Source organism: Halopiger djelfimassiliensis, assembly GCF_000455365.1.
Lineage (GTDB): Archaea > Halobacteriota > Halobacteria > Halobacteriales > Natrialbaceae > Halopiger_B > Halopiger_B djelfimassiliensis.
On the sequence record NZ_HG315687.1, the window covers coordinates 281,786 to 337,585 of the forward strand.

The 55,800-nt window shown below is 65.7% G+C and carries 59 protein-coding genes (1 of these 59 running past the window's edge); 27 read left to right on the forward strand and 32 right to left on the reverse strand.

All coding sequences use genetic code 11. The features are described 5' to 3' along the window. Positions 1-463: 463 nt before the first annotated feature. The 3 genes from TX80_RS19555 to TX80_RS16805 all read left to right on the forward strand — a co-directional run bounded on the left by TX80_RS19555 (position 464) and on the right by TX80_RS16805 (position 2,405). A complete protein-coding gene (locus TX80_RS19555) occupies positions 464-634 on the forward strand; it encodes a hypothetical protein (protein WP_195893104.1) in 171 nt (56 codons plus the stop codon). Positions 635-865: 231 nt separating this feature from the next. Then, the gene (gene hisI / locus TX80_RS16800) at positions 866-1,246 is read left to right on the forward strand and encodes a phosphoribosyl-AMP cyclohydrolase (protein WP_049924409.1); all 381 of its coding nucleotides are present in this window, start codon (positions 866-868) and stop codon (positions 1,244-1,246) included. A gap of 7 nt (positions 1,247-1,253) precedes the next feature. Further along, a complete protein-coding gene (locus TX80_RS16805; RefSeq protein ID WP_049924410.1) occupies positions 1,254-2,405 on the forward strand; it encodes a DUF7118 family protein in 1,152 nt (383 codons plus the stop codon). Between the two features lie 25 nt (positions 2,406-2,430). On the opposite strand, the gene TX80_RS19155 is transcribed toward TX80_RS16805, so the two are convergent. The 3 genes from TX80_RS19155 to TX80_RS16815 are packed head-to-tail and all read right to left on the reverse strand — an operon-like array spanning position 2,431 to position 3,247. Further along, positions 2,431-2,583, reverse strand: a complete 153-nt coding sequence (locus TX80_RS19155; protein WP_154658691.1) for a hypothetical protein — start codon at positions 2,581-2,583, stop codon at positions 2,431-2,433. A gap of 38 nt (positions 2,584-2,621) precedes the next feature. Further along, on the reverse strand, positions 2,622-2,837 hold the full coding sequence (locus TX80_RS16810; protein WP_049924411.1) for a helix-turn-helix transcriptional regulator: 216 nt from the start codon (positions 2,835-2,837) through the stop codon (positions 2,622-2,624). Further along, entirely contained in the window at positions 2,834-3,247 is a 414-nt protein-coding gene (locus TX80_RS16815; RefSeq protein WP_049924412.1) for a hypothetical protein, read from the reverse strand. Before TX80_RS16815 ends, TX80_RS16810 begins: the two co-directional genes overlap by 4 nt. Positions 3,248-3,448: 201 nt before the next feature. Here TX80_RS16815 and TX80_RS16820 point away from each other — a divergent pair, with 201 nt between their 5' ends. From TX80_RS16820 to TX80_RS16835, 4 genes are all read left to right on the forward strand, one after another. After that, positions 3,449-5,236, forward strand: coding sequence for a site-2 protease family protein (locus tag TX80_RS16820; RefSeq protein WP_049924413.1), 1,788 nt, complete (start codon positions 3,449-3,451; stop codon positions 5,234-5,236). Between the two features lie 54 nt (positions 5,237-5,290). After that, on the forward strand, positions 5,291-5,692 hold the full coding sequence (locus TX80_RS16825; RefSeq protein ID WP_049924414.1) for a universal stress protein: 402 nt from the start codon (positions 5,291-5,293) through the stop codon (positions 5,690-5,692). Positions 5,693-5,815: 123 nt separating this feature from the next. Next, positions 5,816-6,592: a hypothetical protein gene (locus TX80_RS16830; protein ID WP_154658692.1), complete on the forward strand. Its 777-nt coding sequence runs from the start codon at positions 5,816-5,818 to the stop codon at positions 6,590-6,592. Between the two features lie 91 nt (positions 6,593-6,683). Further along, complete coding sequence (locus TX80_RS16835; RefSeq protein WP_049924416.1) at positions 6,684-7,193, forward strand: HPP family protein; 510 nt, start codon at positions 6,684-6,686, stop codon at positions 7,191-7,193. Between the two features lie 49 nt (positions 7,194-7,242). Here the strand turns inward: TX80_RS16835 and TX80_RS16840 are convergent, their stop codons facing one another. Both TX80_RS16840 and glmM read right to left on the reverse strand, forming a co-directional pair. After that, a complete protein-coding gene (locus TX80_RS16840) occupies positions 7,243-8,391 on the reverse strand; it encodes an SMP-30/gluconolactonase/LRE family protein (RefSeq protein WP_049924417.1) in 1,149 nt (382 codons plus the stop codon). Positions 8,392-8,591: 200 nt separating this feature from the next. Beyond that, the gene (gene glmM / locus TX80_RS16845; RefSeq protein ID WP_049924419.1) at positions 8,592-9,956 is read right to left on the reverse strand and encodes a phosphoglucosamine mutase; all 1,365 of its coding nucleotides are present in this window, start codon (positions 9,954-9,956) and stop codon (positions 8,592-8,594) included. Between the two features lie 111 nt (positions 9,957-10,067). Between glmM and TX80_RS16850 the strand changes: the two genes are divergently transcribed. The 4 genes from TX80_RS16850 (at position 10,068) to TX80_RS16865 (ending at position 13,288) form a co-directional block, all read left to right on the forward strand. Continuing rightward, positions 10,068-10,946 carry an HVO_0234 family beta-propeller protein gene (locus TX80_RS16850; RefSeq protein WP_049924421.1) on the forward strand — a complete coding sequence of 293 codons (879 nt, stop codon included), beginning with the start codon at positions 10,068-10,070 and terminating at the stop codon, positions 10,944-10,946. A gap of 89 nt (positions 10,947-11,035) precedes the next feature. Beyond that, the gene (locus tag TX80_RS16855) at positions 11,036-11,551 is read left to right on the forward strand and encodes a hypothetical protein (protein ID WP_049924422.1); all 516 of its coding nucleotides are present in this window, start codon (positions 11,036-11,038) and stop codon (positions 11,549-11,551) included. A gap of 88 nt (positions 11,552-11,639) precedes the next feature. Beyond that, positions 11,640-12,488, forward strand: coding sequence for a ribose-phosphate diphosphokinase (locus tag TX80_RS16860; RefSeq protein WP_049924424.1), 849 nt, complete (start codon positions 11,640-11,642; stop codon positions 12,486-12,488). A gap of 206 nt (positions 12,489-12,694) precedes the next feature. Next, positions 12,695-13,288 (forward strand): heme NO-binding domain-containing protein, encoded by a 594-nt coding sequence (locus TX80_RS16865; RefSeq protein ID WP_049924426.1) that lies wholly within the window; start codon positions 12,695-12,697, stop codon positions 13,286-13,288. Between the two features lie 18 nt (positions 13,289-13,306). Here the strand turns inward: TX80_RS16865 and TX80_RS16870 are convergent, their stop codons facing one another. The 8 genes from TX80_RS16870 to TX80_RS19160 all read right to left on the reverse strand — a co-directional run bounded on the left by TX80_RS16870 (position 13,307) and on the right by TX80_RS19160 (position 23,444). After that, complete coding sequence (locus TX80_RS16870; RefSeq protein WP_049924427.1) at positions 13,307-15,478, reverse strand: CARDB domain-containing protein; 2,172 nt, start codon at positions 15,476-15,478, stop codon at positions 13,307-13,309. A 105-nt stretch (positions 15,479-15,583) separates the two neighbouring features. Beyond that, positions 15,584-15,892 (reverse strand): AzlD family protein, encoded by a 309-nt coding sequence (locus tag TX80_RS16875; RefSeq protein WP_049924428.1) that lies wholly within the window; start codon positions 15,890-15,892, stop codon positions 15,584-15,586. Next, complete coding sequence (locus TX80_RS16880) at positions 15,885-16,589, reverse strand: AzlC family ABC transporter permease (RefSeq protein WP_081661655.1); 705 nt, start codon at positions 16,587-16,589, stop codon at positions 15,885-15,887. Before TX80_RS16880 ends, TX80_RS16875 begins: the two co-directional genes overlap by 8 nt. 4 nt (positions 16,590-16,593) lie before the next feature. Further along, positions 16,594-17,217, reverse strand: coding sequence for a class I SAM-dependent methyltransferase (locus TX80_RS16885; RefSeq protein WP_049924429.1), 624 nt, complete (start codon positions 17,215-17,217; stop codon positions 16,594-16,596). A gap of 260 nt (positions 17,218-17,477) precedes the next feature. After that, a complete protein-coding gene (locus TX80_RS16890; RefSeq protein WP_049924430.1) occupies positions 17,478-18,203 on the reverse strand; it encodes a helix-turn-helix domain-containing protein in 726 nt (241 codons plus the stop codon). Between the two features lie 523 nt (positions 18,204-18,726). Continuing rightward, on the reverse strand, positions 18,727-21,978 hold the full coding sequence (gene ileS, locus TX80_RS16895; RefSeq protein ID WP_049924431.1) for an isoleucine--tRNA ligase: 3,252 nt from the start codon (positions 21,976-21,978) through the stop codon (positions 18,727-18,729). Positions 21,979-22,053: 75 nt separating this feature from the next. Then, positions 22,054-22,284: a hypothetical protein gene (locus tag TX80_RS16900; RefSeq protein WP_049924432.1), complete on the reverse strand. Its 231-nt coding sequence runs from the start codon at positions 22,282-22,284 to the stop codon at positions 22,054-22,056. A gap of 122 nt (positions 22,285-22,406) precedes the next feature. After that, positions 22,407-23,444 carry a hypothetical protein gene (locus tag TX80_RS19160; protein WP_154658693.1) on the reverse strand — a complete coding sequence of 346 codons (1,038 nt, stop codon included), beginning with the start codon at positions 23,442-23,444 and terminating at the stop codon, positions 22,407-22,409. A 282-nt stretch (positions 23,445-23,726) separates the two neighbouring features. On the opposite strand from TX80_RS19160, the gene TX80_RS16915 reads away from it, so the two are divergent. From TX80_RS16915 to TX80_RS16935, 5 genes are all read left to right on the forward strand, one after another. Further along, positions 23,727-24,398: a hypothetical protein gene (locus TX80_RS16915; RefSeq protein ID WP_154658694.1), complete on the forward strand. Its 672-nt coding sequence runs from the start codon at positions 23,727-23,729 to the stop codon at positions 24,396-24,398. Between the two features lie 81 nt (positions 24,399-24,479). Next, entirely contained in the window at positions 24,480-25,187 is a 708-nt protein-coding gene (locus TX80_RS16920) for a uracil-DNA glycosylase (protein ID WP_230198763.1), read from the forward strand. 25 nt (positions 25,188-25,212) lie between these two features. Then, complete coding sequence (locus tag TX80_RS16925; protein ID WP_049924438.1) at positions 25,213-25,647, forward strand: Rieske (2Fe-2S) protein; 435 nt, start codon at positions 25,213-25,215, stop codon at positions 25,645-25,647. A gap of 92 nt (positions 25,648-25,739) precedes the next feature. Next, positions 25,740-26,159, forward strand: coding sequence for an HIT family protein (locus tag TX80_RS16930; protein WP_049924439.1), 420 nt, complete (start codon positions 25,740-25,742; stop codon positions 26,157-26,159). Positions 26,160-26,241: 82 nt separating this feature from the next. Beyond that, complete coding sequence (locus tag TX80_RS16935) at positions 26,242-26,475, forward strand: hypothetical protein (RefSeq protein WP_049924440.1); 234 nt, start codon at positions 26,242-26,244, stop codon at positions 26,473-26,475. Positions 26,476-26,496: 21 nt separating this feature from the next. On the opposite strand, the gene TX80_RS16940 is transcribed toward TX80_RS16935, so the two are convergent. After that, positions 26,497-26,700, reverse strand: coding sequence for a hypothetical protein (locus TX80_RS16940; protein WP_394324886.1), 204 nt, complete (start codon positions 26,698-26,700; stop codon positions 26,497-26,499). 353 nt (positions 26,701-27,053) lie between these two features. Between TX80_RS16940 and TX80_RS16945 the strand changes: the two genes are divergently transcribed. Then, complete coding sequence (locus tag TX80_RS16945) at positions 27,054-27,374, forward strand: hypothetical protein (protein ID WP_049924442.1); 321 nt, start codon at positions 27,054-27,056, stop codon at positions 27,372-27,374. Between the two features lie 74 nt (positions 27,375-27,448). Here TX80_RS16945 and TX80_RS16950 read toward each other — a convergent pair whose 3' ends face one another. The 4 genes from TX80_RS16950 to TX80_RS16965 form a co-directional block, all read right to left on the reverse strand. Continuing rightward, positions 27,449-28,465, reverse strand: a complete 1,017-nt coding sequence (locus tag TX80_RS16950; RefSeq protein ID WP_049924443.1) for an A24 family peptidase C-terminal domain-containing protein — start codon at positions 28,463-28,465, stop codon at positions 27,449-27,451. A gap of 165 nt (positions 28,466-28,630) precedes the next feature. Further along, positions 28,631-29,020 carry a ferredoxin Fer gene (gene fer / locus TX80_RS16955; protein WP_049924547.1) on the reverse strand — a complete coding sequence of 130 codons (390 nt, stop codon included), beginning with the start codon at positions 29,018-29,020 and terminating at the stop codon, positions 28,631-28,633. Between the two features lie 376 nt (positions 29,021-29,396). Further along, positions 29,397-30,638 (reverse strand): inorganic phosphate transporter, encoded by a 1,242-nt coding sequence (locus TX80_RS16960; protein WP_049924444.1) that lies wholly within the window; start codon positions 30,636-30,638, stop codon positions 29,397-29,399. 62 nt (positions 30,639-30,700) lie between these two features. After that, positions 30,701-32,557 (reverse strand): SLC13 family permease, encoded by a 1,857-nt coding sequence (locus TX80_RS16965; protein WP_049924445.1) that lies wholly within the window; start codon positions 32,555-32,557, stop codon positions 30,701-30,703. A 141-nt stretch (positions 32,558-32,698) separates the two neighbouring features. Here TX80_RS16965 and hisA point away from each other — a divergent pair, with 141 nt between their 5' ends. Beyond that, on the forward strand, positions 32,699-33,433 hold the full coding sequence (gene hisA, locus TX80_RS16970) for a 1-(5-phosphoribosyl)-5-[(5-phosphoribosylamino)methylideneamino]imidazole-4-carboxamide isomerase (protein WP_049924549.1): 735 nt from the start codon (positions 32,699-32,701) through the stop codon (positions 33,431-33,433). Positions 33,434-33,618: 185 nt separating this feature from the next. Here the strand turns inward: hisA and TX80_RS16975 are convergent, their stop codons facing one another. Further along, positions 33,619-33,891 carry a hypothetical protein gene (locus TX80_RS16975; protein ID WP_049924446.1) on the reverse strand — a complete coding sequence of 91 codons (273 nt, stop codon included), beginning with the start codon at positions 33,889-33,891 and terminating at the stop codon, positions 33,619-33,621. Positions 33,892-34,173: 282 nt separating this feature from the next. Here TX80_RS16975 and hisB point away from each other — a divergent pair, with 282 nt between their 5' ends. Then, on the forward strand, positions 34,174-34,761 hold the full coding sequence (gene hisB, locus TX80_RS16980) for an imidazoleglycerol-phosphate dehydratase HisB (RefSeq protein WP_049924447.1): 588 nt from the start codon (positions 34,174-34,176) through the stop codon (positions 34,759-34,761). Here hisB and TX80_RS16985 read toward each other — a convergent pair. Then, positions 34,758-36,008: a glycosyltransferase family 2 protein gene (locus TX80_RS16985; RefSeq protein ID WP_230198764.1), complete on the reverse strand. Its 1,251-nt coding sequence runs from the start codon at positions 36,006-36,008 to the stop codon at positions 34,758-34,760. The genes hisB and TX80_RS16985 overlap by 4 nt on opposite strands. Before the next feature lie 104 nt (positions 36,009-36,112). After that, complete coding sequence (locus tag TX80_RS16990) at positions 36,113-36,814, reverse strand: hypothetical protein (protein ID WP_049924448.1); 702 nt, start codon at positions 36,812-36,814, stop codon at positions 36,113-36,115. 140 nt (positions 36,815-36,954) lie between these two features. Here TX80_RS16990 and TX80_RS16995 point away from each other — a divergent pair, with 140 nt between their 5' ends. Beyond that, complete coding sequence (locus tag TX80_RS16995) at positions 36,955-37,458, forward strand: amino acid-binding protein (RefSeq protein WP_049924449.1); 504 nt, start codon at positions 36,955-36,957, stop codon at positions 37,456-37,458. 45 nt (positions 37,459-37,503) lie between these two features. On the opposite strand, the gene TX80_RS17000 is transcribed toward TX80_RS16995, so the two are convergent. Continuing rightward, positions 37,504-37,911, reverse strand: a complete 408-nt coding sequence (locus tag TX80_RS17000) for a DUF7522 family protein (protein WP_049924451.1) — start codon at positions 37,909-37,911, stop codon at positions 37,504-37,506. Positions 37,912-38,114: 203 nt separating this feature from the next. On the opposite strand from TX80_RS17000, the gene TX80_RS17005 reads away from it, so the two are divergent. Further along, entirely contained in the window at positions 38,115-38,723 is a 609-nt protein-coding gene (locus TX80_RS17005; RefSeq protein ID WP_049924452.1) for an IMPACT family protein, read from the forward strand. 4 nt (positions 38,724-38,727) lie between these two features. Here TX80_RS17005 and TX80_RS17010 read toward each other — a convergent pair whose 3' ends face one another. Beyond that, positions 38,728-39,582 (reverse strand): hypothetical protein, encoded by an 855-nt coding sequence (locus TX80_RS17010; RefSeq protein WP_049924453.1) that lies wholly within the window; start codon positions 39,580-39,582, stop codon positions 38,728-38,730. Between the two features lie 210 nt (positions 39,583-39,792). On the opposite strand from TX80_RS17010, the gene TX80_RS17015 reads away from it, so the two are divergent. Next, a complete protein-coding gene (locus TX80_RS17015; RefSeq protein WP_049924454.1) occupies positions 39,793-41,895 on the forward strand; it encodes a S9 family peptidase in 2,103 nt (700 codons plus the stop codon). A 15-nt stretch (positions 41,896-41,910) separates the two neighbouring features. Here TX80_RS17015 and TX80_RS17020 read toward each other — a convergent pair whose 3' ends face one another. The 3 genes from TX80_RS17020 to TX80_RS17030 are packed head-to-tail and all read right to left on the reverse strand — an operon-like array spanning position 41,911 to position 46,132. Beyond that, a complete protein-coding gene (locus tag TX80_RS17020; protein ID WP_049924455.1) occupies positions 41,911-44,616 on the reverse strand; it encodes a TRAP transporter permease in 2,706 nt (901 codons plus the stop codon). A gap of 1 nt (position 44,617) precedes the next feature. Then, on the reverse strand, positions 44,618-45,151 hold the full coding sequence (locus tag TX80_RS17025) for a DUF1850 domain-containing protein (protein ID WP_081661658.1): 534 nt from the start codon (positions 45,149-45,151) through the stop codon (positions 44,618-44,620). Positions 45,152-45,184: 33 nt separating this feature from the next. Next, positions 45,185-46,132: a TAXI family TRAP transporter solute-binding subunit gene (locus TX80_RS17030; protein WP_049924456.1), complete on the reverse strand. Its 948-nt coding sequence runs from the start codon at positions 46,130-46,132 to the stop codon at positions 45,185-45,187. 300 nt (positions 46,133-46,432) lie between these two features. Between TX80_RS17030 and TX80_RS17035 the strand changes: the two genes are divergently transcribed. Continuing rightward, positions 46,433-46,636, forward strand: coding sequence for a YgaP family membrane protein (locus tag TX80_RS17035; RefSeq protein ID WP_049924457.1), 204 nt, complete (start codon positions 46,433-46,435; stop codon positions 46,634-46,636). Positions 46,637-46,727: 91 nt separating this feature from the next. Here TX80_RS17035 and upp read toward each other — a convergent pair whose 3' ends face one another. Further along, positions 46,728-47,405: a uracil phosphoribosyltransferase gene (gene upp / locus TX80_RS17040; protein ID WP_049924458.1), complete on the reverse strand. Its 678-nt coding sequence runs from the start codon at positions 47,403-47,405 to the stop codon at positions 46,728-46,730. Between the two features lie 417 nt (positions 47,406-47,822). On the opposite strand from upp, the gene TX80_RS17050 reads away from it, so the two are divergent. Together TX80_RS17050 and TX80_RS17055 are read left to right on the forward strand one after the other, a co-directional pair. After that, entirely contained in the window at positions 47,823-48,584 is a 762-nt protein-coding gene (locus TX80_RS17050; protein WP_326544635.1) for a hypothetical protein, read from the forward strand. Positions 48,585-48,729: 145 nt separating this feature from the next. Next, complete coding sequence (locus tag TX80_RS17055; protein WP_049924460.1) at positions 48,730-49,452, forward strand: DUF5828 family protein; 723 nt, start codon at positions 48,730-48,732, stop codon at positions 49,450-49,452. 112 nt (positions 49,453-49,564) lie between these two features. Here TX80_RS17055 and TX80_RS17060 read toward each other — a convergent pair whose 3' ends face one another. The 4 genes from TX80_RS17060 to TX80_RS17075 all read right to left on the reverse strand — a co-directional run bounded on the left by TX80_RS17060 (position 49,565) and on the right by TX80_RS17075 (position 53,059). Further along, a complete protein-coding gene (locus TX80_RS17060; protein ID WP_049924461.1) occupies positions 49,565-50,563 on the reverse strand; it encodes an amino acid ABC transporter permease in 999 nt (332 codons plus the stop codon). A gap of 21 nt (positions 50,564-50,584) precedes the next feature. Next, a complete protein-coding gene (locus TX80_RS17065; protein ID WP_154658698.1) occupies positions 50,585-51,313 on the reverse strand; it encodes an ATP-binding cassette domain-containing protein in 729 nt (242 codons plus the stop codon). Between the two features lie 68 nt (positions 51,314-51,381). Continuing rightward, on the reverse strand, positions 51,382-52,221 hold the full coding sequence (locus TX80_RS17070) for an amino acid ABC transporter permease (RefSeq protein WP_049924462.1): 840 nt from the start codon (positions 52,219-52,221) through the stop codon (positions 51,382-51,384). Positions 52,222-52,231: 10 nt separating this feature from the next. Next, complete coding sequence (locus tag TX80_RS17075) at positions 52,232-53,059, reverse strand: basic amino acid ABC transporter substrate-binding protein (protein ID WP_049924463.1); 828 nt, start codon at positions 53,057-53,059, stop codon at positions 52,232-52,234. Positions 53,060-53,343: 284 nt separating this feature from the next. Here TX80_RS17075 and TX80_RS17080 point away from each other — a divergent pair, with 284 nt between their 5' ends. After that, the gene (locus TX80_RS17080; protein WP_049924464.1) at positions 53,344-54,540 is read left to right on the forward strand and encodes an inorganic phosphate transporter; all 1,197 of its coding nucleotides are present in this window, start codon (positions 53,344-53,346) and stop codon (positions 54,538-54,540) included. An 84-nt stretch (positions 54,541-54,624) separates the two neighbouring features. Further along, positions 54,625-55,335 (forward strand): hypothetical protein, encoded by a 711-nt coding sequence (locus TX80_RS17085; protein ID WP_049924465.1) that lies wholly within the window; start codon positions 54,625-54,627, stop codon positions 55,333-55,335. Positions 55,336-55,344: 9 nt separating this feature from the next. On the opposite strand, the gene TX80_RS17090 is transcribed toward TX80_RS17085, so the two are convergent. Then, positions 55,345-55,800, reverse strand: partial view of a hemolysin family protein gene (locus TX80_RS17090; protein WP_049924466.1) — the 3' portion only. 954 nt of this gene lie beyond the right edge of the window; 456 of the gene's 1,410 nt are visible here — the last part of the coding sequence; its start codon lies off the right edge, out of view; the stop codon is at positions 55,345-55,347.

Sequence of the window (55,800 nt, forward strand, 5' to 3'; positions counted from 1 at the left end):
CCCCCACAACGGGATTGAAACAGGATATCGTTTGCGACGAATGCTTGGCCGACCGTTATTACAGGGGACAAATCCCACGACAGGATCGACCGGTGTCCGTCGCCGCTACGTTCCGTTCGGGAGTCGGTGAGTCACGATCGCTTTCGCTCGAGCGGCCTACGGACTGGACGGCCATCGGTATATTCCCCACCACTAACAATAGATATAAGGCAATTCATGATAACAATCAAAACGGAGGCTACGCTCCACCTGCCGCAGGGGGCATGCGCCGAAATGCCCCGGGTGCTGGACCACCCGAGACGTAGCTTCCAATCCCGCGAGGGATTCGAAGCATGATTGCGTACATTCTACCGGGTAATAAACATCCCGACCGACCGACGAACCGCATCGATCGACGACTGAAAAGTAGCCGCGGGTGTGGCCTGCCGGGGACCGTCGGCGGCGACCGCTCGAGGGGGTGGCGATGAGCGACGACGACCCCGACGCCGGCGCTGACGACCCCGATTCGTCCTCGGCGACGCTCTGTCCGCGGTGTGGGCGGCCGATCGCGATGGTGTCGGTGACCGGACCGATCGACGCCGTCGCGTCGCCCTGTGGCTGTCGGGTTCCGCCGGGCGTGCTCGAGTCCGAGTAGGCCGCTGCGGGCTCGAGCCGCGGCGGGAAGTCGGGGTCGCGTGGGGGTGGCGGTTTTGCGGGACCGAACCTGCGGTGACTGTATCACGGTCCTCCCCGTCGCCGGTTCGGTCTGCAGTCGCGACCTCGGCCCGGAACCCGGTCTCGAGTCCGTCGCCGGCGCTGCGGGGGTATCGTTCACGGCGCGAACGGCAGCAAAAGACCTATCGCCCCGACGATCATCGGTTCGGATATGGACGACGGCATCGCGGTCGATTTTGGCGAGGACGGACTCGTCCCCGCCGTCGCACAGGACGCCGAGACGGGCGAGGTGCTCATGCTCGCCTACGTCTCCCCCGAGGCCCTCGAGCGAACCCGCGAGACGGGGCGGGCGCACTACTACTCCCGGAGCCGTGACGAACTCTGGGAGAAAGGGGCCACGAGCGGCCACGTCCAGTCGGTCGAGGAGGTTCGCGTCGACTGCGACGCCGACACCCTCCTCTATCTGGTCGAGCAGGAGGGCGGGGCGTGTCACACCGGCCATCGGTCCTGTTTTTACCGAACGATCGAGGGTGAGACCGTCGGCGAACGGGTGTTCGATCCCGACGCCGTTTACGGGGACGCCGAGGAGTAGTTGCGTCATGAGCGAACGCGTCCACCGAGCCGACGACGCGGAGCCGACGCCGCTCGAGGAACTCGAGGCGGCCCGCGAACGGTACGACAACGCCGAGCAACGCATCGAGAATCAGGGAGGCGAGGCGGTCTTCGAGGCCGCCGACGCCTACCGCGACGCGGTGGAGTTGCTCGAGGACTACGTCGACCGCGCGACGGGGACCGGGCGGGAGAACTTCAAGGCCTACGTCGAACTCGAGGGGCAGTTCGCCACGCTGGTCGAGGACCTGCCCGACGATCTGAAGGGCCGGGAGGCCTTCGAGGACGCTCTCGAGGCGATCGACAAGCGCCGGCTCAGCGAGTCCGATTTCGAGAACGCACGTGCGGCTCTCGAGCCGGCCGCCGAGTACGCCGAGTTGCTCGACGAGCGGGAGGCGGCCCGCGAGGGCCTCGCCGCAGCCCGGAAGGCCGCCGCCCGGCGGTTTCGGGAGATCGACGACGAGATCGACGACCACGAGCGGCTGCTCGAACTCGGAGACGCCGACCTCGACGCGCCCGTCGAGCGCCTTCGCGACCCGATCGCGGCGTACAACGACGCGATCCGCGAGGCGTTCGAGCAGTACCGCCTCGAGACCGCTGCCCGCGAGGTGTTCGCCCTCCTCGAGCGCAGCGCGTGGTATCCGTTCGTCGAGTACGAGCGCCCGCCGGACGACCTGCGCGAGTACGTGACCACGAGTCCCGACGGCACCTACACCGTTCCCGAGTTGCTCGAGTACGCCGACTACTCGCGGTCGAAACTCGAGCACTACGTGGAGGACGCGGACGTGCTCAAACGCCGGGTGGCGACACAGCAGACGTTTCTCGCCGGGATCGACGCCGAGCCGCTGATGATCGAGTGGCCGCCGGGTCCCGCGGGCGTCCTCCGGCGGCGAACACGGGAGTATCGCCCGTTCGTCGCCCGCGTGGCCGACGAGTCGGTCGTCGAACGCCTGCGGACGGTGCGTCGTCTCGCGACCGACTCCGAGTACGACCGGCTCCAGACCGCGGCGCGGGCGGTCGCCCGGCTGACCCCCGAGGAGCGCGAGCGGCTGGCCGACGGCCGGGTCGCGGACGAACTCGAGGCGCTCCGGGAGGAACGGGCGGCGCTGGAGGCGGCGCTCGAGGTCGACGATCCGGTCTGATTCGGGCCGGGTCGTCTCGAGCGGGTCACTCGCGGTCGTTCGGCTCGGGGAGGACGAGCCAGACGAGCGCCAGTCCCAAAATTGCGACGAGCGGGCCGAGAAACACGATCGCCGGAAGGAATCCGGCGTAGGCTGCCATCCGGACGTGGTCGGACCAGTGTGTGTCTGATTCGTTCATGGGTTCGTGTTACTGTGTTCGGCGATGCAGTCCTTGGATCACTCCTCGGTCGCCGGCGACTCCGTCGCCGGTTCGAAGATATCTTCGATCGCACACTCGAAGTACGCCGCGAGTTCGAACGCGAGCTCGAGTGAGGGATCGTACCGTTCGCGCTCGATGGCGTTGATCGTCTGGCGGGTCACGCCGACGGCCTCGGCCAGGTCAGCCTGACTCAGGTCGGCCCGCTCGCGGCGCTTGCGCAGGTCGTTGTTCATCGTCTCGCGCGCAGTCGGACGTAGGTGTCGGTACTCCCCCAGAACAGCCAGAACGCACACCAGGCCCAGAAGACCGCGAGCAGTTCCGGTCGCCAGGTAAACCGGCCGAGAAACGAGAGGATCCACAGCGAGACGAAGGCGGCGAACCCGCCGAACCCGAGCACCGACAGGACGAGTTCGTTCGCGCGAGCGGCCAGTTCGTCGTCGCGCTCGTCGTAGACCGGTCTCGAGGTCAGGGAGGGAATCGCCGCGCCGAGGGCGAACCCGCCGACGTAGGCTCCGAGACCGATCACCGGTCGGCCGAAGACGAGACCGACCACCAGTGCGACGATGCCGATACCGTAGCTTGCGTTCGAGGCGGTTCGGGAGGTTTTCGGACTGCATTCGGCGGTTGTATTGGGTGTTGTCATGGGTGTTCGGGCAGGGGACTGTGTGTCAAGTTTCCTTTACACTGGCCCATAAAACTAGCTCTCGATTCGCCACCCGGACGCCGACCGAAATAATTACTGTGCTACACTAACATCGCGAAAGCAGTAAATGAGGCCGCAACCAGTCGGACCGTGGCGGGTCGCTGTTCGGCCACGGTCGTGGGGTGGACGGGGGTGTGACGGATGAAGGAGTCGGTGCTGCTCGTCGCGGCCGTCGCGCTCGGCTATACGCTCGTCACGATGGTACTCGATTCGCGGGACCTGTTTCCCGCGTGGGTCGACGTGACCGGCCCGGTGACGACCTTCGAGACCCGCACGGTCCCCGATCCGCTCGAGCGACTCGCGGGTCGCCGCCGGTGCTGGCGGCGGGTGGCGAACGTCGGCGTCGTCGTCTCGTACGTGCTGCTCGCCGTGTCGCTAGTGCTCGTCGTTCTCGCCGCCTACGCGGCGGTCACCCGGGACGCGGCAAGCGAGGTCAACCGGCCGCGAAACGTCCTGGTGGTTCCAGGTGTCAACGACTTTCTGCCGCTTGCGGCCGCGCCGGAGATCGTCGTCGCCCTGTTCGTCGGCATCGTCGTCCACGAACTCGGGCACGGCCTCCTCGCTCGCGTCGAGTCCGTCGACATCCGTTCGATGGGTCTGATCGTGCTCGCGCTCCTTCCCTTCGGCGCGTACGTGGACATGGACGGCGAGGAACGGGGCGCATCGCCGGCCGCCCGGAGCCGGATCTACGCCGCCGGAGTGACGAGCAACCTCGTCGTGGCGCTTGGCTGTCTGTTCCTGTTGGGAACGATCGTCACCACGTCCATCGCCGTCGTTCCGGGGCTGGCCGTCGGCGGCGTCGTCCCGGGATCGCCCGCCGACGATGCCGGCCTCGAGCGCGGCGACGTCCTCACGGCCGTGAACGGAACGCCGATCGAGGACGACGACGACCTCGCGGCCGCGCTCGAGGCCGGCGGCCGAACCGTCGAGGTCGACAGAGCCGACGGCGAGTCGGTGACGGTCAACCGATCCGTCGTCGTGATGAGAGCGGCGGGAGCGGGACCCAACGAGTTCGATCCGGGAACCGAAATCGCGGCGGTCGACGGACGGGCGGTCCATTCGGTTTCGGGGCTCGAACGCGAACTCGAGTCCCGTTCCGATCCCGTCGTCCCGGTGACCGTCCGGACGCCTGACGGCGACGGCGACACGCGGGAACGCAACGCGACGCTCGTCGCGGGTGCGTTCGTCGACGCCGTCGTGGCGGACGGGCCGCTCGCGGACGCCGGCGCGCCGGCGGACCGGCCGGTCGTCGTCACCCGGATCGGCGACGAACCGGTCAGAAGCACCGAGGACCTGCTCGCGGCCGTTTCGGACGTCCAGCCGGGTGAAACGGTTTCAGTTGCCCTGTACGACGGCGGCGGTCTCGAGACGTATCAGGTGACGTTCGGCGAGTCCGAAACCGGCGGGGCGTATCTCGGCGTGTCGCTACAGCGCGGCGTCGGCGGGCTCTCCCTCACAGACTTCGGCGTCGGCGCGTATCCGGCGGCCGACCACCTCGCGGTGGTCGGCGGCGATGGGTCGGTCCCCGTCACGAACACGCCGCTCGACCGGGTTTTCGGCCCGCTGGTGCTCCCGTTCGCGGGAATGATCGGCCTCTTCACCGAGAACTTCGGCGGGTTCGTCGGCGAGGTCGTGAACTTCTATACGGTAACTGGACCGCTCTCGGCCGTCGGCGGCGGCGTGTTCGTCGCCGCGACCGTCCTCTTCTGGACGGGGTGGCTCAGCTTCCTGGTCGGCGTCTTCAACTGTTTGCCGGTCTATCCGCTCGACGGCGGCCGATTGCTCCGGACGGCCACCGACGCGGTCGTCTCGCGGTCGTCGCTGTCGGCCGACCCGGCCGCAACGGGTCGGCTCGTCGCGGCGGCGGTCGGCGGCATCGTCGCCTTCTCGGTAGGGCTGGTGGTGCTCGGGCCGCTCGTGTTCAGCTGACGCCGGCGACTCGAGCGCCGGGGAGCTTTCCCCCTCGCGCCCGAACCCACGGCTATGACGCGCCAGTTACTCGTTCCGATGGACGACTCCGAACCCGCACGTGCGGCCCTCGAGCACGCCCTGTCGGTGTTTCCCGACGCCGAGGTGACGGTGGTGCACGCTGTCGACGACCTCGAGGCGGGGTACGGCGGCGGCCCGGAACCGGGAGCCGACGGAACCACGCCGGCGTTCTTCGCGGACGTCCACGACATCGCCGCCGACCACGATCGGACCGTCGAGACGACCGTCATCGAGGGCACGTCCGCGGACGCGATCCTCGAGTACGCCCGGCGGGAGGGTATCGATCAGATCGTCATGGGCAGCGAGGGTCGATCGGGCGTTTCGCGGATGCTGCTTGGCAGCGTTGCGGAGGCGGTCGCACGTCGCTCGTCGGTACCGGTGACGATCGTCCCGTGAGGGCGTCTCCCGCGCCCGAGACCGAACGGTTCCGGTTCGTCCGCAAACGAGGTTCCGACTGGCCGATCGAATCGCCTCGTTCTTTTCCCCCAAACACTTATTAGTATACTAACTAGTTCTCGTATGAAACGGCGAGCGCTACTCGCTGGAAGTAGTCTCTCGGTTACGTCTCTCAGTTGCGGCTGTACGTCACTCGTCTCGGATCGAGAGGACGAGGACGGATCGACGTCCCCGGATGCGGAACCCGTACGCGTGAATTCGGACGAGCGGGACTATTACGATCAGTTCATCTGTACGCCGGCAGAAACGGACGCGTCGGTCGAGACGCGTGGCGACGAAACGGTTCCTGAACACGGGTTTTACTACGACGAGAACGGCGGGAGTTACGGCGTTCGAGGGACGCTCGAGACCGACGGGTATCGACAAATCGAGGTGACGTTTTTCTCGGGGTCGACGGAACTGGCGACCGCCACGGACACCGTGTATCAACCGCGGGAGAACACGACGTATCGGTTCGCGGCCACCGACTCCACGGCGGATCCGACGGCGATCGACCGCTACGAGATACAGTTATCCGCGGCCCAAAACGGGGGGATGACCGCGGTCTCCTCCGAGAGGGTCGCGCTGGTAACCAGTTCGTGGACAGTGATCGCACAGGAGGGCGGGACGGATGTCTACGGAACGGAGGTGACGATCGACAACAAAAAAGAAGCGTCCTCGATTTACGCACAACTGAATCTGTACAGCGGCCCAACCACAGTCCTCCAAAGCACGGAACGATCGGTCGGCGGTGCGGAACCCGGGAAACGATATACGTTCACGTATCAATACCCCGACTGTGACCCGGTAGCGGCCGAAATCACTGCAATCGACGTGACGATCTTCGGGTTGCGGGAGTAGGACCGAACCAACCGTTCGAAGCCAGAACTCCCGTCTCCCGGTCACGGCGGGAATCACCGCCGTTTTCCGCTCGAGTTGCGAAAAGCCGGTCATGGACGACCGGACGGGGACGACGATCCACACGGGGCTTTTGCTCTCGACCACGGCGGCGGTGGCGTGGCTGTCGGGGCTACCGATGCTGTTTCCCAGTCTAGGGCCGTCCGCGTTCGTGCTCGCGCTGTTTCAGGACAGCGACGCGACCGCGCCCCGGCGGGTGATCGGCGGCCACGCCATCGGCGTCGCCGCCGGCTTGCTGGCGTACCACCTGCTCGCGGCCGGCATTTCTATGACGAACTCGCCCGCGCCGGGATCGATCGCCGGGCTTCGCCTCGCCGTCAGTGCCGTGCTCGCGACCACGCTGACCGCCGGGGGAATGCTCGCGACCGGCACCCGCCATCCGCCCGCCTGCGCGACGACGCTGATCGTCTCGCTCGGCCTCCTCTCGACGCCTCTCGAGGGCGCGCTGATCGTCCTCGCGGTCGTCGTCCTCGTCGTCGCACACCGGCTGTTGCTCGCGACCGAACGGGCGGGCGCGAGATACGGCGAGAAGTTGCGGTCGTAAGCCGTCCGGTGGAGCGCCCGGGTGCCCGTGCGGTAGCGCGTCCGCGAGATTACCGATTCGACACGTCGTACTCCGTTTCGTTTGCGTCACCGTCGTCGCCGTCCGCTTCGGCGTCGGCTTCGGCCGCCCCGTCGTCGGCGAACTCGCCCGGCTCGACGACGAAGCCGCTCGCGTCGGTCTCGAGTCTCGCGAGACTCGGGTTCGGATCCTCGTCGGTCTGGAATCGCTCGAGCGCGAAGTTACAGATGTACAGCGACGTCTCGCCGGCCTCGCCGCGGCCGAACTCGACGTCGGCCGGGAAATCGAGGACGCCGCCCTCGACGAGCGTTTCCGGTTCCGCGTCCGCCTCGATGTCGATGCGAGCGATCGCGTCCCGCGCGTTCACGGCCACGTAGAGGGTGCCGTCCGCGTCGAACGTCATCCCGTCGGCACCGACCAGCGCGTCGTCCTCGACGATCAGTTCCGGCTCGCCGGCGGTGCCGTCGGTTTCGACCGGCACCCGGACGATGCGTCCGTAATCGAGGTTGTCGACGTACACGTCACCGTCGGGGTGGATCGCCAGCCCGTCGGCACCGACGCCGGGGTCGGCTTCGGGGTCCGGATCGAGGGACGGATCGTCGACCCACGGTTCGGCCTCGCCGTCGCTGACCCGCCAGATCGCCCCGCTGCGGTGATCCGAGACGAGGTACGCGCCCGACACGTACGGATCGGGGACGATCCCGTTGGGTTCGGTCTCCGTCGCCGGCAGTTCGGCGACGCGCTCGGCGGCTCCGTCGGTCACCTCGACCCGCCACACGCCGTGGGTCTCGGGGTCGCCGGCGTTCATCGCGGCGTGGATCGTGCCGTCGCGAACGACGAGTCCGAGCAAGAGTCCGTCCTCCCCGACGTCGAGTTGTGCGATCGTCTCCTCGGTCCCGCCGGGATCGATCGCACGGATTTCGCCCGTAATCGCCATACTCAGGTAAATACGGCCGTTCTCGTCGATCGCGATGTTTTCGGGGAGCGACGGCGGTTCGAAGTCCGCGACGACCTCGAGATCCGTCCCTTCCGTTCTGTCGTCGGACTCGTGCTCCTGAGTTGCACCCGAAACGGCGCTTGCGGTCACGGCTGTCCCCACACCGGCCACCGTCCCGAGGACGGCACGGCGCGATGGGGTAATCGATACGCTCGCTGTCTCGTCGGTTGACCGTTCGGACATCGTTCTCAGGGGAGACGAGACCGACAATAACTTGCGGCTACCGTTACCGCGGTGAATACGCGACTGCACCATCGTTTCGGGCTCCGTTATGAACCGTGCCGATCCGTCGGTACCGGCGACCGATCCCGATGGAGACCGGACGATCCCGGAGGAAATGAGGCGTTTCCGATGGTAATCGGACGCTGTGTATCGAGCGTGTCTCAGACGGCGGACTTCGCGCTCGAGAGCGTCTCGTACATCTCGTCGGCCAGCGCGGTCGCCCGGTCGCCGTCGCGCGATTCGGCGTAGATCCGCACGAGCGGTTCGGTCCCGGAAGGGCGGGCGAGCACCCACGCGTCGCCGTAGTCCAGCCGGTAGCCGTCGCGGGTGTTGAGGTCGGCGTCGGCGGTCTGGGCGTGGTTGGCGGCGGCGTCTAACATCGCGTCGCGTTCGGCCGTCGACTCGTACTCGATGTTGCGCCGGACGTTCGCGTAGCCGTCGTACGGCGCGACGATCTCGCTGACCGGCCGTTCGGCGACGAGTTCGAGGAACCGTGCGGCCGTGTAGGCCCCATCGCGCGAGAGCCGGTAGCTGGGGAAGAAGATCCCCCCGTTGCCCTCGCCGGCGATCGGCACCCGGTGGCCGTCGGCCTCGAGTTCGCGGATCCGCGTGATGATGTTCGTCGACCCGATCGGCGTGAGTTCGAGGTCGGCTCCGGCCTCGGTGACGACGTCGACGAGCCGCTGGGAGACGTTGACCGCGGAGACGGTGGTGTCGCCGGCCTCGAGTTCCGCCGCGGCGAGCGCGGCGAGGGTGGCGTCGCCTTCCACGTACTCGCCGTGTTCGTCGAAGAAGATGGCGCGGTCGGCGTCGCCGTCGTGGGCGATCCCGACGTCGGCGTCGGTGGCCCGGACGAGCCGGCCGAGGTCCCCGAGGTTGTCGGGGACGGGTTCGGGATCCCGTCCGGGGAAGTGACCGTCGGGGTGACCGTTGACGGTGACGACCCGGCAACCCAGCTCCCGGAAGAATTCGGGGCTCGTTACCGATCCAGCCCCGTGGCCGGGATCGAGCGCGACCGTCAGGTCGGCGTCGGCGATGGGCTCGCGATCGACCGCCGCGAGCAGTGCCGCGACGTAGTCGGCCGCCACGCCGTCGACCTCCCGGACGCGTCCCGTCTCGTCCCACGGGGCGACCGTGAACGCCTCGGCAAGCAGCGTCTCCTCGATCGTCTCGAGGTCCGAGACCCGGAGTTCGACGCCGTCGGCCCCGACGAGTTTGATGCCGTTGTACTGCGGTGGGTTGTGCGAGGCCGTGATGACCACGACGGGAACGCCCTCGCGTTCCGCGTAGAACTGTGCCCCCGGCGTGGGAACGATCCCGAGGCGATCGACGTCGGTCCCCGTACTCGCCAGCCCGCTTGCAGCCGCGTCGGCAAGCATTCGTCCGGTATACCGCGTGTCGCGTGCGATAGCAACCCGATCGACCCCCCAGGCCGTCCCCGCCGCTTTCGCGACGCGCAGGACGAACGCCGGCGTCAGCTCCTCGTTGGCGACGCCGCGTGTCCCGCTGGATCCGAACACTTCCATCGGCTACTAGTCCGGACGGCCGCCTCAAAGGGATTCCGAAGCGCCGCAGCGACGTGAGAACGGCCCGCTGCAGACGGAACCCTTTCGGAACGCGGCCCCCTCCGTGGACGTATGCATTCGATCGAGGAGAAACGCGTCTACGGCGATCGAACGGGCGCGCTCGAGGCGTACGTCGCGAGCGCGAACGGCGTCGTCCGCGTCCGGATCGCCGGCGACACCGTCGGCGAGTTCTCGCTGTGCGAGCGCTGTGACACCCGGGACGTTGCCGCCGTCTCCGCTCCCGGTGACGGCCGGGTTGCGATCGCGACCGCCGACGACGTCCGCGTGCTCGAGCGCGCTGGCGGCGCGGATTCGAAGGCGGATCGTGAAGACGTCGCATTCGTCGGGACCGGGTTCGGCCCCGCGGTCGCCGTCGGGTTCGACGGCACCGATCCCGTCGCGGCCGGCCCCGACGGGACGGTCGCCCGCCGGACGGACGAGACGTGGGACCCGCTCGAGGGCGACGTCGGTGGGACGGTACGAGCCATCGACGGCGACCTCGTCGGCACCGACAGCGGCGTCTACCGCGTTCACGACGGCAGTCTCGACCACGCGGGGTTGACGGACGTTCGTGACGTCTCCGCCCCGGGGGTCCCACTCGCGGCCACCGCAACCGGATGCTACAAACTCGGCAACGGCTGGGTGGAGGTCCTCGACGGCCCGTTCGAGACGGTCGCCGCCGATCCGCGGACGGAGCCGGGCTCGCTCGCTCGCGCACACGCGGTCTCCGACGGGACGCTCTACGCGGTGACGGCCGACGGCGACTGGCGGGTGGACGACCGGCCACCGGAACCGATCGTCGACGTCGGCTACGGCGATGCGGTCTATGCGGTCACCGAGCGGGGAACGGTTCTGACCGCAAGCGACGACGGGACCGAAACCGGAACGTGGCGCAGCCGATCGCTCGGAATCGGCGACGTCACCGGCATGGCCGTCACCCGGTCCGAATAGCCGACGCTGACGCGCCGTCCGACGACCCGTTCGCTACGGGGGTGTCGCTGCCAGAACGTTAACGAGCGGGGACTGTCTCCATACGCGGTATGAGCGACTTACCGCGTCGACGACTGCTGGCTGGGACCGGAACCGTCCTCACCGGCGCGATCGCCGGCTGTTCGAGCAGCGACGACGACGAGTCCGATGCCGAGGAGAACGACGACGAGCCCGACGAATCGGGTTCCGATCCCGCGACGACCGACGCCGGGTCCGACGTGACGGCCGCCCCCGGCAGCGGAACCCTTCTCGGCGATATCTCCGTCGAAAACCTGCACGACGATCAACACACTGTCGACGTCATGGTCGAGGTCGACGGGGAGATCGAACACTGGACGACACACGAACTCGAGGCCGACAGCGGCACGGCCCTCGAGCGGACGTGGTCGACCGAACCGGGGTCCCTCCGGGTGTTGGTTCGTCTCGACAACGGGGAGCCCACACAGATCACGCCGGCGAAGTGGAACGATCCGGCCTGTCTTAACGTCTACGCGATGGTCGACCGGGACGGCGAGTTGACGATCCTCGGCGACACCGACGACGGTCCGTGCAGCGACGGCGGGTAACCCCGTCGATCGCGACCCGGCGACCGCCGGGCGCGAGTCAACGCGAGAGAACGAAAGCGGGTTTACCACGCACGCTGTGTGCTCGAGTATGATCGTCAGCGGATCCGCGTCACAGTCTCTCGCCGCGGCGCTCGCACGCGAACTCGAGGAACCGCTCGCCGCCGTCGAGTACGACCGCTTTCCCGACGGCGAACTGCTCGCCGCGGTCCCCGACTTCGAGGGCGACCGAGCGGTCGTCGTCGCTTCGACCGTCTCGAGCGACGCCCACGTCGAACTGCTCCAGTTGCAAGATGCCGTTCGCGAGGCGGGTGCCGAGGAGGTCGTTACGGTCCTGCCGTACATGGGATACGCCCGGCAGGACGAGGCCTTCGAGTCGGGCCATCCCGTCTCCGCGCGGGCGACCGCCCGCGCGACTTCGACCGGGACGGATCGCGTTCTGACCGTCAACCCCCACGAGGAGGCCGTCTGTGAGTTCTTCGAACCGACGGCGACCGCCGTCGACGCCGCGGGGCGGCTTGCCGAGCCGCTTCCCGGCGACCTCGCGGAGCCGGTCTTTCTCTCGCCCGACGCGGGGGCGATCGATCTCGCGGAGACGGTCCGGGACGCCTACGGCGGGGGCGATACCGACTACTTCGAGAAGACCCGCCACTCCGGGACCGAGGTCGAGATCACCCCCAGCGACGTCGCGGTCGGCGACCGGGACGTCGTCGTCGTCGACGACATCATCGCGACGGGATCGACGATGAGTCAGGCCGTCGGCGTTCTCGAGGATCGCGGCGTCGGTCGGGTCTTCGTCACCTGCGTTCATCCGCTGCTCGCCCGCAACGCCGCGACGAAACTCTCCCGTGCCGGGGTCGAGTCGATCTACGGAACCGATACCATCGAACGACAGGTGAGTTCCGTCTCGGTGGCCCCCGCGATCGCCGACGCCCTTTGACGGGCTTCCATCCGGAGCGTGGTAGTGTGTCTTCGCTCCGTCGTCCGCCATCGATCGGAAGACAGGATCGCAGTCAGACAGGTCAATTTCCTCAATTGTTAAGTGACCGCCCCCCGCTGGTTGAAGTACGACGTTCCCACCGATCGCCGATCGTTCGGCGTTTCGCACCGTCCGACCACTGACCCCCGCGATTCGAACCCGAGCCAATGCACGGAATCGTTCACAAGACGCTCAAAGAGTACGTCGTCACACACACCGACGACGACACCTGGGACACGGTCGTCGAACAGGCCCGCGTCGAGCCGACGCTGTATCTACCCGTCTCACACTACGACGATACCGAGATCGACGCGGTTCTCGAGTCGCTTGCCGCGATGGCGACCCAGAGTCGACGCCAGATCGAGCGTGACTTCGGGCGGACGCTCGCGCCGGAACTGGTGTCGACGTTCAGCGCCCACGTTCGGTCCGACTGGGGCCTGGTCGACCTGCTCGTCCGGCTCGAGGAGATCACTGCCGCCGTCGAGGAAGCGACGGACGAAACGGCGCTGCCGAACCTCTCGTGCCGATTCGACGACGATGCCGAAACCGACGTCGAACCCGCCGAAGTCGATGCCGGTGAGTGTGACGAACTGTTCGTCACGTATCGGTCACACCGGGACTACTGCGGGCTCGCCCACGGGATTCTCGAGGGCCTCGTCGCCGCCACCGACGCCGATGCGACCGTCACGGAGGACACCTGCGTTCACGACGACGATGCGGACGCCGACGAAGCGTGTACGTTCCGTATCGCCCTCGAGTAGCGGCAACTTCCGTTTGTTTCAGGTATCGTTACGACGGCCGACCGCAGCGAGGACGCCGATCAGTGCGACGACCGCGAAAAACGCCGCGGCCGCGTCGAAACCGGGTACGTCGTCGACGTCGATCTCGGTATCGGTGAGCGACTCGCCGCCGACGGTGACCGACGCGGTCCGTTCTCCGACGGCGACCTCGTACCGGCCGTCGTCGCCGAACCGCAGTGTCGCCGCGACCGTTTCGGTCTCGCCGGACTCGAGTGCCACCGACCGGTTTGCGACGGTTCCCGCCGCGGTTCGAAACGCGAGGACGGCCGCGCCGGGCCGGTCGTCGGCGGATTCGACCGTCGCCGTCGCCGTCACCGACTCGCCGGCAGCGACGCGTTCGGGATCGACCGTGAGATCGGTCACCGTTACGCTCGCGCTCGAGCGGACGAAGGCCGTCAGCCGCTCCGAACCGACCCGCAGTTCGTACTCGCCCGGCTCCGGCGGGGTCCACGAAAGCGTCGCCGTCGTCCCTTCACCGGCCGCGAGACGCGGCTGGCTGTAGTCGACGACCTCCCCGTCGACCTGCAAGGCCGCGTCGGCGGTTCCGGCTCGACCGCCGGTGTTGTCGATCGAGACCGGGATCGTCACCGTCTCTCCCGCGGGGACGGCCGTCACGTCGGGATCGTTCGGCCCGGCACCGGCCCAGCGATCCCAGGGTTTGCCGTCGACCTCGATCGGGTCCGCGCCGAACCCGTACTCGAAGTCCGCGATCGACTGTGCGAACGCCTCCCCGTGGTCGGCCTGGGTCCACATCTCGGGGGCCGCTTCGGTACGGGTGTACCGCTCGGCGACCCGCCGGACGTCGGAGCCGCCCGCTGTTTCGATCGAGCCGAGGACGTCCGATTCGGTCAGTCGCTCGTCTTCGGCGTTCAACTGCCTGAAGACGTCCTCGAGCGTCCGATCACCGTCGGTCGCCAGCCGGAGCCGCCGATCGATCTCGCCGGCAACGAGCCGCCCTTTCACGTAATCGGTCCGGTCGTCGTCCCAGCTTTCGGGGTCGGTGAGGACGCCGGTCGCGTAGGGGGCTCGCTCGCCTCGTTCGAGAAACCGACTGAACTCATCGAAGTCGATCAACCCCGCCTCGAGAGCCAGGAGTCCGGCGTAGTACTCGGCCTGTGCTTCGACGAGCCAGTTCGTCTCGGTCGCGACGCCGACGGTCGGCTGTCTGTAGCCCTGCCGAACGTGGACGTACTCGTGAAGCCAGACGTTGCCCGCCGCCTCGAGCGGCGCGTCGTCGACGACCCAGGCATCGGCGTCGCCGTACTGGAGGCCCCTCGGTCCCCACTCGATACCGTCGGTCGGAGCCGCGACGACGAACACCTCCTCGTCGCGCTCGCCGACCGCGAGCCGTTCGCTCGCGTCCGCGAGCACATCGAGGATGTCGTCCGGCGACTCGCGAAGGTCGGCCGCCTCGGGGACGACCAGTCTGAACGTCTCGCCGTCGACGGTCCGTTCGTACTCGGTTACATCGCCGAAAACGGCGATATCACCGCCGGTCGAGCCGGGTCCGTCGACGGTGACAGTTTCGTCGATGCCGACGGGATCGGTCCGTCGCAGGGAGAGACTGATGCCCGGCACCTGAACGATTCCCCAATCGCCGGTGTCGACGAACGTGTAGCCGTCGCCGTGTGTCTGTCGGCGCTCCTGTGTCGGCGTCGGAGTCTCCCCTCTCCCGGCCGACGCGACGGTCCGTTCCCCTTGGTGTCCCCGATCGCTCCCGACCCGGTTGGCCGGCAGCCGAAATCGGATCAACGGCTCGTCCGTTTCCTCGGTCCACCGGTACGTCCCGTCGCCGGTCGCTTCGAACCCGTCTACCGACTCGACGCTCGCTTCCGATCCGAGGTCGATCTCGAGGTCGACGATGGGATCGGGTACGTGAAAGGTCATTTCGGTCTCGAACGTGCCCGCGTGTTCCGGGCGGTGTCGAAGTACGGTCGTTCGATGGAGGATGTCGTCGCTGCCGGCGGCCGAGACGGCCGCTACGGGGCGCTCGTCGACGGTCGTTCTCGCCGGCACGTCCGCGCTCGGACTCGAGCCGGTAGCCATCGTTGCTGTCTCAAAACCGGGACCAGTTCCGGCGGCGACAGCCCCCGCCGGAAGGCTCGTGCTCAGTAAGACGACGAACGCGACGACTGCGAACCGGTAATTCACTACTCCCGTGTGGCAAGTCAACGGCCAAGACTTTTGTGGCCTGCGTACTGTCAGGTGGGTTGACCGACTCACGGGCGACGCCACGCAACGGCTCCGTCCCGGGGGTTACACGAGCAGCGGGAGCCGTCGAAACGCGACGACCGCCCCGATCCCGGCCGCCATCGCATAGAGGATGTTCCCGGTTCGGATCGCGACGAGCAGCGTGACGAGCGCAGCCCCGAACTCGGGAACGCCGCCCCGGACGAGTTCCGGCAGGATCAACGAGACGAGGACGGCACCCGGAACGTAGCCCAGGAACGACCGCGAGCGGTCCGAGAGTTCAACCCGGTCGACGAGCCAGAACCCGCCGACACGGGTCAGGTACGTGACGATCGCCATTCCTGCGATCGCGAGCAGGACCGTCGTCTCAACCATAGCTATCCCTCGCGACGCCCGCGAAACTGCCGATACAGCCGCCGAGGACGATGTACCAGTTTCCCGGCAGTGTGAACGCGGCCGCGACCGACACGCCCGCCGCAACGAGGAGCGGCACCGCGTCCGGCCGCCCGTCCCACACGCCGACGAGCAACGCGATATAGACCGCGACGAAGGCGAAATCGAGACCGTATCGTGCCGGATCCGCGATGAGCGCTCCGGCCGTCATCCCGATCGCCGTCGCGCTCACCCAGCCGACGAACACGATCAGGCCGCTCCCGAGCAGGAACGCCGCATCGCGTTGCCCGCGGGCTCGTGCCTGTTCCGTCAGTCCCCACGATTCGTCGTTGAGGAAAAACAGCGTGCTCCACACTTTGGTCCGCGGGAGGTTCTGCAGCCACGGCTGGAGCGAGGCCCCCATGAGTACGTGTCGGAGGTTCACCATCCCCGTCGTCACGATGATCGCCGCGATCGGAAGCGTCGACTCCCACATATCGAGGACGACGAACTGCGCGGAGGCGGCGAATACGGTCGTACTCATCAGCAACGCTTCGGGGAACGACAGCGATGCCTGGCGTGCGAGGACGCCGAAGGTGATGCCGTAGGTAAAGACGCTGACCGCGATCGGGACGCTTTCGCCGACACCGGCGATGACGCCGCGAACCCCGAACTCGACGTCGTCTTGCCGGTCGCTCATCGTCTCAGTCGATCCGCTGTGTGTAAAACAGGAGGTTCTTGTGCTCGTGTCGCCGGAGCCGATACGGCGGATGCGGCGGATCGGTCCACGTGTAGCGTTGGATGTCCCGGACGGCAAGGCCGAACGACGACAGCAGACTCGAGAACGCGTCGAGATCCGTCAGGACGATGTAGACGACTTCGTGGCCGTCCACGTCGTACTCGTACTCCCGAAACAGCCCGTAATCGTTCGTGAGCGTCGCACTCTCGGTCGCTTCGTCGTCGTCGGTCGGCACGTTGAAAACGAGGTGGCCTTCGGGCCGTGTTACCCGCGTCAGTTCCCGAAGTACGAGTTCGACCGACCGCATATGGGTAAGCGCATCGAACAGCACCGTCGCGTCGAAGGCTCCCGTCTCGTACGACAGCGCTCGAACGTCGTCTTCGCGCGTTTCGATCCGGCCGTTACATCGCTTCCCACAGGTTTCGAGGGCGTCGGCACTGACGTCACACCCGTGCAGGTCGGCCACTTCCCGGACGAGTCGCTGGCTGTTTCGTCCTTCGCCGACCGCGGCTTCGAGGACCGTCTCGTGATCGTGTGTCTCCAGAAACGCCGCGACGTCTTCGACGAACGGAAGCGGCTCCGTCGGCATAACCGGCTCTCCGTCCTGATTTGCCGCTCTGTACAACCCTTTCCATGTCTCGGACTCGTTTCGTGTCATCGATTCGTAGACGACCGGTTCCCAGCCACACCGAACGACCGCATACGAGGGCGTTTCGACCGGTTCATTTCCCCTCTTGTGCTAGCATGCTAGAGTCCCCTGTGTCCCGAGGCCGGCCGTGTCGGGGACCGGTCGACGAACGCTTTCACTGTCGTTTCCTCCGTGGCGGGTCGAAACCCGCGGGACCGTGGTCACCCGTGATAGCCGTCGGGATCGAGCAGGATCGCCTCCGCAGACCGAAGGTGCTCGAGTAACGTCGGTTTCGAGACGTCGAGTTCGGCGGCCAGATCCGCCGCCGACGTCCGCCGGGGCCACTCGTAGTACCCTCGCGCTCGAGCGAGTTCGAACGCCTCCCGCTGTCGGTTCGTCAGCGACGCCACCCGGTCGTGAAACGATCCGGACGACTCCCGTCGATCGATCGGCTGGACCCGCTCGACCGAGAGGCTCACGTCCCGCGTCTCTCGAATCTCCGCCAGCTGCGACTCGATCTCGTGGCGGGTCGACGTGGTGAGCAACGGCCACGTTTCGACGCCGTTTTCCATTCGGGACGTTCCGTCGAGAACGAACCCGTGGGTGGAAAAGGCGGTCCCGATTCCGCTTTCGTACTCGTATTCGATGAGCACGTCCTGGGAGTAGCGACCGATCGAGGCCCGCGGGGCGGTACTTCGGCTGGCATCGGTATCGACCCGCCAGATCGATTCGATCCGCGTCGATTCGTCCGCGACGTCGACCCCGAGTTCGACCTGCTCGGCGGAGTCCCCGTAGATCGAACAGCGTTCCCGCGCGAGGTCGCCCGTCACCGTCCCGCCGTACCCGACGACGCCGGCCCCGGTCTCGTCCATCACCTCCGTCGTCCAACAGCCCGGATGTGTGAGGGTAAGCTCCACGTACGTTACCGCCGTATCGGTTCCCGCCATCGATAGTTACTCGACATCGACCTTGGTAATATTTTTCGACTATGTGTGGGGGCTGACACGACTGCCCCGTCTCCATCGTCGTCGCGGCTCGGGTTCTCTCGGTCGTGGATCGAGCGGTCCCGAGCCTCCGTCACGGCGGTTCCCGTCTCGCGGCTCTCGAGTCCACTCAGCGCGGTTTCCACCGGAATCATCCACGAGCACGACGAGAGACGCACGAACAGACCGCAGAGGTCGAACTCCCGCCTCGCTGCTCACGGGCGCGAAGCACCCGTTCGCTCCCGCGGGCTTCGCGGCCGCTCAGCCCTCGCTGCGCTCGGCGGCGCTTACTCGGACGCCTCGGCAGCCGCCAACGGCTCGATCGCGATCTCGGCATCCACCTTTTTCCGTTCGGGTTGCTCGCTGCGCTCGCAACCACTCACGCAAAAATCTGGACCAAAAACCGCCTCGCTGCTCACGGGCGCGAAGCACCCGTTCGCTCCCGCGGGCTTCGCGGCCGCTCAGCCCTCGCTGCGCTCGGCGGCGCTTACTCGGACGCCTCGGCAGCCGCCAACGGCTCGATCGCGATCTCCATCGACACGTCCTCGACATCCCACTCCTTGCGGTGCCCATCCTCAACGGTCCGGAGTTCGTCGGCGCGAACCTCCTCACGGATCAGCGCCTCGCGTTCGGACACGAGATCAGCGACGCGGTCGTCGTCGATCTCGAGATCGAGTGCGATTCGCTCTTCGACGTCGAGGTCGAGTTCCTTGCGCATCTCCTGGACGCGGCGGATGACCTCGCGGGCGTAGCCCTCGCTTTCGATGTCGTCGGTCAGCGACGCGTCGACGTACGCGACGCCGCGGTCGTCGCCGTTCAGACCGAACGCGGTGCCGGCGACGCCGTCGGGCGTCTGGGTGACGAACGAGACCATCTCGTCGGTGATGGACTCGTCGTCTTCGAGAACGTCCGAGACGGCCTCCTCGAGCGCCCCGAGGCTCGGGTCGTCGATGCGGGCCTCGTTGAGCGCGTTCATGACCTGTCCGGCCCGATCGCCGAAGGCCGGCCCGAGCTCGCTCATGTCTGCCTCGGCGCTGTATTGGAGCTCGCCCCACCGCTCGTCGGGCGAGACGAGTTCGATCTCGCGGGCGTTGAGCCGATCGGCGAGCAGGTCCGTGTGGCGTTCGACGGCCTCGACGACTCGTTCGTCGTCAGCCGCGACGACGACCCGCGGGACGGGCCAGCGCAGTTTGCGGCCGGCCTGCTGGCGGGCGTTCGCGCCGGCTTCCTCGATGGCGCGCAGGTGCGCGACGTCGGCCTCGAGTTGCTCGTCCTCCCAGTACGCGTCGATTTCGGGCCAGTCGCACATGTGGACCGTGGGGTGTTCCTCGTCGCCGGTCAGCGTTCCGTAGATCTCCTCGCTGATGAAGGGGGCGTAGGGCGCAAGCAGGGCGACGGTCTCCCGGAGTACCCGATAGATCGTCGCGTAAGCGGCCTCCTTGGAGGCGCTGTCGTCTTCCTCCCACATGCGCTCGCGGACGGCCTGCACGTAGAACCGGGAGACGTCGTCGACGACGAACTCGATCAACGCGTCCAGTGCCTTGTCCTGGCGGCGGTCCTCGAAGGCCGCGGTCATCTCGGCCTTCGTCGACTGCAGGCGGGCCAGCACCCACTCGTCGATCAGCTCGAGGTCACCGTCGACGTCCTCCAGAGTGACCTCCTGCGGGTCAAACCCGTCTAACCGCATGTACGGCAGCGGGAACCGGAAGACGTTCCACAGCGTCCGGAGGTGGTTCTCCATCGTCTGCATCCCGTCCCAGGAGAACCGCATGTCGTCGCCCTGCGGGTTGTTCGACAGCAGGAACATCCGCATGACGTCCCGGCCGTGGCGGTCGATGGCCTCGTGGGGATCGATCAGGATGTCCTTGGACTTGCTCATCGCGCGCCCGTCGGGCATGAGCGCGTGGCCGTGCATCAACACCTCCTCGTAGGGGATGTCGCCGAGCGCGGCGGTCCCCATCCCGAGTTGCGACCAGAACCAGCCCCGGGTCTGGTCGTGGGCTTCGAGGATGAAGTCGGCGGGCCAGAGCTCGTCGAACCGACTGTCGTCCTCGGGGTAGTTCAGCGTGCCCCACGAGGCGACGGACGCGTCGAGCCAGACGTCGAAGACGTCCGGGACGCGGGAGTAGGTGGTGCCGTCCTCGGTGATCGTGAGTTCGTCGACGGTCCCCTTATGGAGGTCGACGGTTTCGGGATCGATGTCCTGATCGACCCGTTCGGCGAGTTCCTCGCGCGTTCCGATGACGATCATCTCCTCGTCCGCGCGCCCGTCGGCGTGTTCCGGACTGGCGGCGGTAGCCGCCCCGTCGTCGCGGTCTTCGGGCGTCCAGACCGGCAGCGGCGTCCCCCAGTACCGCTGGCGCGAGACGTTCCAGTCGGGGGCCTCCTCGACGAAGTCCTGGAACCGGTTGTCGCGTGCCCACTCGGGGTGCCACTCGCTGTCCTCGATGTTTTCCAGCAGTTCGTCCTTGACGTCGGTGATCGTGATGAACCACTGGTCGGTGACGATCTGAATGATGCCCGTATCGCAGCGCCAGCAGTGGCCGTAGCTGTGGTCGACGGTGCCGGAAGCGAGCAAGGCACCGTTGTCGTCTAGGTCGGCGATGATCTCGTCGTCGGCGTCTTTGACGAACTGGCCCGCGTACTTGCCGGCGTCCTCGGTGTAGACGCCGTCGCCGCCGACGGGACAGAAGATCGGGAAGCCGAGTTCGCGGCCGCGCTCGAAGTCCTCTTCACCGTGGCCGGGTGCGGAGTGGACGAGACCGGTCCCGTCACCGTGGGTGTCGACGTACTCGGCGGCGTAGACCTCGAACGCTCCCTCGGCGTCGACGTGATCCGGAACCTCCTCGGCGAGCGGGTGCTCGTACGACCAGCCGAGCAGTTCCTCGCCGGTCAGTTCCTCGACGATTTCGTAGTCATCGTAGCGACCCTCGCGGAGGACCGATTCGTGTTTGGCTTCGGCGACGTACAGCAGTTCCTCCTCGCCGTCCTTTTCGGCTCGGACGCCGACGTAGTCGCCCTCCTCGTCGACGGCGACGAAGGTGTTCGCGGGGATCGTCCACGGCGTGGTCGTCCAGATGACGATCTTGCCCGCCCGGTCTGCGAGGTCGAACTTGACGTATATCGAGGGGTCCTCGACGTCCTCGTACTCGACTTCGTTGTTCGCGATGGCGGTTTCACAGCGAGGGCACTGGGAAATCGAGCGGTGTCCTTTCTCGACTAAGCCGCGTTCGGCGGCCTTCGAGAAACCCCACCAGGCGGCCTCCATGTACTCCGGAGAGACCGTCTTGTACGGGTCCTCCCAGTCCATCCAGACGCCGAAGTCCTGGAAGTCCTCCTGAAGCCCCTCGAGTTGCTCCTCGGCGTAGTCCTTGCAGGCCTCGATGAAGTTCTCCTCGCCGTACTCCTCGATGTCCTTCTTGTTCTCGAAGCCGAGCCGTTCCTCGACGCGGGTTTCGATGGGCAGCCCGTGCATGTCATACCCCGGGCGGTCCGTGACGTCGTACCCCTGCATCCGGAAAAACCGGAGGTAGACGTCCTTCAGCGACTTGTTCCAGGTGGTTCCCATGTGCGCCGCGCCGGACGTGTACGGCGGCCCGTCGACGAAGAAGAACGATTCGCCGTCCGATCGGTGCTCGACCGTCTGCTCGTAGGCGTCGACCTCGTCCCAGTACTCGAAGACCCGCCGTTCGAGTTCGTGGGGGTCGTACTGGTCGTCGACCTCGCCGAACCTGCTCATACGTGACGTGATTCGCTCCGGGACTATAGGAGAATCGGTCCCCTCGCCCCGCAGGCCACGCAGTTGCGATCCGCGCTAGTTCACCTGTGGGAGGACTTTCTGATAGCCGAGGCCGTAGACGCCCGCGTAGAGCATGACACAGCCGATCGCGGCGAGCCACAGACCGACCATGGACTCGCCGCCGCCGAGGTGCTGGGCGCTTGCGTACTCCGCCGCGACCCCGCCGGCGGTCAGGATTCCGGCGACGACCGTGTAGGCGACTAATTGGAGCGATTCCGCGAATAATTCCGGCGCGACCGATGACATTAGCAGTGGGAAGTCTCCCGACGAACGTAAACTTATCCCCTCGAACGAGTGGTTCGGGGTGGAGGAAGATCGTCAACTGGACGGCTGTTGAAGCCGCCGACGAACGGATCGAACAACCGGTATTAGGGCATGCCACACGGAGTTGGCGACGGGAAACTTATATCGTCATTCTCGGCGATTTTGTGTGCCGGACATCCGACGCTGTAGCCGTTTCCGTCTCCGTCCCTGCCGCCTTTGTGCGGTGCAAGGATCGCAGCCCACTTACATCCGACCCGATCCTTCCAAATACTGTAATGTGGCCCGCCCGAGTCATTTCCGTACGTGCAGGTGTCCAGTTCGACGTACATCCCTGATCCTTCGCAGGACGAATCGTACGGAAGGTCGATCCCAACACGGTCGACCGATCCCTCGGTCGTGCAGGTTTTCGCACCCCGATGGTACGTCGTTTCGTTACTCGAGCGCATCTCGTGAAGCGCTTGTTCGGAAACGTAACCGGAAACACTAACGTCGTGTCCTGCGATCTCTCCCGAGAACCTCGGGAACGAACCCTCGGAATCGTTTTCGATGATAGCCCAGTCTTGGGCCGAGTTATGCTCCACAACCTCTCCAATGGTATTCCCCTCGTGAGATACTTCGGTCGATGGTGTCGAGGAGCCACAGTCGGTGACCGCGTGGGCACTACACATGAGGTGATCTAGTCCATCTTGTCCAGCGTATTCGACAGCACAGGTAGCGGAATGGCCGTTATCGAGCCTGGATCCGCCCGGAGGCAGATCATACTGGGATGTATCGCACCAATCATCGTTGCACGACGATGTCGGAGAGTGGTATTCGAGTGGCGGTCGATGCCGCATTCCGACATCAACACCGTGATCCGTTTGGGGGACGGCAACGGTATCGGGATCGTGCTTGTGACCGATTTCGATTTCAACCCTGCTAGTAGGTCGGCCGTCGATACGTGTCTCCGCATTAACCACGCTGACACCGGCGATGGCGTCGTGGTCCTCGTACTGATCCGCAAGGTCCTGCATCGCGGTGACTGCCTCCTGTTCCGCTTCCCACCACTTTGTCGGAACCGATTTCCAGCTTACGACTTCATCCCCGTGCTTGACATACGGAATTTTCGTCGTATCGTCGACTGCAGATACGACGGTGGTCATACCCGTCAAACTCGTGATGCCGATCGTACCGAGTACGGTCCGTCTAGCGACGCAATTTCGTTTTCCGTCTTCCGAGTTGGTGTTAGAAACCATACATGACGTGCCTGCTGAATTCCATTAACAATTTCTTATAATTACAACCCGGGAATGTGATCAAAGGTATTATTGGTAATTAGTGATAATAACACAAAGTTAGGATGCAAACGAGACAGTTGATATCACTCCGTTCCAACCGATAAATGAGGCAAAACCCTTAATAAATAATGTATATCATTAATAGATATGTTCGTGAACCGGCGCACCGTACTCGGTAGTGCATCCGGAATCGCGTTCGTTGCTGGTTGTCTCGATCGGGGTTCTAACGAGACGGGCGTGGCGGCCGATGACGACGATGATCGGTCTGATCCTAGCGACAGCGAAGCCCCGACGGCCGAGAACACGTCGTCCGGTGGCCTGAGCGAGACTGAGTTCGAAGAACTGCTCGACGAAGCGGAGTCGATCGACTACGAGACCGTTCACTTTGCACGCACACACGACACGCCGTCCTGGGCGGACCCTGACGATCGGCCGTATGGGAACCTTGAGCTCTACCACTCCGAAGATCACGCCCTCGAAGCGCTTCCGTTCGAGACTACAGCGGCCGATCGGGAAGCAACCCTCGAAACGTTCGTCACAGAGACTGACTTCGAGCGGTCTCGATTGCTATACGTCGTCGCCATCGGCCTCGGGACGAGTGACCTCACGACGACGATCGAGCAGCTTGGACTCAGCGACGGTTGGTTCGTCGGGACGGCGACCTTTCAAAACGGGAAGGTAGGCGATTCGATGGACATGTACGCGTCGACGCTCGTTCGGGCAACGCCAGACCGAGATGCATCGCTTCCCGACCGTGCCGCCATGTTGATCACGTCAATCAACGAGCGGGAAGGTGTCGCCGAATCAAGAGCCGAGTGATACACCCGGATCGGACGTCGTCGGGTCCAAGGCAACGGTCGGATCGGGCAGGCTAAGACCAGCGACCCCGACTACGCGACCGTGACCGATCCCCCGTTCCCCGACTCCCGAAACGTCCTCGAGCCAGATTGTACGCGCTGTCCGGCGCTCGTCGAGTCCCGCGAGCGTATCTCGTGGGGGACCGGGCCGCTCGACGCCAGCGTCGTCGTGGTCGGCGAAGCGCCTGGTGCCGGGAACCCTGATGCCGATCGGTGGCAGGGCGGTAACTGGACCGGAAAGGCCTACACCTCCCGCCACTCCGGCCGCCGCATCCGCCGGCTGCTCGAGCGGATCGGCTACGGCGACGACGCTTACTACACGAACGCGGTGAAGTGTTTCCCGGCGAGCGAGGAGCCGCGCTCCTCGTCGGCGAGCGGTGAAACCGTGAACTCCGACGATCCGCCGAACAACCGCGAGCCGACGCCCGAGGAGCGGGCGAACTGCCGACCACACCTGCTGACCGAACTCGAGACGGTCGATCCGGCGGTCGTCGTTGCGACCGGCAAACACGCGACGAAGACGGTCCTCGCGGCCGAGGATCGCTCCCTCGATGGCTTTCTCGACAGCGTCCTCGAGCCGATCCGCTGTGAGCGACTCGGCGTTTGGCTCCTCCCGATTTTGCACCCCTCGTATCAGGACGTCTGGATCGGCCGCCTCGGACTCGAGCCCGGGGAGTACCGCGTGGAGATCCGGGAGACGCTCGCGGAACTGTGTGACGCGCCGGCGGTCGACGACGACCGGGGAAGCTAAACCGGGGACGTTCTAGTAAGGCAGTATGACCGGTCGCTATCGCCTGACGTCCGTCGAAACCGTCAGAGACGAGGGGTCGTGGCTGTTTACGGTCCGGGACGAACGCGGGTCCGACGAGGAGGTCGTCCTCGTCCCCTGTGTCGATCCGGACCAACCGGCGGTCGAAGCGTGGGTCAACCGCTGTACGCACGAAGCCCAGCGCTTGCACCGCGACGGGATCGGCGCGGTGATCCGGGACGGCGGGATCGTCTGCCCGAAACACGGTTCGATCTTCGATACCTGTTCGGGATACTGCGACAACGGGGAGGCCGCGGAGACGACGCTCGTCTCCGTCGACGTCACCGTCGACGACGGACAGGTCTATCTCACCGACGACGAGGTCGATTTCCTCTACGAGGGTGGGATCGACGACGACGATGACGACGACGGGCCGTCATCGACGTCACATCTCCGGCTCTGAGGGTCCCGCGACCGGCGTTGTACCCCGATCAAGGCGACCGTCACGAGAGCCCGCGAGTAAGCTTCTTACCGCGAGCCGACACATACTCGCGTATGAGTACGATCTTCAGCCAGATCGTCGACGGAGAGATCCCCGCTCGAGTCGTGTACGAAGACGAGACGACGCTCGCGTTTCTGGACGCCAATCCCCTCGCTCCGGGCCACACCCTCGTCATTCCCAAAGACGAGTACGAACGGCTGAACGACGTCCCGGAGGACGTCGCCGAAGACCTCTACGCGACGGTTCATCACCTCGTCCCCGCCGTCGAGGAGGCCGTCGACGCCGACGCCTCGACGGTCGCGTTCAACAACGGCGAGGCGGCGGGTCAGGAGGTCCCGCACGTCCACTGCCATATCGTCCCGCGGTTCGAAGGCGACGGCGGCGGCCCGATCCACGGCGTCGTCGGCGGCCCGGCGGACCTCGAGGACGACGAACTCGACGAGATCGCCGACGACATCGAGTCCCGGACGTAGTTCGGAGACCGACCCGCGACCCCGCTCGGTGCGGCGACGCCGCTGCCGGTTGGCTTTTGTCGTTTGCGTGTGACCCTCGGATATGCTCGGCAATCTCGCCGCCCAGTTCCGGGAGTATCCGGTCGCCACGGCGCTCGAGGTCGGCAGCGTCCTCGTTTGCGTGCTGTTGTTCGTCGGGACGTTCGTCGCGCTCGCGAGCGGGCCGCCGACCGGACGGAGGGTCGGTCCGTGGCTGGCGATCGTCGCCGTCGGTGCGGCGTTCGTCCTGTTCTGGACGGTGCTCGTGCCGCTGTACGAGCGGATCTTTTTGTCGTAGCGGGACACTCGAGGTCGACGGTCAGTCGCTCTCGCAGACGACGTCCCGGAGTTCGTCGAGCAGTTCGGGATGATGCTCGGCGAGAACGTCGACATCCGTCTCTAACTCCTCGATCCGACTCCGGACACGGTGGATCGCCTGATACCGCTTTTCGTCGGAAACGTCGGCTTTTCCGCTGATCTTCTCGCGATCCGCCGTCGTCATAATCGCGCGGTATTTGCTCACGGCGAGTGATCCGGATGCCGGTCACTTCTACATTAGCATCATCGCAACCCAGGTTCGCATCATAGCCAATGGTTTGCTTTAGTGCTAAGTACTAAGTGATCGGAGTCGGATAGCTTACCTGAGAACTCGAGGCACGCCGCGGAAAGGCGGCCGGTGTTGATGGCACCGACGCCTCGGGTTCTCGGAATGCAGCCCGGAGAACCCATGCTAATGGACGGACCTACCGGACTTCAGGATTCCGGCACGACTGCCGAATCGTCTGCCAAACAGGGCGACTGCAACGCGTGGGCGATCGACGACGACCCAACGCGCATTGCCTGCTCGAGCCGAGCGGTCGTTTCGGGTGAGCGCGGATGAGCAACGCGGACGTCGATCTCGAGACGGCCGAATCGCTCGCCCGCGCACGGCTCGCCGAGGCGCTCAGACATCCCGGCGAGTCGACGGGAAGCGACGTCGCCCGGCTTGCGGAACTCGCCGACGCCATCACGACTGCGCTGGAACGCGGCGAGATACCCGAGAAACGCACCGTCGAGGAAGCCCGCTTTCGCGCGGACCGGATCGAAACGCGGCTGGACGAGGTGACGGCACTGTTCGGCTGGCACCCGTGGGACGCGGGCGCGAACTGGGGGTCCCTGCCCGACGACCGACGGGCCGAGATCGAGGACCGCGACTAGGGTGACGATACCGGGAGAGCCGCCGAGGACGACGTCCTCTCGCCCGCTCGAGTCGAAACTCGAGGGAAGAGGAGCTAGATGAGCGTCCCGATGAAGAGATCCCCGTAACAGATCGCGATCACGAGCCCGACGAAGATCGGCACCAGAAACGGCGTCCCCGGCGAGATCCAGACGGTGTCTCGTTTGACGACGGTCTCGAGACCCTCGCGGAGTTCGTCGGGCGTCGTCCCGTAGGCCGTGCCCTCGATGTCGTCGAGGAACGCTTCCGCACCCCACGGATCGTCGTACGCTTTTTCGTCCGTTCCGTCGCCCCGTTCGGAGTCGGAATCGGGCTCGAGAGCCGCCGCGTTCGGTCCGCCGTCGCTGCGGACGTCGGCCGTAACTGCACCGTCCGTCGGCGGATTCGGCTCCGCCGGTAGCGTGGCCGGATCGCGATACCGGTCGGGATGCTCGCGAATGTCCGCGAGCGTAAGCCCCCGCCACCGGAGGTACATCCGCAGGGCGTCGAGATCGAGGCCGCCCCGGGAGAGTCCCGCCGGCGGCTCGAGGAGTCGACCGTGGGCCTCGGGAAGATCCGTCCAGGAGAGGGGCCAGCCGACGAACATGACGGGGGCGATCCGCCCCGCAGCGGCGTTTCTGAGCGCGAGGGCGATCGGAAGCGCGAGGCCGACCAGTACGGCGTTGGTCAGGATGGTAAACGAGAACGTGCCGATCGGGGTCGTCGTCAGGGGCAGCGTCCACGAGCCGACGGTGTACTCGGGAAAGGTCGGGAACAGAAGCGCCAGCACCAAAAGTGCTTTCGCGTCGGCACCGCCGAACCCTCCGAACCACCAGAACAGATACGCGAGCGGGACGACGAACCCCAGACTGATCGCCGTCGGGAGGAGGAACTCGCGGCTCCAGACGGCCGGCGTGGCGTTCCAGGCGACCCACCCGTCCCAGACGAGCAACGCCGCGCCGAGCGCTGCAAGCGGTATCCAGACGGTGCTCGAGACGCGTCTCGTCTTGACGTCGCGAAGGGCGGTCCAGGCGAAGACGGGGATGGCAACGAGCCGCAGGAGATCCGTCGCCGAGGCGATCGCGAGTGACACACGCTGCCCTGTGCAGCGCGGTACCGTTACGTTTTCGGCCTGCCGGTCAGCGGAGTCGCGGCGACCGCGGCCGTCGACGGACGTCGGCCGCTCGAGGTGAAATCGCGCCGATCGAAAGCCGCCGCTCCCGATCGAGCGCAGACAGCAAAAGGGCGTGTGGTGAGTTTAAATGACGCGGTTCTGCAGATAGTCGAGGTGTTTCGCGTTGTAGACGATCTTGACCTCGTCAGTCTCGGCCGAGCCGATGCAGGTCAGCCGGACGTTTTTCTCCTCGACTTCCTCGTCGCTGAGGATCTGCTGCATGTCCATGTCGATCTCGCCCTCCTTGACGATGGCCGCACAGTTCGCACAGGCACCTGCGCGACAGGAGAAGGGCCAGTCGTAGCCCTGGGCCTCGGCTGCTTCGAGGATGTACTCGCCCTCGTTGACTTCGAGGACACCGTAGTCCTCTTCGTCGAGACCGGCGTCTTCGGCCTTCTCGAAGAGGTCGTCGTCGTCCATCTCCCAGCCCTGGTCGTCCAGTACTTCGTAGTTGAGGTATTCTACCGTGGGCATCACTCGGCCGTTCGCGTCCCGCACTGGTATAGCTTGCTGTTCGGTCCTAAATTGTCTTTGAGTCAGAATTGGGAAGTTCGCAGGAAATACTATCTCTATCGGAGATACGTTCGCTAACACGCGTGAAAACGAAACGATCGAACGTGTTCGTGGCTCCCGGACCGTGAACGGCCGCCGATCGAAGCGCCGCTGGAGCGGGACCTGTCGTTTTCGTGGCTACTCGAGGGTGGGCGACTCAGGCCGGAGTCAGGAGGAAAAACGCGTACGCCAACCCGGCGGACGCGGAGGGATCGATAATTCAGAAGGAGGGTCGAAAAAGACGTTTTGGGTCCTCGAGAGGACGTTGGCGTCCCGGGTGCTGTTGACGGCGGGGCGGTCAGAAGTTGAAGATCGGGACGAACTGGAAGGTCAGGTACGCGCCGACCGTCGAGATGATCGGGACGACGTTTTGCATGAGGATGACGCGGGCAGTCGTCGATGGATCGAACAGGTCCGAGGCCCTCGGGATGTCTTCGGGTTCCTCCTCACCGATCTCCGGCGAGGGCTCGCCCTCCGCTTCGGCGGTCAGCGCGCCGACGGAGACGCGGGTCTCCTCCCCGCGGGCCGCCTCCGAGAGCGTCGTCGTACGGGTCGCCCGGCCCCAGCCGAGACCGATGATGCTCATCGTCGCGATCACGACGAAACTCGCGGGGATGCCGATCCAGGAGAGGCCGACGACGATGGTCGAGCTGATGACCGCGACGACGATCGCCGCCGTCAGCGGCAGGTTCGTGATGTCGTTGCCAAGCGTATCCAGCGTGCGTCGAGCGATCGTGAAACAGCCGACCGCGACGGCGGCCGAACCGATGAGGATCAACACCAGCATGTCGGGATCCAGCCCGTAGAGCATCTCGTCGCTCGAGGCCTCCATTCCGAGCAGCGCCAGCATGTCGACGTCGGCACCGTAGATCGGCGCGATGGCGTTGGCGATGTTGCTCGTCCCCGAGGAAAACGCCATCAGACAGCCGATCCCGACGACGACGAACGCGCCGGTGATCTCCCGTCGGGTGGCGTTCGCGCCGAACCGAAGCCGCGGGACGACGCTCGAGCGATCGACGGTGATCATCTCCCGTCCGCCCCGGCTTCCTTCGATGGCGACCCACTCGTTGATCCGCGGGTAGAAATACCGTCCGACGACGCCCGCGACCCAGAAGCCGATGATCGGCGCGACGACCCACCAGACGACGATCTCTCCCAGAACCGCGAGGTCGAGTTCGCCGGTCGCCAGCCCGAGTGCGGAGATGGCACCGACGGCAGTCATTGACGTCGAGGCGGGAACCCCGGCGTAGTTGCCGATGAACAGCGCGCCGCCGATGAAAAAGAGGACGGCGACGTTCGACCGCAGGGTGAAAATCGACGTATCGTGGACGAGTTCCCGGCCGAGCGTGTTGACGACGTTCGGTCCGATGGTAATCGCGCCGACGAAGAAAAACATCGACATCAACCCGGCAGCCATCAGCTTCGTGATCACGTTCGCACCGACGGCCGGTCCGAACGCGGGTCCAGTCGTCGCTCCGCCGATGTTGTAGCCGACGAAGACCGCAACGAGGAGTCCCACGATAAGGAGTACTTCCGTCACGTACGAGGGTTATGTGAGCCGACCCTAAAAAACGCGCCTATTTGCCAGCTCGTTCGAGCAGTTTATACTCCCCAGAAGAACGCGATGCCGAGGACGGTGACGACCGACAGCAGCAACTGTAACGGTGCCCCGATCCGGAAGTAGTCGCCAAAGCGGTAGCCCCCGGGACCGTAGACGAAGAGGTTCGTCTGGTAGCCGATGGGACCCAGAAAGGCGGTGCTGGCCGCGAAGGTCACCGCGAGGACGAACGCGAACGGGTTCGCACCGATCCCCGCCGCCGAGGCCGCCGCGACCGGTAGCAGCAGGACGACGCTTGCGTTGTTGCTGATGACTTCCGTGATGAGTCCCGTCACGAGGTAAAACAGCCACAGGACGACGATCGCTGGCAAGAAACCGGCCGTCGAAACGACCAGATAGGCGAGGTACGCGGCCGCTCCCGTTCCCTCGAGCGCGATTCCGAGGGGTATCACGCCCGCAAGCAGGAAGATGATGTCCCACTCGACGGCGTCGTACAGTTCGTTCGGCTCGAGGACGCCGGTGAGGACCATCGCGACCACGCCCGCAAGCGCCGAGATCAGGATCGGGTAGATCTCGAGGGCGGCGACCGCGACGACGCCGAGCATGATGGCGACGGCGATCGGGGCTTTCTCGGAGCGGTACTCCGGGCGCGGCGGTTCCCGCGCGACGATGACGTCGTCGCCGTGGGAGAGTCGATCGATCGTCTGCGGCGGGGCCTGAACGAGGAGCGTGTCACCGACGGCGAGCCGTCTGCCGACGAGTCGCTCGCCGACGACCGTCCCGTGCCGGCGGAGACCGAGAACGGCCGCGCCGAACTCCTCGCGGAACCGCGTGGGGTCGAGTCGTTCGCCGACGAGCCGCGAATCGAGTGCGACGACCAGTTCCGTGACCAGTCCCTCGCCGTCGTCCTCGGACAGCGCCGCGGCGGAGTCCGGTCGGCCGACCGGCTCCACGCCGGTCGCGTCCTCGAGCGCCGAGATCGCGTCCCGAGCGGTCCGAACGACGAGAACGTCGCCTTCCCGGAGGTGGGTATTCCGCCGCGGCGCGATCGACCGATCCCCCTCGCGGACGACCTGGACGACGTTGATTTCGGATCCGAGCCTGTCAGTTGCGTCGCCGACGGTCGTTCCGATAAGCGGCGAGCCGGGAACGACGGCCACGTCGGCGACGTAGTCTTTGACCGCGTACTCCTCGAGATAGTCGGCACGCGGAGGGACCCGTTCGGGAAGGAGGTAGTGACCGACGAAGATCAGATAGAGGCTGCCGGTAATGACGACGAGCACGCCAAGCTGGGTGAACTCGAACATGGAAAACCGGTGGAGTTCGGGGTAGTCGGCCCCGAGACGGGCGCTGATGTCGCTTGCGAGGATGTTCGTCGAGGTCCCGATGAGCGTCAGCATGCCGCCGACTTGCGAGGCGTACGACAGCGGGATGAGCAGCTTCGACGGCGAGGTGTTGCCGCGGTTGGCAACGTCGGTGACGACCGGGACCAACAGCGCGACCACCGGCGTGTTGTTCAGAAAGCCCGAAACGGGGCTGGTTGCGACGACGGTGGCGAACAGCTGCTTTCGGATGCTGTCGCCCGCGAAGGCGGCCATCCGCCGCCCGAGTTGCTGGACGATCCCGGTTCGGCTGATGCCGCCGCTCAGGATCAACATCGCAAGCACCGTGATCGTCGCCTCGTTTGCGAACCCGGAGATACCGGTGGTCGGATCGATGCCGGTCCAAGGCTCTAACACGACCAGTACGACGATCAACAGGATCGCGGTTACGTCGATCGGCAGCCGTTCCGTCACGAAGAGCACGATCGCGACGACGACGACGCCCAGTACTACCATGGCGTCGGTCGTCAGTTCGGGCTGGGCCGCCGGTTCCTGAACGAGCGGCGCACGGACCGACATGGGACGGGCCACGCCGGCCAAACATGTAACAATTCTGCGCGAAATCCGGACAGTACCGTACCGATGGTCGTTCGTGACCGTCCCGGCGTGTCGCCCGCCGAAACCGTCGCCTTTACTCGCACCGATCGCGCCCGTACGCGTATGAACGATAGCAACGGCGGGTTCGAGGTCATTCCGGCGGTCGACGTTCAGGACGGCGAGGTCGTCCAGCTCGTTCAGGGTGAACGCGGGACGGAAACGACTTACGGCGATCCGGTCGAGGCGGCCCGGCGGTGGGTCGATGCCGGGGCGAAGACGCTGCATCTCGTCGACCTCGACGGCGCGTTCGAGGGCGAACGGGCGAACGACGACGCGATCGACGCCGTTATCGAAGCCGTCGACGTTCCGACGCAACTCGGCGGCGGCATTCGAACGGCAGCCGACGCGATCGAGTTGCTCGAGCGAGGCGTCGACCGCGTCATCCTCGGGACCGCTGCGGTCGAGAATCCCGACATCGTCGCCGAAATCAGTGCGGCTCACCCCGACAGCGTGGTCGTCAGCCTCGACGCGAAAGACGGCGAGGTCGTCGTCGAGGGTTGGACCGAAGGAACCGGCGTTTCGCCCGTCGAGGCCGCCGAACGCTACGAAGAACTGGGTGCGGCCGCAATCCTGTTTACCAACGTCGACGTCGAGGGCCGACTCGAGGGCGTCGCGACCGACCCCGTCCGTGAACTGGTCGCGGCGACCGATATTCCCGTCGTCGCAAGCGGCGGCGTGGCGACGCTCGAGGACGTACGGGCACTCGCGTCGGCCGGCGCGGCCGCGGTCGTCGTCGGCAGCGCGCTGTACGAGGGGAATTTCACGCTCGCGCAGGCTCAGGCTGCACTCGAGGAGTAAGCGACCGGTTTCGGAGAATCGGTTCCCATCCCGCTCTTCGGTCGGCGGGCTTCGGTCCGTTCGATCCCGGGGGACGATTCCTCGAGGACGATACGATCCGGAACCGGTGTGAATCGTTCAGGCGTGAAACCCAGTTGGAGGGCCGATAGCGGTTGCGGGGGAGGGACACCGCGACACAGAGGGGTTCACCGCTGATTGTAGCCGTGACCGACGTAGAGGGCGAGGGCGTTGATCGTGAGAAGGCCGAGGAACGTGAGCGTCACGCCCGGATCGCCGAGACCCTGTGCAAGCAACGGAAGGTGGACGAAGGGCAACGCGATGGCGACCCAGAACGAGAGGAACTGTGCCGGGCCTTTGACTGAACGGACGACGCGACTGGTTCCTGCGTCCGGCTGGGCATCGGCGTCAGGGCTCGACGGAGGGATCGATTCGTTCGAGAGCGGGGAGGGATTGGACATCGGTCGCGAGTCACCTCTTCTTATCCACGACATTCACCCTGAACATCATATAAGGGGTCGAAGATTGGTGTCGTTTCGGTCCGTTTCACTCCGACAATATCAGAAGAGGTACCTTTTTTGGCGTGTTGAGAGTTGTTTAGAAATTTTATAGCCGTCTTTGAGGTCGTAATCCGTATCTGTTCCCTGAGACTGGTCACGATCTTCCAGACGGGGTCGTTCGTCCAGCAGACCGGGTCCGACCCGAGCGCAACCGCCTTGTATCGAGGGTGCGATCGGTTCCACATGAGCGATCGAACGGCGACGGTGACACGGGAGACGGCCGAGACGTCGATCGAGTGTGCGGTGACGGTAGACGGCTCCGGAACGGCCACGGTCGATACCGGGATCGGCTTTTTCGACCACATGCTGACGTCGTTCGCCAAGCACGGCCTGTTCGACCTCGAGATCGACTGTGACGGCGATCTCGGAGTTGACGACCATCACACGGTCGAGGACGTGGCGATCGTCCTGGGGACCGCCTTCGATCGGGCGCTGGGTGATCGTGCGGGTATCGTCCGGTATGCCGATCGCCGGGTGCCACTCGACGAGGCCGTCGCCGGTGCCGTCGTCGACGTCAGCGGCCGTCCGCGGTTTTACTTCGACGGCACCTTCTCTCAGGCGTCGGTCGGGGAGTTCACGAGCGACATGGCGCGTCACTTCGGCGAGTCGCTGGCGATGAACGCGGGCCTGACGCTGCATCTCACCGTCGACGGCCGAAACGCCCACCACGAGGTCGAGGCGCTGTTCAAGGCGCTGGCCCGAACGCTCGACGACGCGACCCGGCTCGACGAGCGCCGGGAGGGGACGCCGAGTACGAAAGGAACCCTCTAGTCGTCGACGAGCGGCCACGTGAGCGGTTCGTCACCGCTTTCGTCCTCGAGCAGCCGTTCGGTCCCGTCGTGGGTCTCGATGTCGCCGTCCTCGAGACCCGGATTGATCGCCTCGATCGCGTCCGGATCGACTTTTTCGGTCACGTCGAACGTCGTCACGGGCGAGAGAACGCCCCACATCGCGCCGACGGCATGGAGCACGACCGCGACCGGCGTCGCGAGGATCAGTACCGGCCACAGCAGCGGTCGTGCGCGATAGGCCCGGAGACCACAGCAGGTGTACCCGATCAGAACGACGCCGAGCAGGGCCGAAACGGTTCCGAGCAGGTGCGATGCGCCACCGACCCCGGGTGTGGCGACGCTCCCCAGAAACGCGATCGGAACCAGCGGCGAGCAGGCCCAAGCGTAAATCCGAGTGGCGTACAGCGGTCGGTAGGACCGCGGGAGGATCGTCCCGTCCCGCACTGACCCGGAGATCCAGCGGCGTCGCTGCCCGAACATCGCCCGGAGTGACGGCGGTGCCTGATTTCTAAAGCGGGCGTCGACGAGCCGAAACGTCAGTCCGTGTTTCCGTGCCGCCCGCCACACGAAGTTCGTATCCTCCGTGATCGTCTCGACGTCCCAGCCGATCCGGTTCTCGAGGTCGTTTCGGACGGCCACGCCGCCGCCCCACGTGTACAGCGGGTATCGGAGCCGGTGGAAGGCGTACTGTTCGAACTGGTAGCCGACGCGGAACACCTCACAGCAGTACGCGAGCCACGACCCGGTGTAGATCGGCCGCTCGGTGAACTGGACGATGTCCGCGTCGGGGAGACCGGTGAAGTCGGTGACGAGGGTATCCTCGTCGAGATACAGGACGTATTCACGGTCACACTGGAGGGTTCGACTGGCCCACTCGAGGGCTCGTCCTTTGTTCGTCGCCGTACACTCGAAGGAATCGGGGACGACGTGGACCCTCGCGCCGTCGACCGCGATCGGCCGCTCGGCGATCACGCGAACGTCGTCGACGGCGTCGGGAACCGTATCGACGGTCCCCTGAACGACGCGTTCGGCGTCGATCGTGAGAACTCGGACCTGCACGTCCTCGAGCCCCCACTCGCGGTCCGTTTCGTCGGTGTGCCAGCCGCGAGCTAACACGAGCACCTCGAACACCCACCACAGAACTGAGAGAGCGTACGGAACGAGCCAGAGGCCGACCAGCACGAAGGCAATCGTTGCGGCGGACGCCGCCGGGATCGCATCGAACACTCACGAACGAATGACCGACCAGCAAGTATCGGTTTCGCTTCCGCCGGGAACGGTGGCGAGGCGATGACCCGTTTCGCCCTCCCACTCGGCAGCGACGACCGGTGTCAGGGTCGGCGGAGTTTCCCTCGCTTCTCGACGAACTCGCCGTCCTCGATCGCGTGGTCGATGATCGCTTCGACGGCCTCGCTCTCGAGGTCGTAGGCACCCGCTGCTAGGTCCTCGACGGCGCTTCGCTCCATGGGAAACTCCCGATTTCGAAGCAACCGGACGACCTTGCCGTAGGCCCGCGGCGGCGTGGCGTCGGCCGTTTCCGATTGGTGGGGAGACGGCTCGCGAGCCTGCTCCTGCTTCACTGTCTCGTTTGCGCCGTCGACCGTTTCGCCCGCCGTGGACGCGGCCACGTCGTTGTCGAAGGAGATCCCGGTCCCAGCACCGCTGTCGCGTTCTCGCTCGGGACCGCGTTCCGGGTCCGGGGCGTCGTCGTCCGCGGTCGATTCCGACGGGTCGGTCCCCGTCGAAACGGTCGCGTTCGAGTTGGACGTTCGCGAGCGGTTCTGCGTCGAGTCGTCCGCCGACGTGACGACGCCGGCTCCGTCGTCGCCCGGCGTCGGCTTCGCGTCGGCGTCGTCATCGGGGTCGATCCGGGCGAGCAACGGCTCCAGCAGGCTCTCGAGTCGATCCTTGCAGTCGGGACAGAGCACGACGCGACGCTGCTGGGCCTCCGTCGGCTCGAGTTCGGGCGGCAGTACCTCGAAGGTGCCGGTGGCCTCGCCGTCACAGAAATCACAGCTCCGAAGTGCGCGCATACACGATTCTACCGCCCCGACCCCTAAAAACGTCCGTCAGACGGGGTACGAACTCGAGCTCCGATCCCGATCGGGAAGACCGTCCCCGAGAGCGACGATCACCGGACATTATACCGAGGCGTGCATAGACTCCGCAACGAATGTTCGACGAGATCATGGAGAAGTTCGAGGGATCACCGAGTCAGCAGGCTGTCATCCGGCTGCTGCTCGAGCGGGGCTTCTCCGTCAACGACGACGGTCGCGTGGTGTCCGGCGGTATCGAGATTCCCAACACCGGAATCGCCCGCGAGATCGATGTCGATCGCCGCGTCGTCGATTCGACGACCGACGTTATCCTCGACGATCCCGAACTGCGCCGTATCTTCCAGAACATCTCGCAGGTGCCGAGTCTGATGGATCTCGCACCCGTGTTGGATCTCACCGTCCTCTCGATTACTCCCGACGACCCCGAACGCGAGGGGATCGTCGCCGGCGTGACCGGAACGCTCGCCGACAACGGCATCTCGATCCGCCAGACGATCAGCGAGGATCCGGAGTTTACCGACGAACCACAGCTGTATCTGATCACCGATCAGGAGCTTCCGGGCGAGGTCATCACCGAAATCCGCGCGCTCGAGTACGTTCGCAAGATCGAGATTCAGTAACGCGCGGTCGCAAGCGCCGCGACGGCGACGAGCGCGTTCGATGGCCTAGCCGCCCGAGCGACCGTCACCGCTCGGTTCGCCTATCGTCTCGAGGACGGTCGTGAGCGCGCACGTGAGTTCTTCGAACCGGTCGATCGACATATCGTCGGTCGTCACCCAGACGCCGTGACCGTCGTCGATGACACGCGTCAAGAACCCGTTCTCGAACATCCGGATCGTCGCCTCGTACTCGCCGAGTTGCGTGTTGCGGTAGGCCGATTGCGAGCGAAACCCCATGCGCTCGTGTTCCGCGAATCCGACGAGGTCGGCGGTTCGTTCGAGGTCCGAACGCAGATACACCTGAACGACGTCGGCGTCGGTGAAGTAGGTAATACTGCGGAGTTCGTCGCCGACGGAGGTCCGACAGACGCTGATCAGTTCGTCCGCCGCTTCGGGCTCGAGTTCGGCCGCCATATCGGTACCAACTATAGCGAGAACAAATAGCCTACGGGGCGGTATCCTCCGAAGGGATCGGCGGCGGTCGGCCCCAGCGCGGTCGACCGGTCGACCGATGGTCTCTTTTCGCCGGCCGGCGTAGCCTCTCGCATGGTTGACGGTGGACGCGGCGACGCTTTTGAGGTGGCCGGCGACGCGCGGTCCCGACGCGGTGAGTGGCTGTGAGCCGAACCTATCGGACGCTCGCCGAGCCGGCGACCGCGGAGTTCGTCGTGCAGGGTTCGGAATTTATCGGCCACGCCCGTCCCGTCACGTCCGTCGCGGACGCGGACGCGTTCGTCGAGGCCGTCGCCGAGGAGTACGCCGACGCGACCCACAACGTCCCGGCTTACCGGGTGCGGGCCGATGCCGACGGCGATTTCCTGCGGGAGTACTCGAGCGACGACGGCGAACCCTCGGGATCGGCGGGGAAGCCGGCGCTGAACGTCCTCACACAGCGGGATCTCGAGAACTGCGCGGTCGTCGTCACCCGGTACTACGGCGGGACGAACCTCGGGGTCGGCGGACTCGTTCGGGCCTACTCCCGTGCGGTGAAGGATGCGGTCGACCGTGCGGGCGTTATCGAGGACCGACCCCACGAACAGGTGTCGATCACCGTCGCGTACGACGACTCCGGAACCGTGCGGGGCATTCTCGAAAGCGAGGGCTACGAGTTCGATGCCGAATACGAGGCCGAAGTTACCTTCGACGTCCGCGTGCCGTGTGCGGACGTCGACGCGTTTCGTGATCGGCTCCGGAGCGCGACGAGCGACCGGGCGGACCTCTCGTGACTGGTTAGGTGCGTTTCGTCGGTCGCGGAAGCCGCTGCTCGAGCGCCGCGAGGACGTCGTCGGGGGCCTCGAGTTCGTCGCGTTCGAAGCGCACGTCGAAGGGACCGCGATCGAGGACGAGTTCGCCCTCGCGAAGGCGGACGTGAGCGACGTCGTCGAGCGGAACGACCGTTTTCGCGTACGGCCGTTGCTTGACGAGTCCGTGCTCGTGAACGCGGATCTCGGGCGCTGTGCCCGTCTCGCCGATGCGAAAGCGCCCTTCGATGAGCCCGGAGACGAGCCAGCAGAGGGCGACTCCGGTCCAGACGAGCGCGGCGAACCAGTCCCCCTCGAACGCGTTCATCGCACCCAGAACCGTCCACCCGGCGAACACGATCCCGTCCAGTAGCGGTCGGCGCGGGGGTTGCCACCGGCAGGTGACGAGCGGTTCGTCCCCCGTTACGGTTTCGGCGTAGCGGGTCGCCGCCATCGTCGCGGTGACGTAGCCGGCGAGGACGACGACGATCGCCGAGCCGAGCGCGACGAGGCCGACGGCTTCCTCGAGTCGGCCGAACAGCGATGCGAGGCTGACGGCGACGAGCGGAACCGCCGGAAGGGCGACCGTCGCCTTCCGGAGACGGGACCGGCCGAGCCGAGTCGAAAGGGCGGGGTTACGGCTCGCGGCGACGTGTCCAACGCCGGCCCCAAGCAGGGACGCGACGAGCGACGCGCCGACGAGTGCGGTCACGGGCGCGTTCGTTGCGGCGGCGACGGTAACCGCAAGCGCCGCGAGGGAGACACCGACGGAGCCGGCGACGGCGCGTCGAAACGCCGCGTCGGACGTCGGCTCGTCGGCATCGGGCGAGGGACGGGCAGTCATACGTGAGGTATTCGACGGCGCGCGCAAAAAGTATAGCGGTAGTGACCAGTTCCTCGTCGAATCGGGACCCGGAGACGGCGGCGGCGACGCGTCCGTCCGTGCGGGGACCGATTTGATGGGCGGGCATCGTGCCCTTCGGGTACCGTTATTTCCTCGAGCGGACCCGATCGAACCAACACGCCTTTTACTCGGTCCCCGGTGACAGTGTGCATGAACGAGATCACGGCGGCGGACTATCACGAGATCGTTCACGTCGGGGAACTGCGACTCTCGCCGGACGGCGAGCGGGTCGCGTTCGCCAGTCGAACGCCCGCGGACGACGAGCGAGACGAGGCGACGATATCGGTCGCTCCGGTCGGTGGCGACCGGGCCGAACCGTGGACGATCGCCGACGGCGTCGACGCCGAGCCCCGGTGGCACCCGGACGGGGAGTGGCTCGCGTTCGTCAGCACCCGCGGCGGCAACGACGAGCGCCGACAACTCTGGGTGCTTCCCACCGACGGCGGCGAGGCCAGACGTGTCACGCAGGTCGTCGGCGGCGTCAGCGACATCGAGTGGAGTCCCGACGGCTCCCGGCTCCTGTTCACACAGCGAGTGACCGCCGACGATCGCGAGGCCGGCCGGGACCGCGCGGTCGATCCCGACTACGAGCGGGCTGATCCCGATCCGCGGGTGATCGATCGCATGACCTATCGCGCCGACACGGAGTACTTCGACGGCCGTCGCAGCCACGTCTACGTGCTCGAGGTCGCCGCCGCCCTCGAAGGGGGCGTCGAGACGGACGCATCCGAAGCCGACGACGACGGTCCGATCACCCGCTTGACGGACGGAAATACGGATTACGTGGCTGCCACGTGGGGCGACGGCGGAACGGTCTACTACGCCGCCAAAGCCGGCGACGTGCCGGACGACTCGCTGACCTACGATCTGTACGAACACGACCTCGAGACCGGCGAGGCGGAGCCGTTCACGCGGACGACCGGCTGGCTCGGGACGGACTCGATCGATGCGACCGCCGACGGTCGCGTCGCCTTCGAGTACACGCCCGAAGCCAAGGCTTCGATGCGACAGACGGAGCTTCGGGTCCACGACCGCGAACGCGGAACCGAGGTCACCCCGACCGATCCGCTCGATCGGACCATCGGTCACCGCTGTGGGTTTCAGTGGGGGCCGGACGACGAATCCCTCTATTTCAGCACGCCGGACGAGGGGTCGCGCGTCGTCTGGTCGGTGCCGGGCGATGCAAGCGAGACGCCGACCAAGGTGTATGGAGACGGCGTCACCGTCGAGGCGTTCGACGTCGGCGAGAACGCCATCGCGTACGTTCAAAGCGAGTGGGACCATCCCGGCGACGTCTTCGTCAGCACCCGCGGCGGCAACGAGGTCACCCGCCTGACTCGGGTCAACGACGAACTGCTTTCGGAACGGGCGGTCCGTCGACCCGAGGAGGTGTGGGTCGAGGCCGGCGACCGCTCGATCCAGGGCTGGCTCCTCACGCCGCCCGCGTTCGACGCCTCGAGCGACGAGACCTATCCGCTCGTCGTCGAGATCCACGGCGGCCCCCACGCCCACTGGACGACCGCGGGGACGATGTGGCACGAGTTCCAGACGCTCGCGGCGCGTGGCTACGTCGTCTTCTGGTGTAACCCCCGGGGCTCGACGGGCTACGGCGAGGACCACGCGATGGCGATCGAACGCGACTGGGGTGCTGTCACCCTCGAGGACGTACTCGCCGGCGTCGATGCGGTCCGCGACCGCGAGTACGTCGACGCCGACGAGGTGTTCGTCACCGGCGGCAGCTTCGGCGGCTTCATGACCGCGTGGGCGGTCTCCCAGACCGATCGGTTCCGTGCGGCCGTCGCCCAGCGCGGCGTCTACGATCTCACGGGTTTTTACGGCTCGACGGACGCGTTTCACCTCGTCGAAGGCGACTTCGGGACGACGCCCTGGGAGGAGCCCGCGTTCCTCTGGGAGCAGTCGCCGGTCGCCCACGTCGACGACGTCGAGACGCCGACGCTCGTGGTCCACTCCGACCGGGACTTCCGGACGCCGGCAAACACCGCCGAACTGTTCTACCTCGGCCTCAAGAAACACCGTGTCGACACGCGGCTCGTCCGGTACCCCCGCGAGGGACACGAACTCTCCCGATCCGGCGAGCCGGCTCACGTCGTCGACCGCCTCGAGCGCATCGCCCGCTGGTTCGACGGCTACTCCGAGTATCACGACGCGCCGCCGGCGCTCGAGCGCGAGCGCGGTGCCGGCCTCTCCAGCGACGGGGGCGACGAACCCGGAAACGGCGCGTCCGAGGAGTGAGCGTCCGGCACCGATTCAGGCGTCGGGCCGCGGCGTCGTCGGGGACGACTCGGCCGCCGTCGGTCGGGAGTAGTTGCGATACGACAGGCCGACCAGCAACGCCAATCCGACGAGTCGTAGCGGGAACGTCATCGAGAAGCCGGTTAGCCCGAGGGCGACGCCGGCCATCGAGAGCAGTCCCTCGGCGACGAGCAGTGGCACTTCGGGAACCATAAGCAGGACCGAGGCGATCCCGTACAGGGCCCGTCGGCCGGTATCGACCCCCGAATACTGGTGGCCGATGATCGTCACGCCGAGCGCGTACACGCCGAGGAACATGCCGAGGACCGGAACGACGACCTCGGGGAGGAAGAACCCGACGTCGGTCACGTCGCTCCAGCCTATCAGGCCCCACTCGCCGCCCGTTTTCCGGGCGAGCAGGATCCCCGGCGAGAAGACGAACGCGAACGGGACCAGGATCTTGTTCAGCGAGAGGAAGAACGCGACGGTTGCGGTCTTGAGTTCGTCGGCCTTGGCGACGCCTGCGCCCGCGAACGCGGCGACGGCGACCGGCGGCGTGACGTCCGCCATCAGGCCGAAATAGAGGATAAAGAGGTGTGCGGCGATGACCCAGATGCCGAGGTCCCCCATCGGCCCACCGAGCATCGCGACCAGAATGATATACATCGCGGTCGTGGGCATCCCCATCCCGAAGATGATCGCCGCGACGCCGGTCAGCGAGAGGAGGAGCAGGATCGATCCGCCGCTGACGACGTTGATGACTTCGGCGATGTTCGGCCCGAGTCCGGTGGTGCTGATGACGCCCGGAACGACGCCCGCGGCGGCGACCGCGACGACGACCGTCGTCGCCGTCCGTGCGCCCGATTCCATCGACTTCAGGACGAACGTCCCGAAGCGGTAGCTGCCGGTTTCGGCCAGCGACGGACGGCCGAGCGCCGTCGCACTCCGCCGTGCGGTCTCCTCGACCGCGTCATCGAGCTCGAGCAGCGGCGTCTCCGCCCGCGGCCGGACCAGCAGGAACGCGGCGCTGACGAGGACCGCGATCGAACCGACGTCGGCGGCCGCGGCGGTCGCCGCCGCACCCAGCGGGTACGCTCCGGCCGGGGACTCGAGACCGAAAACGACCTGCACGGCAGTTCCGAGGCCGACCCCGTAGCTCGCGAAGGACGCGGCGTGAGCGAGACTGAGCGCGCCGATCGAGCCCAAAAGCGGGACGCGGGATCGCTCGTCGTAGGCCGCAAGCACCGCGATCAGTGCGACGGCGGCGACGATCGAGTACCAGCCCGCGCGTTTGATCGAAAGCCGGGCGACGACCAGCAAGTAGACCAGGAGGACGAGCGGAACCAGGTAGAACCAGCCGGTGCGGAGCTTCTCGAGGCCGTCCGGGAGCTCACCGCGTGCGATCCCGCCGACGCCGCGACGGACCGCTTCGAAGTGAACCATCACCCACATCCCGAAGAAGAACGCAAGCGCGGGGAGGGTCGCCGCAACGATGACGCTCCGGTAATCCGTACCGGTGAACTCGACGATGAGGAACGCGGCCGCACCCATCACCGGCGGCAGTACCTGTCCACCCGACGAGGCCGAGGACTCGACCGCGCCGGAGAACTCGGGGGAGTACCCCGATCGCTTCATCAGTGGGATCGTAAACGCGCCCGTCGTCACCGTGTTCGCGATCGAGGACCCGCTGAGCATCCCCATGAACCCGCTCGAGACGACGCTGGCTTTCGCCGGTCCGCCTTTCCTGGTGCCGGTCAGCGAGTAGGCGAGATCGATGAACCACTTGCCGGCCCCGCTCATCTCGAGGAACGCCCCGAACAGGATGAAAACGTAGATGAATCGCACGCTGACGTCGATCGGGATGCTGAAGACGCCCGCCTCGACGGTGTACCACAGGTCGTAGACGATACCGCCCCACGTCTCGGGCAGGATCGACAGCCGTCCGATGGGCGAATCGTGGGGGATGAGATACCCCCACCGGGCGTAGCCGATAAACAGCGCGACCAGCGACATAAGCGCCGTCCCGAGCGTCCGCCGGGTCGCCTCGAGCACCAGCAAGAGCCCGGTGGCACCGAGCAGGAACGCAAGCGATACGTCATCGATCGGGATCCCGACCGCGGCAAGCGCCGTGACGAGCGGCTCGAGGACGGGATAGACCTCGTGGAGCGGTCTGGCGTTCTGGATTCCGATCGTCGGGATTCTGCGGATTTCGTCGTACGCCGTGACGATGTAGTACGTCGGCCACAGCGACAGCAGGACCATCACGACGTCGACCGGCGTGATGCGGTTTCGGTTCTCGTCGACGACGGCCCAGCGGACGCCGTCGGCGAACCGCGCCGTCGCCCGCGAAACTGGATGTTCGTCGCCGAACCGCGTCCGAACCGCCGGCGGAAGCCGTCCGAGCCGTCGGGCGAGGAACCCGTCGCCCTCGCTGGCCGGGAACAGCAAGAACGCGAGAATCAGCGCGAACGTGAGGTGGATCGCGTTGACCTGCAGTTGCTGGAGCGAGCCGACGCCGACCTCGCCGACCACCGGCACCGTTCCGCCGAAGGTGCGCCCGCGGGCGGCCAGCCACAGCTGGAACGCCGAAAAGGCGACGCCGATCAGGGCGACGAGAACGACCGCGGGACCCCGCAGCGTCCGTCGGCGCTCTACTTCCTCGAGTATCTCTTCGGTTTTCTCGTCCGAAACCGTCTCCGTACTGTTCGTCTCGACGCTCATGTTATGTTCCCCTCATGTGTGCTGAACCGTCCGGACCGGCGACGAGCGCCGCGCCCGGGAGCAAGCTATCGAAACTGCCGCCGTCGATAGTCAGAACGACGGATCCGCTGGACCGTTCGACCAGATCGTACCGCTCCCCGTCGACCGCGAGTTCGTGGCCGGCGATCGGACTGGGGGCGACCGTGAGGCGGTCGTAGGAGCCGTCTCCCTCGGCGACGAACCCCTCGTCGGTCCGTTCGATCTCCTCGTCGGACGGCAACCCCGCCCCGTGGGAGTGAAACACGATCCGGTCGGCGCGGAGTTCGGTTCCGTCGACGACGTAGACGTCCTTGACCGGTGTCTTCTCGACGCTGTGCGTGTACGACAGCGTGATCTCGTCGCCCTCGTCGACGGGTACCTCGAGCAGTCGCGCTCCGGAGTCGGCGTCGGCGACCACGAGCGTGCGGTCGGCCGTACCCGAGGTGGCGACGGCTGCCGTTGCGACGAGAGCCACGAGGAGGACGGCGGCGACGTACCGTCCGGTCGATCGTTCCATAGTCGAGTAGTTCCGACAATCGTCACCGCGTGCTTAGTCGAAGTACGCCGCGGCCCCTTCGTGGAGGTCGATCGGCATTCCGTCCTGTGCCGAGTCGGCGTCGATGAACGCCGACTTGGTGTCGATCTCGTCGGTGTTATCGAAGATCGCCGCCGTGATCGTCTCGACGAGGTCCGCGTCGACGCCCGTGTGGCTGGCGATCATCGCCTGCACGGAGACGGTCTCGACGTCCTCGTCGACGCCGCTGTAGGCATCGGCGGGGATAGTGTCCTCGGAGATCCACTCGGCCTCGTCCATGACGGCATCGCGGGTATCGCCCGCGATCTCCACCAGACCGATGTCATGGGTGCTGGCGAGGTCCTTCACAGTTGCGACTGGCCAGCCCCCGACGACGAACGCCGCGTCGATGTCGCCGTCCCGGAGCTGGTCGGTCGCCGTTCCGAAGTCGGCGGTCTGTTCGTCGTAGTCCCCCTCTCCGATCCCGGCGCTCTCGAGGATCTGCTGGGCGTTGACCTGCGTCCCGCTGCCCAGATCCCCGGTGTTGATCGTCGCCCCTTCGAGGTCCTCGATGGAGTCGTACTCCGAGTCGGCCTGCGTAATGACGTGGATCGTTTCGGGGTACAGCGTCGCGACGCCACGTACGTTCTCCATGCCTTCCCCTTCCAGCTCCTCGATACCGGTTCCGTTGGAGGCGAAGTACGCGATGTCGTTCTGGATCAGTGCGAACTGCGTCTCCTCGCGGTTGAGGCTGCTGACGTTCGTGACGCTCGCACCGGTCGATTCGACCTGCAGGGAGTAGTCCGTCTCTTCCTGGATGATCGTCTTGAAGTTACCCGAAAGCGGATAATACGTTCCGTCAGTCGAACCCGCGTGCCAGGAAAGCGTCTTCCCACCGCCGCCGCCGAGACAGCCCGCGATCCCGGCTATCCCGGCGATTCCGGCCGCTGTGATGACCTTCCGCCTGTTGGTACTATCTATCATATATTTAGCCTATAGATACAGTATTTTATATCTTCTTATGTCCAAATATATCTAAATATAGTTCGGTATACGACATTATTCGGCGGAAATATCATTCGGTTATCCTGTTTTGGAAGGTGGAAACCAATAGTCGGCGGTCGTTCCGTGGTCGCTCCGAAGCGGCGTCCTCGAGAGTGGTGCCGTTGGTTCCCACGGCAGTCACCGACCGCTCGCGGACACGGACGAAATAGCCGTCCGACGTCGGCCGAAAGTGGCTGTCTCAGGGTTAGCCTATACCTGCTTTCGTCCCGTCCGACCCGTATGGACAGGAACGTCGGCGGACTCGATCGGATCGGCCGCTTCGCCATCGCAGCGGCGCTGTTGCTCGCTGGCTACCGCAACCGCGAGCGGACGCTCGGCACTCTCGCGTTCGTCGCCGGCAGCGACGTCCTCGCGACCGCCGTGATCCAGCGGTGCCCGATGAACGCGGCGCTGGGGATCGATACGTGTCCCGGCGATCGGTGACCGTTCGCATCCACGAGCGGCCGGTGAACGCGAACGTGAACGCCCGAAATCCAGCGCTTCGACTCGAGCGGGTCGTCGAAAAGCCCCGCGGTTACGTCGTCCGGAATGCCCGGTCGCCAGCGTCGCCCAGTCCGGGCACGATGAAGCCGTCGTCGTCGAGTCGGTCGTCGATCGAGACCGTCAGCAGGTCGGCTTCGGAAAACTCGTCGCCCACGCGGAGCAGCCCCTCCGGTGCCGAGACCGCCGACAGGACGATCAGGTTCTCCGGCTCCGGCGAGTTCTCGATGACGTGCTCGAGGACGGTACACATCGTACTCCCGGTCGCGAGCATCGGATCAGCGATGATCACCGTGTCCTCCTCGGTGATTTCGGGCAGTTTCACGTAATCGACCGAGATCGGAAACGAGCCGTCCGCCTCGCGGCCGGCTTCCTCGTCGCGGCTCGCGCTGATGACGCCCTGTCGGGCGCGCGGGAACGCCTTCAGGAGTCCCTCGACGAACGGCGTCGCCGCGCGCAACACGTTGATGATGACGACGTTCTCGAGCCCCCGTACCCGTTCGCCCATCGTCGCCTCGAGGGGGGTCTCGATCTCGACGTACTCGGTTTCCATCCGTCCGTCGATGATCTCGTAGCCACAGATGCGGCCGAGTTTCACCAGCCCCTTTCGGAAGCTGACCTGTTCGGTTTCGACGTCTCGGAGCTTCGAAAGCGTGTCCTTCGCCAGTGCGTGCGTGATGAGATAGGCATCGTCCCGATCTTCGATCGGCATGTTCGTATGGGATCCCGCCGGGTAGTTCACGTTGTCGATCAGTCCCGAGCGCTGGTACGGTCTGCGACGGTTTCACGGCGTCTGGTTCCATGGACTCCGATCATCGATCGCACGCCACACCGTCGGCGCTCGGCTGGGATCTCAACCCACGGTTACCGCGCCGGTCCACGCGACGCCGCCGACCGAGACGCTCCTGAACGCGAGTGAAACGTCCGAAAACGTGTTCGTGGCGATTTATCGGCGGTAACGGACACTTACTGACTCGTGTCGACGGTTGCGCCGCCGTTTTCGACCCCGGAGAACGGCCGCCGGGACGCCCCCGAAAGAGCGTATTTGTCGGTTGAAACGGTCGAAACGGTGGTTGCGGTTTAATCGAGATATCGCCGTAGCCTCCGGTGCCCTCGAGGTGACGATACTATGAGCCAACAGTTCGGCCAGCAGCCACAGCACAGCCAGGAGCAGCACGGATCGGAGTACGGACAGATGGGTATGCAGCCACAGAGCGGGCAGATGCGTAGCCGAGAAATGCAGCCGACGAGTGGCGGAACGGCCGGCCAACAGCCGATGGGCGGTCAGGGAATGCAGTCCGGCGGTCAGCAGATGGGACCACAGCGGATGAGCGGCCAACAGTCCGGCGGTCAGCAGATGGGTGGCCAATCCATGCAACCCCAGCAGGCCCGCTCGTTCGAGGACCACCTCACGAACGAGCTCCGGATCGCGCTCGAGGACTTCACCGAACTCTCGCACATCGCCACCTGGTGTGCAAAGGAGTGCTCGAGCGCGGGTCCACAGCTCGGGACATGCGCACAGATCTGCCAGGATATCGCTGAACTGGCCGAACTCAACAAGAAACTGATCGCCAGGGATTCGATGTTCGGCCCGGAAGTAGCTGATACCTTCATCCGCGTCGCGACCGAGGGACTGCCCGAACTCCGGCAGTACCAGCAACAACACCCCCACGTCGCCGAGACGATCACGGCCATCGAGCGTACGATGGATTCCTGTGAGACCGTGCTCGGAATGGTCGGCCAGCAGATGGGTGGCCAACAGATGACCGGCCAGCAGATGGGTGGCCAGCAGATGACTGGCCAGCAGACGGGCGGCCAGCAGATGACCGGCCAGCAGGGAGGCATGCAGGGAAGCCCCGGAGCGAGCGCCGGCACCGGGCAGACCTTCTAACCGGAAAGCAGCGCGAGTTCCCCGCGCCACCGTGTGCGGGGTATTTCACCGCCCAACTGCCGATTACTCGCCGCACCCCCTCCGGGGGTGGATCCTGCGGCGGAGAAGTTTATACCGATCCGCGCCTTACCACCCGGCCAGTCGAATGGAAGAGAGCATCTCGGGATTCAAGGTTCGCGGCGATTGGGGCGACGTCGTCGAACACGGCGAACGCATCACCCGCGCGCTTCGGGACGCCGGCGTCCACGATCCGGATCAGGCCTACGGCGCACGCTTTGCCCGCGCGTTCGAGGAGTGGGAGGAGTGGCGACCCAAGGCCCACGAGACCCTCGAGTCCGACGTCAGCGAGAAGACTGCCGATCAGGCAAGCGTCGAGGAGGGCAAAGGCGAGAAGGCCGGCAAAGGACCCGACGAGGACATCAAGACCGCGGGCGAGAAACTCTCGGAGTCCTACGAACAACTCGAGGAGGACGATCCGGAGGCCGCGGTGGACAACTGGAAAGAGTCGATCGACTACGTCGCGCGGGCGGCCGACTCCGCCGGACGCAAGGCGTTGCGCCGGGTCGAGGACACCGTCTACCAGAACGTGATGACACAGCTTGCACCGTACTACTTCGATAACGAACTCATCAGCGCGAACGTCCAGCAGTCCACGCGAAGCGGCGACAACGGCGAGCAGTTCATCTTCGAGGTCAACGTCAACGACGACGTGCTGAAATCGGACATCTCGGATCGGCTCGCGGAACTCGACGACGAGGTCGACCGCTGGCACGTCGAAGTCGAGAAGGACACGGACGCGGCCGAGGCCATCGAGGGCGCGGAGCCGCCGCCGGAGGCCGACGACGCCTCGCGCTCGACGACGAACTGAACCGCCGTCCGGGCTTTTCTTCGCGGACCCTGACGACCCCGTCGAGCCGCGGTACTCCGTGTTCCCGGACCTCTCGAGTCAAAAAGCGCCGTGTATCGCCGCGAGGAAGCCGTTACTCCTCGCGCTCCTGCTTGCGACCGTCGACCTGTCCGATCCCCGGCACCGCGACGCGGCGCTCGAGCCGTCCCATCAGGTTCGTCGCCGACAGGACCAGCCCGAGATACACGAGCGCCAACAGCGTGAAGATGGGCGTGTACTCGAACGTCGAGGACGCGATGCGGCTGGCGCGGTAGTACAGCTCCGGGACCGTCACGAAGCCCGCCAGCGAGGAGTACTTGATCAGGTAGACGAGTTCGTTCGTCCACGCCGGAATCGCGTACCGAAACGTCTGTGGAAGCATGACGTATCGGATCCCCTCGAGTTTCGAGAGACCGAGGGCGCGGGCGGCCGTCAGTTGCCCCTCGTCGACGGTCTCGAGCGCGCCGCGGATGTACTCGGACTGGTAGGCCGAGCCGTTGATCGTAAAGCCGATGATGGCGATCCAGAACGCGTACTCGGGGATGAACCCGCGGCCGATGACGTCGACGTCGTTGAGCCAGACGGCAAGCGGCAGGCCGTAGTAGAGCACGAACAGCTGTGCCAGAAGCGGCGTCCCGCGGATCAACTCGGTGTAGGCCAGCGCGACCCACCTGAACGGCCCACCGTACACCCGGAGGACGGCGACCGGAACCGCGATACAGAAGCCGAACGTGAGGCTGACGGCCGTCAGTACGACCGTATACCACGCGCCGGTCGCGAGTGCGGGCGCGATGTCGGCCGCAAGCGCCATCCCGTCGAGGAGCCCGGCCAGCCAGCCGATCGGAACGCCAAGCGGGCCAAGCGATGACGCGGTACCCTCGACCGACGCTGCGGCGGACGCGAACGGTTCCGCCGGGACGAACGACTCGCCGGCACCCGGTCCGATGCCCCATCGGGCGAGCGTCCAGTCGTAGAGCCAGCGCGTGACCAGCCAGCCCCAGAAGGCGACGCCGGCAAGCACCGTCAGGAGCCGACCCGCGTGATCGATCGACGTTCGGAGCCGCCCGATCGCCAGCTGTTTCGTTTCGCTCATGGGTTCGTCACCTCCGCGCGGTCAGTCATGGCGAATGCTCTCGAAGAACCGGGCGGTTCGCTCGTGACTCGGATTCTCGAAGAGATCCTCCGGCGGTCCGCGTTCGATGACTTCGCCCCCGTCGAGGAACGACATGCTGCTCGCGCCGTTCCGGGCAAAGCGCATTTCGTGGGTGACGACGACCATCGTCATCCCCTCGGCGACGAGTTCGTGCATCACCTCGAGCACCTCGTTGCTCAGCTCGGGATCGAGCGCGCTCGTCGGTTCGTCGAACAGCATGACCTCGGGGTCCATCGCCAGCGCGCGCGCGATTCCGACGCGCTGTTTCTGGCCGCCGGACAGCTGTGCCGGGTACGAGTCGGCCTGATCGGCCAGTCCGACGCGCTCGAGTTCGGTGTCGGCCCGCTGGCGCGCTTCGGCCTCACTCAGGTTGCGCACCTTGCGCAATCCGAGCGTGATGTTCTTGCGCGCGGTGAGGTGTGCGAACAGGTTGATGTCTTGGAACACCATCCCGATCTGCTGGCGGACTTCGTTCGGGTCGGTCTCGGGCGCGGTGACCTCCATGTCCTCGAGATAGATACTGCCGCTGTCGATCTCGGTCAGCCGGTTGATACACCGCAGCATCGTCGATTTGCCGCTGCCGCTGGGTCCGACAAGCACCTCGACGTCGCCACGGTCGACCGTGAGGTCGACGCCGCAGAGGACGTCCTCGTTGCCGTAGGACTTCCAGAGGTCTTCGATGCGCAACAGGGGTTTCGTCCCGGTTGCGCCGGTCGTTCGTTCGGTACTGTCGGTCGTCTCGGTTGTACGAGGCTCGCTCACGATGATTCACCCGGAATTGCGAAACGGTTGCTCACGAAATCGAGCGTCCGATTGGTCGTGAAGGTCAACACGAAGTACAGCAGGCTGATAAAGAGGATAACTTCGAGCACGGCCGTCGTCTGCTGTGTAAACAGGTCGTGGCTGCGCTTGAGCAGTTCCCCGAGGCCGATCGCGAACGCGATCGACGTGTCCTTCAACACGATGGTAAACTCGTTTTGGAACCCCGGAACGCTGCGGCGCAGCGCCTGGGGAACGATCACGTGTCGGATCGCCTCGAGTCGGCTCATTCCGATCGAGCGAGCGGCCTCCATCTGGCCCTCGTCGATGCTCTGTAACGCGCCACGGAAGATCTGTGATTGGTACGCGGCGCTCCGGAAGCCGAGCGCGATCGTCGCCGCGAAAAACGCCTCCGGGACGGCCGTGGGAACGGTAAACGGCGTTGGACCGAGGACGAACTCGATCGCCCGGAGGACGGCCTCGACCGATCCGAGAACGACCTCGATAGGCAACACGAAGTACGTGAAGATCATGATGACGATAATCGGCGTCCCGCGCAACAGGACGCCGAACTTGCGGACGAACGCCCGAGGGGAGCCGCTCCCGTAGGCTTCGATCGCGCCGGCCGGAAAGCCCGCGAGAAAGCCAAGCAGGAGGCTCGTCACCGTAAGCGCGATCGTGATGGCCGTCCCCCACAGCAGGTAGTCCGCGTTCCGGACGACGAACGCCCAGTCCTCACCGAGATGGTTCCCGACCTGTTCCTCACCGATCGCCAGCAGTTGCAACTGGTCGACCGGTACTGCCGTCACTGCCGCCGCTAGCTGTCCGACGAAGTCCATACTCGGTCAGTTATTCGCCGAACCAGTCCTGGGTCAGCGTTTCGTACTCGCCGGACTCCTCGACGGCCGCGATCCCGTCGTTGAGCGCGGCCTGCAGGTCCTCGTCTCCCTGCCGAACGCCGAGTCCGTACTCCTCGCCGGTCTCGAACGTAAACGCCGCCTCGACGTCGCGGTTGGCTTCGAACGTCCGGGCGACCGGCTGGTCCAGAACGACCGCATCGCGCAGTCCGCGCTCGAGGTCCTGGACTGCCAGCACGTAGCTGTCGTACGAATCGTAGTCGGTCGCGTCGATCAGCCCCTCGTCGATCAGGTTCTCCTGAACGATCGCTTCGCCGGTCGTTCCCGACTGCGCTCCGATCTGCTTGTCCGCGAGGTCCTCGAGCGCCGACGGCTGGAAACCGCCGCCGCTCTGGACGAGTACCGACTGATCGGAACTGTAGTAGGGATCGGAGAACGCGATCCGTTGTTTGCGGTCCTCGTTGATCGTCATCGCCGCCGCGATCACGTCGATCTTGCCGTTTTCCAGCGCGGGGATCAGCGAGTCGAACTCCAGTTCCTGCCAGCCAGCCAGTTCGTAGTCGGTTTCGTCGACGACGGCCTCCAGATGGTCGATGTCGAACCCGACCAGCTCACCGTCCTCGACCATCTCGAACGGCGGGAAGCCGGGTTCCGTGCCCGCGATGATCTCGTTTTCGCCCGTCGCTTCGGGGCCATCGTCGTCGCCGTCCCCGTCGCCGCTGCCCTCGAGACAGCCTGCCAACCCCGTGACGGTAATTCCTGCCACACCGGACAGTTTCAGATACTGTCGCCTATCGAACGTGTTACCATCGTCTTGCATTGCTCTACGGAGGTAGTAACATGGGGTTGATTTAATTGTTAAGATTCTAAACGGGGCTTTCAATGCCTGAATATCGAAAAAATAGCGTTTTCTGGTTGTAGGTGCGACATGATATCGGTTACCAGTTACGGAAACAGCTATTGGTATCTAATTACTGGCAAGTGTACGATCCTCTCCCGTGATGGTCCCCGGTCGGTCCGACGATGGGCTGTCCGAATCGGTTTCGCCGCCGGCGACCCGAGGTCGGCACACACTTGTAGGATCGCCCAGTAGACCTCCCGTAGATGGTCGACCCCGCGACGGTTGCGACGTTTCTGGTCGCTGCGATTGCTAGCCTCTTTATGGCGTGGGCGATCGGTGCCGGCTCGAGCGGTTCGACGCCGTTTGCGCCCGCTGTCGGCGCGAACGCGATCTCGGTGATGCGAGCGGGGTTTCTCGTCGGTATCCTCGGGTTTACCGGGGCCGTGTTACAGGGGGCAAACGTCTCCGAGGCGGTCGGGACGGAACTGATCGGCGGCGTGACACTGTCGCCGATGGCCGCGACGATCGCGCTGGTGATCGCGGCCGGACTGGTCGCGACCGGGGTCTTCGCCGGCTATCCGATCGCGACGGCGTTTACGGTCACGGGTGCGGTCATCGGCGTCGGCTTCGCGATGGGCGGCGATCCCGCGTGGCCGAAATACGCCGAGATCGCGACGCTGTGGATCCTGACGCCGTTCGTCGGCGGCGGTCTCTCGTATGCGATCGCTCGAGTGCTGCGTGCCGAACCGATCGCCGAGGAGCATTTCATCGTCGCGCTTGCGGCCGTGGTCGGTGCGCTCGTCGCCAACATCGAGTTCGCCATCCTCGAACCCGGTCAGGCCGGCGGCGCATCGATCGCCGAAGCGACGAGCGGCTGGCTTCCCGGCCCGGCGACGGTCGCCGTCGTCGCGGTAACGGTCGTCATCGCCGCCCTCTGGGCGGGGGCGATCGCGCTCGACCTTCGGGTCGGTACCGAACGCGGTGAACGACACTTCCTGCTCGTTCTCGGCGGGCTCGTCGCCTTTTCGGCGGGTGGCAGTCAGGTCGGGCTGGCGATCGGTCCGCTGATCCCGCTGTCGGGCGACGTCGGACTCCCCTTGCCGGCGTTGCTCGTCGGCGGCGGCGTCGGCCTGCTGATCGGTTCGTGGACCGGCGCACCGCGGATGATCAAGGCGATCTCGCAGGATTACTCCTCGCTGGGCCCACGGCGTTCGATCGCCGCGCTCATCCCGTCGTTTATGATCGCCCAGACGGCCGTTCTGTACGGCATTCCGGTTTCGTTCAACGAGATCATCGTCAGCGCGATCATCGGCAGCGGGTACGCGGCCGCAGGCTCCGGCGGTAGCGGCGTCAGCGCCCGCAAGATGGGATACACCGTTCTCGCGTGGATCGCCTCGCTGGCCGGTGCGATCACCGTCTCGTTCGTCGGCTACTACGCCTTCGCGGCGCTGTTGACGTAGCCACGGGCCGCAACGACCCGTCGCGTTCGCAGCACCTGTACCGACACCGAACGGTCTTTACACGATCGGTCGCCAGTTCGACGTATGGACGAGGACGCGCCCGTGGATCCGGCCGACTCCGAGACGATACAGTGGCGACGCGACGCCACGACCTCGAGAACCGTTCGCCTGCTGTGGTCGTTCGGCGTCGGGACCTTCTTCGCGACGATTACGATCATCGTTCTCTGGCGGCTGTACGACGTTGCTATCCAGTCGCAAGGTCTCGTGGTACTCGGCGCTCTCTTCGGCGCGATTCTGGTGACGATCCTCGTGGTTACCGTCGTCGGCGACGCCGACCGCTGGCTCCCCGGACAGTCCCTGACGGGACCCGGATTCGATCGGGCCGTCGACGCGACGCTGGGGACGATCGCAATGTTGCTCGTCATCGGCGGGCTGATGGCTGCCGGTCGATTCGTTTCCCAGCGCGAACTGCTGGGTGGCGTCGGTGCCGGCCCGTTCACCGCGACGGCCGCGTTACTGATTCCGCTCGCACTCGTCGCGCTCGTTCTCGCCTCCTTCCTTCGCTCGGTTGGGGTGTTCGATCCCGCCGACCGGGTGATCTACCTCTACGATCCCGAACAGGCGATCGATCTCGAGGTGATCGAAGACGTCAGGACCCACCGACTCGGCGACGCCGTCGTTCTCACCCTCAGCTACGCACAACCGGACGGGCAGTACGTTCCGGGCCCGCGACGACTCGCCGTTCCGCCCGCGGTCGCGACCGAGATCGAAGCGGCCGTCGACGCAACCCCCTGAAAACCCGGCTCACTCGAGCGGGCTGTCGGTAACGTCGCCGGCGTCGTTGCCCTCGGGCGATCCGTTCTCGTCGCCCTCGACGGGCCGTTCGAGTTTGTGCAGTCGGGCCTTCATGATGCGGGTGTTCTCGACGTCTTCGACGGTGATCCGGACGCCGTCGTACTCGATCTCCTCGCCCTCTTCGACGAGTCGGCCGGCGCGGTTGAAGATGAACCCGGCGATGGTTTCGAACTCCTCGCCCTCTGGAAGGTCGATTTCGAGGGCTTCGTTGACGTCCTCGATGTTGACCTCGCCCCGGACGAGGACGGTGTCGGGGTCGATCTCCTCGATCGGCTGTTCCTCGCCGCCTTCGAGGATTTCGCCGATGATCTCCTCGATCATGTCCTCCATCGTCACCAGCCCCTCGGTGGTGCCGAACTCGTCGATGACGATCGCCATATGCATCCGGTTTTCCCGCATCTCCGT

Coding starts and splice junctions, on each gene's coding strand:
- TX80_RS19555 (WP_195893104.1), top strand. CDS start 464: ATGAGCGACGACGACCCCGACGCCGGCGCTGACGACCCCGATTCGTCC.
- hisI (WP_049924409.1), top strand. CDS start 866: ATGGACGACGGCATCGCGGTCGATTTTGGCGAGGACGGACTCGTCCCC.
- TX80_RS16805 (WP_049924410.1), top strand. CDS start 1,254: ATGAGCGAACGCGTCCACCGAGCCGACGACGCGGAGCCGACGCCGCTC.
- TX80_RS19155 (WP_154658691.1), bottom strand. CDS start 2,583: ATGAACGAATCAGACACACACTGGTCCGACCACGTCCGGATGGCAGCC.
- TX80_RS16810 (WP_049924411.1), bottom strand. CDS start 2,837: ATGAACAACGACCTGCGCAAGCGCCGCGAGCGGGCCGACCTGAGTCAG.
- TX80_RS16815 (WP_049924412.1), bottom strand. CDS start 3,247: ATGACAACACCCAATACAACCGCCGAATGCAGTCCGAAAACCTCCCGA.
- TX80_RS16820 (WP_049924413.1), top strand. CDS start 3,449: ATGAAGGAGTCGGTGCTGCTCGTCGCGGCCGTCGCGCTCGGCTATACG.
- TX80_RS16825 (WP_049924414.1), top strand. CDS start 5,291: ATGACGCGCCAGTTACTCGTTCCGATGGACGACTCCGAACCCGCACGT.
- TX80_RS16830 (WP_154658692.1), top strand. CDS start 5,816: ATGAAACGGCGAGCGCTACTCGCTGGAAGTAGTCTCTCGGTTACGTCT.
- TX80_RS16835 (WP_049924416.1), top strand. CDS start 6,684: ATGGACGACCGGACGGGGACGACGATCCACACGGGGCTTTTGCTCTCG.
- TX80_RS16840 (WP_049924417.1), bottom strand. CDS start 8,391: ATGTCCGAACGGTCAACCGACGAGACAGCGAGCGTATCGATTACCCCA.
- glmM (WP_049924419.1), bottom strand. CDS start 9,956: ATGGAAGTGTTCGGATCCAGCGGGACACGCGGCGTCGCCAACGAGGAG.
- TX80_RS16850 (WP_049924421.1), top strand. CDS start 10,068: ATGCATTCGATCGAGGAGAAACGCGTCTACGGCGATCGAACGGGCGCG.
- TX80_RS16855 (WP_049924422.1), top strand. CDS start 11,036: ATGAGCGACTTACCGCGTCGACGACTGCTGGCTGGGACCGGAACCGTC.
- TX80_RS16860 (WP_049924424.1), top strand. CDS start 11,640: ATGATCGTCAGCGGATCCGCGTCACAGTCTCTCGCCGCGGCGCTCGCA.
- TX80_RS16865 (WP_049924426.1), top strand. CDS start 12,695: ATGCACGGAATCGTTCACAAGACGCTCAAAGAGTACGTCGTCACACAC.
- TX80_RS16875 (WP_049924428.1), bottom strand. CDS start 15,892: ATGGTTGAGACGACGGTCCTGCTCGCGATCGCAGGAATGGCGATCGTC.
- TX80_RS16880 (WP_081661655.1), bottom strand. CDS start 16,589: ATGAGCGACCGGCAAGACGACGTCGAGTTCGGGGTTCGCGGCGTCATC.
- TX80_RS16885 (WP_049924429.1), bottom strand. CDS start 17,217: ATGCCGACGGAGCCGCTTCCGTTCGTCGAAGACGTCGCGGCGTTTCTG.
- TX80_RS16890 (WP_049924430.1), bottom strand. CDS start 18,203: ATGGCGGGAACCGATACGGCGGTAACGTACGTGGAGCTTACCCTCACA.
- ileS (WP_049924431.1), bottom strand. CDS start 21,978: ATGAGCAGGTTCGGCGAGGTCGACGACCAGTACGACCCCCACGAACTC.
- TX80_RS16900 (WP_049924432.1), bottom strand. CDS start 22,284: ATGTCATCGGTCGCGCCGGAATTATTCGCGGAATCGCTCCAATTAGTC.
- TX80_RS19160 (WP_154658693.1), bottom strand. CDS start 23,444: ATGACCACCGTCGTATCTGCAGTCGACGATACGACGAAAATTCCGTAT.
- TX80_RS16915 (WP_154658694.1), top strand. CDS start 23,727: ATGTTCGTGAACCGGCGCACCGTACTCGGTAGTGCATCCGGAATCGCG.
- TX80_RS16925 (WP_049924438.1), top strand. CDS start 25,213: ATGACCGGTCGCTATCGCCTGACGTCCGTCGAAACCGTCAGAGACGAG.
- TX80_RS16930 (WP_049924439.1), top strand. CDS start 25,740: ATGAGTACGATCTTCAGCCAGATCGTCGACGGAGAGATCCCCGCTCGA.
- TX80_RS16935 (WP_049924440.1), top strand. CDS start 26,242: ATGCTCGGCAATCTCGCCGCCCAGTTCCGGGAGTATCCGGTCGCCACG.
- TX80_RS16945 (WP_049924442.1), top strand. CDS start 27,054: ATGAGCAACGCGGACGTCGATCTCGAGACGGCCGAATCGCTCGCCCGC.
- fer (WP_049924547.1), bottom strand. CDS start 29,020: ATGCCCACGGTAGAATACCTCAACTACGAAGTACTGGACGACCAGGGC.
- TX80_RS16965 (WP_049924445.1), bottom strand. CDS start 32,557: ATGTCGGTCCGTGCGCCGCTCGTTCAGGAACCGGCGGCCCAGCCCGAA.
- hisA (WP_049924549.1), top strand. CDS start 32,699: ATGAACGATAGCAACGGCGGGTTCGAGGTCATTCCGGCGGTCGACGTT.
- TX80_RS16975 (WP_049924446.1), bottom strand. CDS start 33,891: ATGTCCAATCCCTCCCCGCTCTCGAACGAATCGATCCCTCCGTCGAGC.
- hisB (WP_049924447.1), top strand. CDS start 34,174: ATGAGCGATCGAACGGCGACGGTGACACGGGAGACGGCCGAGACGTCG.
- TX80_RS16990 (WP_049924448.1), bottom strand. CDS start 36,814: ATGCGCGCACTTCGGAGCTGTGATTTCTGTGACGGCGAGGCCACCGGC.
- TX80_RS16995 (WP_049924449.1), top strand. CDS start 36,955: ATGTTCGACGAGATCATGGAGAAGTTCGAGGGATCACCGAGTCAGCAG.
- TX80_RS17000 (WP_049924451.1), bottom strand. CDS start 37,911: ATGGCGGCCGAACTCGAGCCCGAAGCGGCGGACGAACTGATCAGCGTC.
- TX80_RS17010 (WP_049924453.1), bottom strand. CDS start 39,582: ATGACTGCCCGTCCCTCGCCCGATGCCGACGAGCCGACGTCCGACGCG.
- TX80_RS17015 (WP_049924454.1), top strand. CDS start 39,793: ATGAACGAGATCACGGCGGCGGACTATCACGAGATCGTTCACGTCGGG.
- TX80_RS17020 (WP_049924455.1), bottom strand. CDS start 44,616: ATGAGCGTCGAGACGAACAGTACGGAGACGGTTTCGGACGAGAAAACC.
- TX80_RS17025 (WP_081661658.1), bottom strand. CDS start 45,151: ATGGAACGATCGACCGGACGGTACGTCGCCGCCGTCCTCCTCGTGGCT.
- TX80_RS17030 (WP_049924456.1), bottom strand. CDS start 46,132: ATGATAGATAGTACCAACAGGCGGAAGGTCATCACAGCGGCCGGAATC.
- TX80_RS17035 (WP_049924457.1), top strand. CDS start 46,433: ATGGACAGGAACGTCGGCGGACTCGATCGGATCGGCCGCTTCGCCATC.
- upp (WP_049924458.1), bottom strand. CDS start 47,405: ATGCCGATCGAAGATCGGGACGATGCCTATCTCATCACGCACGCACTG.
- TX80_RS17050 (WP_326544635.1), top strand. CDS start 47,823: ATGAGCCAACAGTTCGGCCAGCAGCCACAGCACAGCCAGGAGCAGCAC.
- TX80_RS17055 (WP_049924460.1), top strand. CDS start 48,730: ATGGAAGAGAGCATCTCGGGATTCAAGGTTCGCGGCGATTGGGGCGAC.
- TX80_RS17060 (WP_049924461.1), bottom strand. CDS start 50,563: ATGAGCGAAACGAAACAGCTGGCGATCGGGCGGCTCCGAACGTCGATC.
- TX80_RS17070 (WP_049924462.1), bottom strand. CDS start 52,221: ATGGACTTCGTCGGACAGCTAGCGGCGGCAGTGACGGCAGTACCGGTC.
- TX80_RS17075 (WP_049924463.1), bottom strand. CDS start 53,059: ATGCAAGACGATGGTAACACGTTCGATAGGCGACAGTATCTGAAACTG.
- TX80_RS17080 (WP_049924464.1), top strand. CDS start 53,344: ATGGTCGACCCCGCGACGGTTGCGACGTTTCTGGTCGCTGCGATTGCT.
- TX80_RS17085 (WP_049924465.1), top strand. CDS start 54,625: ATGGACGAGGACGCGCCCGTGGATCCGGCCGACTCCGAGACGATACAG.